Below are 57,671 nucleotides of genomic sequence, written 5' to 3' on the forward strand. Positions count from 1 at the left end.
ATCTTTAATCTCTTTTACAACTTCACCCGTTATCGCATCATTTAAAGTGTAGCTAGGCGGTGTTGTCGCATTAGAAAATGAATTAATAAAGTAAGTGAAATCAGCGCTAAAATCGGCGCTATTTGTTCCTGTATTATCAGACAAACGTTGCTTTTTCGTTCCTTTTAAACTAATAGAATACACGTCTCTATTAATAGATCCGTTCTCTACCGATTGGTAATAAATTCTATCTGTTTTAGCATCAAAACCATAGTAGTCGGTTATTTCCCATTTCCCTTTAGTGATTTGATTAATTAATTTTCCTTTTTTATCGTGGTGATAAATATGGTTGTATCCATCTTTTTCACTTGTCCAGATAAAACTATCATCTTTTAAAAAAGTTAAATTATTGGTAACATCAATATAGGCTTTGTCTTTTTCAGCAATGGCGATAAAGGCCGTGTTTTTTTCAGCATCAATCATCCATAAATCCAACTCGTTTTGGTGGCGATTCATAAATTGAGCACTTAAAACATCAGCATCATTAGTCCATTTTATTCTAGGGATATAGAAATCGCTGTATTTTTTATCTAAAGTCACAGCTCGCATATTATTGCTTTCTAAATTATGAATATGAAGCGACACAATAGCATTGGCCTCACCTGCTTTCGGGTATTTAAATACCGTTTGGGTTTGGTACAAATTATTACCGTAAACATCCATTGAAAATTCAGGAACCAGAGTTTCATCAAATCTTATATACGCAATCTTATTACTGTCGGCATTCCATTCGAAAGCGCGAACAAAGCCAAATTCTTCTTCGTAAACCCAGTCGGTAATACCGTTAATAATTTTATTTTTTACACCATCAAAAGTAATTTGAGTGGTTTTGCCCGACTCTAAATCTTTTACATAGATGTTATTATCGCGACCATAAGCGACTTTCGATCCATCTGGTGAAAATGTTGGTTCTTGTATTTTTTCTTCTGCAATCTCAATTACATCTTCGGTTACCGTATTAAAAACGTGATAATTACCTAAGGTAGAGCGTCTAAAAATAGACTCCTCATTAGTCGCTAAAAGCACTTTATTTTCATTAGCACTAAAGGTATAATCAGAAAAATAACGCAAGCCCTTAATACCGGCAGAACTAACTAACGTTTTTGTTTTTTCTAAGGTGCTATAATCGTAAATATCTATTGTTGTAGTTCCTGAGCCTCTATCGACGTTTAAAACCGAATATTGTTTACCATTTTTTAAGGAGTGGAGGGCATCCATTCCCTGTGTTCTGAAGGTTCCGCCCCAAATCTCTTCTAGGGAAATCTCTTTGTTTTGAGCTGACATTAAAGATGTTACTAAAAAACAAGTAAGAGCAAAGATTTTGTATAATTTCATTTCGTATAAGTAAAATTAAAATAATGCCAAGTTTACTAAAAATTATGCAAAATATAGCTAAAATTAACAGTTAATTACTGTGTTCGCGGCAATCTGTTTCAGATTGGATTCCTACCTATAGTTTAAAAAAACTAAAAGTGTAACAAAAGGGAAAATACATTTTCTTTTATAATGAGAATAGTATCTTTGTTGTACAAAATTATAGGCAATGCAAAAATCAGTTTCCGGCTTTTCAAAATTATCTAAATCTAAAAAAATAGATTGGATAGTAACCCATTATCTTTCTGGATCTACAGCGTCAAAGGACACGCTTTTACAATATATAAATTCCGATAAAAAACTACAACAATTACATGACGAATTTATAGAAAACACCATTTCTAACTATTATTTACCGTTAGGTATCGCGCCCAATTTTAAAATTAACAATACAATATACGCCATTCCTATGGCTATCGAAGAAAGTTCGGTAGTTGCCGCAGCTAGTAAAGCTGCAAAATTCTGGATGTCTCGTGGCGGCTTTAAAACCAAAGTGCTATCGACGACTAAAATTGGTCAAGTTCACTTTATGTTTCACGGCAATAGCGAAAAACTGCACGCCTTTTACACTGCTGTACAACCAAAATTACTGGAAGCAACGCGCGGCATTACTAAAAATATGGACGCCCGTGGTGGTGGTGTTTTAGACCTTGTTCTAAACGATAAAACTACAGAGATTAAGGGGTATTACCAGTTGCACGCCACTTTCGAAACGTTAGATGCGATGGGTGCTAATTTTATTAATTCGTGCCTGGAACAGTTTGCAAAAACTTTTAAAGCTGAAGCTGAAAAGCACTTGGATTCACCCATAGAAATAGTAATGAGTATTTTATCTAATTATGTGCCCAATTGTATTGTTAGAGCAGAAGTTTCGTGCCCAATTGAAGAACTCATCGATAAAAATATTGAAGACCCTGAGTTGTTTGCTAAAAAATTCGTGCAAGCTATTTCTATTGCAGAAGTTGAACCCTATCGCGCAGTAACACATAATAAAGGTATAATGAACGGAATTGATGCCGTTGTTTTGGCCACCGGAAATGATTTTAGAGCAATTGAAGCTGGCGTACACGCCTATGCGGCTCGTAACGGTAAATATTCCAGTTTAACACACGCTAAAGTTGAAAATGGTATTTTCACGTTTTGGACAGAACTTCCATTAGCACTAGGAACCGTTGGAGGCTTAACAAATTTACACCCACTAGTAAAAGTTGCGTTAGACATTTTAGGAAAACCATCAGCTAAAGAATTAATGCAAATTGTTGCTGTTGCCGGCTTAGCGCAAAATTTTGCAGCTATAAAATCGCTAACGACAACAGGTATTCAAGAAGGCCATATGAAAATGCACTTGATGAATATTTTAAATCAGTTTGAAGCGACCGCTAATGAAAAGAAAACGATTGTAGATTATTTCAAAACCCATACGGTTACGCACAGGGCTGTTGTTGAAGCCATTAATGCGCTAAGACAATAAAAATGATGCAGTCTTTTTACAGTAACGGTAAATTATTAATTACGGGGGAATATGTCGTTTTAGACGGCGCAAATGCTTTTGCGTTACCCACAAAATTGGGCCAGCATTTAGATGTAGAACCAATTACTGATCGTAACATTATTTGGACAAGTTTCGATGAGAAAGGCAACCTCTGGTTTCAAGACACTTTTAATATAGAGACATTAACATCTGTAGCGAATAACTCTGAAGACCCCGTTTCTAAACAACTCACTGCACTTTTAAAAACAGCAAAAAAAGAAAACCCCGATTTCCTAACACACCATAGCGGATACAAAGTATCCACCCGTTTAGATTTTCCTCGCGATTGGGGCTTAGGCTCGTCGTCTACTTTAATAAATAACTTGGCACTTTGGGCTAATGTTAACCCTATGACGCTTCTTTTACATTCTTTTGGTGGTAGTGGTTACGACATTGCTTGCGCGCGGCACAATGCGCCTATTCTTTACCAAGTTGGGGATCCGCCAAAAATTAAGGAAATCTCTTTTAATCCGCGATTTAAAGACGAGTTGTTTTTTGTTCACCGCAATAAAAAACAAAACAGTCGCGACGCTATTAGCACCTACAAACAATACAAAACCAATAGCGAAATCATTATTCAAAAAATAAACAGGATAACATCTCAGCTTTTAAAAGCGGATAGCCGATTAATTTTTGATGCCCTTATAATAGAACATGAAATCCTAATCGCGCACGTCACTAATCAAACGCCAATTAAAAACGATCTATTCCCGGATTTTGACAACGCCATTAAGAGTTTAGGAGGCTGGGGAGGCGACTTTATTTTAGTTACGGGCACTAAAGCGTATGTCTACGATTACTTCAACAGCAAAAATTATAACACCATAATAGCGTATAACGATCTCATATTAGGCGCTTAGTTTGTATACACAATAAACACAAAAAAGGTCTCGCATAATATGCAAGACCTTTTTTATGTTAGAATGAGACGCTATTTTATTGAATAGTATTCGCTCTATTATCCTCTATTTCTGCAGCCTCTTTTAATGCGCTGTATAACCTTGTATTTACAGAGTTTAATTTCTGCTCACCAACTTGGTTCGAATACGACTGGTAGTTATCTAATGTCACAGCTGGCGTTGTTTTAGTAACTTGAACCATATACACTCCTTTTTCTCCAGCGATTACTTTAGAGGTTGCTCCTTCTTTTAATCCGAAAGCTGTTCCTACAACCAAGGGCTCTTTACCAGCACCTGCAATAGTTGGGTTTTTCATATTAATTGCCGACGCGGTTTTTACCGTTTGTCCTTCAGAAGCAGCAAAATCTTCAATACTAGACGTTTTTGCTCTTTCTTTAATTAATTGTGCTTTTTTCTCTTTTCTAATTGCAGGAATTGCAGTTACTGAAGCATCTTCTACATTCATTAAACCTTCTTGATTTTTAGCTGTTACCTGGGCAACAACATATCCTGTAGAAACTGAGAATCGTTTAATATCGCCTACAGATCTTGATTTCTCAAAAGCCCAACGCACAATTTCTCTTTGGTTTCCTACACCTGGTATGTTTTCGTCTAACACTTTAACGCCACTTACAGGAAATATTGGAAAGCCTTTTTCTTTAGCTACTTCTTGAAAATTATTATTATCTGCCTTCAGCACAAAATTTGAAGCCTCTCTAAAAACGGTGTCTTCTGTATCTATAGAAGGCTCGATGTTTCTAACTAAAGTAGCTAATTTGTAAGCTTGTTTTTCGTTTTTCTGATCTAATATTTCGACAATGTGAAAACCGAAATCAGTTTTAACCACTCCGATGTCTCCTTTTTTATTTTCGAAGGTATAATCTCTAAATGCAGGCGTCATTGTATTGTATGTGTACCAATCTAAAACACCTTCTTCTTCATTACTTACTTTATCGATTGAGAAATCTAATAACGTTACAAACTTAGAACGGTCTGTTTTAATAATCGCTAATAAACTATCTGAGGTTGTTTTAGCTTGCTCTTCTGTTTGTACTGTTTCTGGAGCTGCTGCACGAGATCCTATAAAAGGAATTAAAATATGTCTTGCCTTTACAGAATCTGGTAATTTTGTTTGTGCTACTAGTTTTGCTACCTTAAATGTTCTTCCTTCTTTATAAGGGCCATAAACATCACCTGTATTTAATTTTGAAATGCTATCTTTTAATGCTCCAGCGATTGCTGATTCATAAACATACCCATTATTAAATTTTACATCTGAGTTTTCGTTTACGAAAACTTCTGCTTTAGCATCACTCATATTAGCAAAACCTACAACCGTATCATTCTTCTTAGTTTCAGAGTTGTAAGAAATGTTTCCTCTAATTAATTTGATAAGCTCCTCTTGAAGCACTGTTTCATCTTCTAAAGAAGCCACTTCCTCGAATTTTACATATTGTAAACTTCTTGAAGCGTCCACTTCGTATTTTTTACTGTGTTTCTCTACGTAATTCTCAATATCTCCTTTCGATACTTCAATACTACTATCTGCAATAGATGTGTAAGGTACTTGCACGAATTTGATATCTACTTTATCACCTTCTAATTTATGCTCTAGAGCGCCTTCTGCTAACGTTGCCGTTGTTCCAGCTTTTACTAAATTAAAATAGGTTTGTTGCAATGCTCCAGACGATACGTTATCTTCATAACTAATCCATTGTGCATACGCTTCAGGCGATGTTTCTTTTAGGTTAGCGATATAAGCGTTTAATTTTGATTCGTCGTAAACACCATCTTCATTTAAAAACTGAGGACTAGACTCTAAATTTGCTCTTAACAAATCTCTCATTTGCTGTCTACCAACATTTAAACCTAATTTTTCGAATTGCGTTCCCATCACTGCTTGACGGACTTCAGCTTCGTAAACTTGGTTCATTATTTGCGTTGTCGTTGCATTTGGAGTTTGCTGCGCCTCTACTCTTGCCATAAATTCTTGACGAGAAATATCTTTTCCATTTATGGTAGCAACCACATTAGGAGATTTAGAAAATAACGCATTCTGATTATCGAATAAACTTGATAATACAAAAGCGAATAAGGCTAGTGCGATTACTAAGATTAAAACAACTGTTTTTTGTCTTATTTTATTTAAAATTGCCATCGGTTGAATAGATTATATGAAATATAGTGAGCGAAAATACAGTTTTCTCTTTAATAATAAAAGAAGAACATCTCATTAATTAATTTAATTTTAACAAAGGGGTTTACTATACCTAATAGAGTCGTATTATAAGGCCAGATTTTTAGTCGTCAGTTTTTACTTTTAAGTGTACCAGATCTACTTTAGTATTAGAAACTTCAATGATTTTAAACTGAAAATTATCAATCGTAACAATATCATTTTGATGGGGAATTTCTTCTGTATAATCCAAAATTAATCCGCCTAGAGTTTCATAATTCTCACCTTCAGGAAGATGAAGCTTAAAATGTTCGTTTAGGTAATCGACTTCCAAACGTGCAGAAAACACAAAGTTATGGTCGTCAATCTTTTCTTCGGTTAATACTGCTGTATCGTGTTCGTCTTCAATTTCACCCAATAGCTCTTCAACAATATCCTCGACAGTTAATATTCCTGAAGTCCCACCGTATTCATCCAGAACAACAGCCATACTTTTTCTTTTCTTAATAAGAATGTTTAAAATATCGTTGATGAGCATTGTTTCTGGAACAAATTTCACAGAAAGCAACATCGCCTGTATGGTTTGTGGCTTTTTAAAGAGTTCGAAAGCGTGCACATATCCTACAATATCGTCAATCGTTTCTTTATAGACTAATATTTTTGAACATCCCGTTTGTACAAACAAGTTATTTAAATTGTCTACGGAATCGTTAATTTCAACCGCAATAATTTCGGTTCTAGGCACCATTACTTCACGTGCTTTAACATCGGCAAACTCTAGTGCTTTTTGAAAAATCTGGATTTCGCTATCGATGATGTCGTGTTCTTCCACAGATTCCATTTGCTCGCTAATATAATTTCCTAATTCCACTTTTGTAAAAGCTAATTGTACAATGTCACCCTCCGTTTTAAAGAATTTACGCAACACAAAATCTGAAATCCATAACACAAAATCTGAAATCCAAGAAAACAGCGTATAAAAAATATAGGCAGGAAAAGCGAGTACCTTAATAAAGGTATTGGCATAAATCTGAAAAAACACTTTCGGAAGAAATTCTGCTGTAAATAAGATTAATAGTGTCGATAAAACAGTTTGTGTTAACAAGCTTAAATCGGTAAGCAGATAGTTAGCGAATACATTGGTGGTTGGTAACATAGACTGAAACCACGCCACTAACAAATCGCCCATAAAAAACCCATATAGAACCAGTGCTATATTATTACCAATAAGCATAGCGGCAATAAACTTAGACGGTTTTGCGGTTAATCGTTTTAAAATGGTTGCTAGAAAACCACCTTGTTTTTTTTCAATTTCTATATGGATTTTATTAGCCGAAACATAGGCGATCTCCATTCCTGAAAAAAAAGCAGAAAGCAATAAGGCAATAATTATTATTGTAATAATAATGGTGGTAGACATCTATTTTTTATTGTCTTTATTATCGATCTTTTTATTAAATCTCTGCCTAAAGAAAAACATAAATATCGCTAAAGCTCCCAACAACAGGGAAGAATACGATCTTGATTGTTCCACTCCCCAATTAGAAAAGGCGTCGTATAAAAACAAGACAGCAAATACTAAGTAAGAGTATTGAAAGATTTTAAACAATTTCATTATAATCAATTTTAAAGTAAAGGTAAGAAAAATAAGTGGTTAAAAACACTTATTCTAGAACAGCAAATTGCCCGCTAATTTCTAGAACTTCGGCTTTGGTAAAGTCTTTGTCTGAATCGAAGCCGCTACCGTGCGTTATGTAGTCTGCAGACTTATAAGTTACAGGAAGATTGGTAAACACCCACTCCTTGGTTTGGTCGAAATACAGTTGCTCTGCAAATAACGTATCGTTTTGTGCTGTAGCAACAACAACATTGCCTTGCAGATCGATAAGATCGGTACCTTCGTAACGAATTGCATAATCGGCAACTATAGTGCTTTTCTGCTGGTTGGCATCGTAAACATAAAGCGTTACGCCGTCTGGGAACTCAGAGTATCCAAATTTACGATTTCCAAAATCTAACATTTTCGGGCTCACCAAATTGGCAACAACACGTCCGGAATCGGTTCGCCTTGCATTTATATTTTCGGCAACTCCCAAGGGTTCGTTATCGGAAACTCCGATTTTTTTAACCTCTTGAAAATTATTTTTACACGAAAAAAACAGAGTCATAGCAACTGCTATGACTCCGTATTTAATAGTATGTAATAAAGGTAACTTCATTATATATTTGGAACCGTTACTGTTCTCTGAATCCAACATCCAATTGTTATAGATTTTCCGGCATTTCCTGCATTAAAAATCTCTGTATTAGAGGGCGCTAAACCTTCATATCTCGCCGCTGTATTAGAACTTCCTGCTTTTCGCGCTTCTGCAGCTGCTAACCAAAATACTGCTCTTTGAGAGAAGTTATCGGTACCACAGTTTTTAGCACTACTTGAGTACATTCCTGCTATTTGTAAGTGCGGACTCTTATCTGATGGGTTGGCATTTACAGCATTCATGTAATACGTTCTTGCTTGACCGTAGTTACCAACTGCTTTTAATTTAATTGCAATTTTCTTGTATAATTTAGCTTTCTTGAAATTGTCTGTTTCTAAACTAATTGCTTGCTCATAGTATCCACGAGCTTCGCTAGACTTACCTTCTTTATCTTTTAAGATTCCTAAGTAGTATGCAGAGTTTGCCGACGGACTTAAGTCGTGGTATGCGTTTACTAATTTAAAGAATAACGGGTCGCTAGTACATTCTTTAGCAGACATTCTACCAGCAGCTCTTTGTAACCACGTCGCATTTGCTTTGTTAGCTTCGAAACTTTTTTCGTATAATGGAATTAAGTTTTCACAGTTTGCTCTGTTTCCTAACTCAGAATCTACACTTCCAGAAATTTGATCGAAAGCCGATAATACAGAAGTATAATACCTTTGGTACTGTCCTTCTTTTTTAGTTAAGGCCGCTCCTGCTTCTTCTTTAGTTACAATTTTATTTAACCCAACAGACGCTTTTTCAACTTCAAATTCAATTTTCTCAACAACATCATCGTACTTATCAAATAACTCTTGTGCCGTTTTTTTATCCGTATCATATAAATTTACCATTAATTTAAAGTACACGTATAAACTCTTTGGATTTTCAAACGTTTCTTTATCCGCAGTAAAGGCAGCATCAAAACAACTGTATAATTGGTCGTCTGTTAAACCTAGCTCTGTTTTATAATCGTATTTTAACTGACATTGTTTAGAGTCATATTCCCCTTTCGGCGTTTCATTTGCAAAGTTCAAAGCTCTTTCGTCCCATAATTTAACTAGGTCGTTTATAAAAGCTACTTGTTCTACTCCTGTAGTATTATCAATCTTATCTTTAAGAATTTTTTCTCCAAATACATAAATGGCCTTATTGTATTTAGGACATTCTTGTCTCAATTCCATAAACGGTTTATAAGCCGTCTCATAGTTTTTCGATCTTGCATATTCGACCATTATAGAAAGCTTGTTTCTACACGCTTCCTCGTTTTGACCAAAACTAACGTTTAGTCCTAAAAATAATACTGCAATTAATACTGTGATCTTCGTTTTCATAGTTCTATTTTAATACTTTGTTAGTCATACTTGTTTTTTACAAACCATCTATCGTTTAACGATAAACTAAGGTTGAAATTAACAAAATTCTCTTGAATTAGGTTAGCGTCGGTTGTACCACGTTGTCCTATCTCGAATCCTAGATTGGCATTAGAGAATAAGTTTCCAACTGGTACACCTACTCCAAAAGATATGCCAAACTCTTTTATAGATTGGTCACTAACATTTAAACCGGTGTTCTCAAATCGCACCCCAGCCCTGTAAACCACGCGGTTCCAATAACTTGAGAAAGAATTATAATCGGGAATAAAAAAACCACCAAGAGACACTCGAGATGCATTTTCGAAACGTACTGTTTCGGTTCCACTTGAATTTTCGTAAGTATATAACGGATTTGAAAAGTCACTCGTTTTTTGAAATTCATACTCTACACCAGCAAACCACTTTCTAGGCTCTCCTAGACCGGCTCCAAAAGTGAGTTTTGTTGGTAGTTTTAATTCTGTTTCTAAAAGCCCTGACCCTTCTAAATCGGCATCTAGAGTATTAACAGAATATTCATTACCATCATTTCCTAGTATAATACTAGCAAATGTACGTTCGTTATTAGAGGTTAAATTAGCAGAAGGCGTATATGTAAACGACGATTGTAATTCTAATTTATCGCTAATCATTGTTTGATAGTGCAGACCAAAATTAAAATTTAATCCGCTTAATTCAGATCTATTACTTTCTCGAGATTGCGATTGCAGTAATTCGCCTTCATCATTATACCTAAACAGCACCGTACTATTTTCTATACTTCCAAAATTATAACTGGCGTCTACACCAACGCTTAATCCATCGGTAATTTGATAACCCGCACCTAAAAACGCTTTATTTAAGCCTCCTTTACCTTGAAAACGAGTATCCATTTGCCCATCTGCGCGGTTATTTTCTAGTTTATACCCTACCGAAGTAAAAGGCATTAAACCCACTCCGAAACCAAATCTACCCACAGGAATAGACAATGCTAAATAATCGAAGGTTGATGTTTTTACCTTAGACTCCCCAGAGTTACTTTCTAAGTTTGTTGAAGTATGACTACCTCCCACCGTAAATGTTACGGGTCTATTTTCACCATTATAAGGAATAAGTCCTAAGTTTTTCCCCGCATAACTAGCTGGATTTCTTAAATTGATATGTACGCTATCTTTGTAAACACTCAGTCCTCCCATACTCCTGTTCTCGACAGTTCCTTTAAACTTAAGGCTTCCAATACCATAAAATGAATACGGTGATTGCGTACCTTCTTGGGCGTAACTTTGAATTGCAAATAGCGCAATAAAAACTAATACAAGTTTTTTTATCATTAGTTTGTGTTAAATTGTAAAATAAAATTCAATCCTTCTAAAAGGTGATTTGAGTTCGCAAATATGCTACTTTTTAATTGTTTAGACAACATTTTCGTGTCTCCTCCTGTTAAAATAACTGTTAAATCTCCATATTTTTTTCTGTAAGTCTGAATAGCTCCTTCAATTTCGAACACAACACCATTAAACACACCAGAGTGTATCCCTTGTTCTGTTGAATTACCAATTAAACCGTCAGGTACTTTAGAAGATAATAACGGTAATTTTGCAGTTTGATTATGCAGCGCTTTATACCGCATTCTCAATCCTGGTGAAATGGCGCCCCCATAATATTCGTTATCCCCAGTAATAAAATCGTAAGTAATACAGGTTCCAGCATCTATTATCAATACGTTTTTATTCGCGTATTTTTCTACGCAAGCACAAACCAAAGCAATCCTATCTATTCCTAATGTTTTTGGTGTGCTGTATAAATTTTTAAAAGGCAATACCGTATTATGATCTAAAAATAAAAGCTGAAAGTCCTTTTTTAGCGTTTCGAAACTGTTTTTATCTAGTTTTCCTACCGAAGAAACGATGGCTTTCTCTATATTTTCATATTTTTTCTGAATTTCTTCAATTTTTTTAAAAATATTTTCAGCATCCGTCTGAATTCTAAACACCATTTTATTGCCCTCAAAAACAGCCACTTTAGCTTGCGTATTACCGATATCAATAATTAAATTCATAGTATAAATTGATGAAATACAAACTTACAAAACGAAATTTTATAAAAATTGTTTTGTAGATATTAAAATAGCTCTTATATTTGCAACCGCAATTAGCGCTGGTGCCTTAGCTCAGTTGGTAGAGCAAAGGACTGAAAATCCTTGTGTCCCTGGTTCGATTCCTGGAGGCACCACCATAAAACCCCGAAAACTTATGTTTTCGGGGTTTTTACTTTTTAAGGGGACAACATAAGGGACAACATCATTAATTTAATTCCGATAAATTATATACTACTAAAGCCTCGTACTAATTAACGTGGTTCTAAAATAGCTGCCCTTTTACTGCGACTTTACTTCTGAGGCCGTGTTTTACGAAACTTAATGAATTTATTTTAAAGTATATTCTAACCACTATAATTATTTAAGACAGACATTTAATATAGATTCAAATCATTTTGTTGAGGAAATACCTAACCACAAAGAGATAATATAACTGCTACTTATTTTCGGTTAATGTATCTCTATCAATATTTTCAAACAACTCATCCTCTTTTTCAATTAACGGATCATACCAATCTGCTTTATCATTAATCCATTTAAGCCATTTTTGAAGCTCATCAGTGAGCTTGTTGTTTTTTACGGCATTAACTTTAACGGTTTCTACATAATTTCTTAAATCCATAGATTTCTGCCAACGGCTTGATTGATTTATTACAGATATAAATACATCTAATTCATCCTTCCTTTTAGCTACCAACTCTTCTTCAATTTTTCTTTTACGCTCATATTCTAGACGCCAAGCCTTACGTTCAATTCTCTCTTTTTTATCTTTTTTCGCTCTTAACTCCAAGTAAGCAAGTATATTTGGAAGTTTATCTTCAATCTTCTTATTGACACTATCACTCCATTGATGCCCATACAAATCCTCAATTCTTAATGTTAATATTCCAGTAGGAACATAGCTTGTCCGCAAATAACTACTATGCTCCGATTTCACTTTTATCCGTTTTCTTGTCTCTCTAACGCATACTTTATAAGCTTCCCCATCCACTATAAGCCTTGTTCCATTTTCATTATACGCCTCCCCTGTTTTTACTTCAATTTCATGCCCCCTTTTCCTAAATAACTTTATTAAAGCGTCCGAAAAGTTTAAAGCCCTATTTATCGTGTCTTTATGTACGAAAATATTAAACACCTCTTGTGATGTTCTATAAAACCTTTTGTAATCCCAGTCATTAGCAATCTCTCCATTTTTAATACCTTCCATTGCTTCTATAACTAACATATCAGGCTTCGTGAGCTTATCTGAAACCTTTAAAGGCAATAACTTGTCGTTTTTAATTTCTCTAACCAATATATTCAACTCGGACAAGACCCCTTGCTCCTTCTGAAACGAAATAGCACCATTTTCTTTAATAGACTTTGACAAAGGAGTAACCGTAACTTTTTTGTTGAATTTTAATTTTTGCCAATGTCCGTTCTTAGGAAGTGGAATATCATTTTTCTTACAAATATGTTTTAAAGATGAATTAGTAATAGAGTATTCTTCCATAATCTTAGATAGAGGTTTACACCAGACTAAATTGTACAATTCCTCTCTTGTAAGCGTCTTTGAGCTATCAGTAGTTGACATATTTTTTTTTTACCGTATACTAATTTAATAATCTTATTGGAGATTTTATGCAACTAGGAAAGTAAAACGCTAGAACTATTACAAAATACTATGCTAAAAAAAATTCTAAAAAATTAAACAAAGTAGAATGATGTACCCAAAGACGGAATACTTAACACTTCATAACATAATTAGAATAGAGTTTTTGTCATTAAACTAAAACACTTAGTTCCATTTTAGCTTAAAAAAGACAAATTAGTATTGCGAATAACCCTGTATCGAAATGTATAAGAGAGAGATAATTGTGATGATTAAGAATCATATATTAGTTATCTCTGTAGGAATAAGTAAACGAAAAACCACTCTCTTTACATCACCTCCGTACACTATAGAAAAACATATTCAACTGAAAAACAGTATATTTACATATTTAACTCTAATATTTTGAATTATGAAAAACAATTATACTCTTGTTCTCCTAGTGTTAATAATTTTAGGTTGTAGTCCAAAATATAAAATAACACCAAATAAAACTAACCTCAATTTTTCAAATTCTAATTTAATAGATGGCTGTTTAGTATCAGGCTCTAATTTAATGGATATTCATGGGTTACCAAAAATTACTGATTTTCCTGGTAATAAAAATTTTGAATCCCATTTTTATAAAAATGTTGGCAAAATCATGGGACTTATGGACATTCAAAAGAACTATGACACTCGGGTATATGTTTATGAAGATGGCTTATCCCCTAATGCCATCGCTTTCAATGGAAGAATAGATAACTATTCAAGCTATTTAATTCTTTTCGGGGAAAATATGATATTAAACCATGTTATTCCTACTGGAGATTACGGAGAAGATTTAAACACTATTATAATGCAGTCTATACTTGCTCATGAATTTGCTCATATTGGTCAGTATATTAAAAACGTTAATGGAAGTACACGAGATTTAGAATTAATGGCTGATGTTATGTCAGGTTGGTATGTTGGCTATCTTACAAGCAATGAGGGGCAAATTCAAGTGGAATCAGGTATAGAAAACGTCCCCAACATTAGACTTGCTATGATAGACTCATATAATTCTGGAGATTATGCCTATAACGCACCTGACCACCATGGCACACCACAGATGCGACTAGATGCATTTTTATTTGGTGTTGAATTATCTTTACAAAAAGGTATATTTAGTTATTGGGACGCCTTTAACCTAGCTAAATTGAAATATAATTTATGAATATGTATAATCACAATTTTTAAATTTCTTATTATATAACAAAGTTGTAAAGCAAAAATAAAAACACAACTCCATAATTATTTAATTTATTAACTCTTACCTGCTTTCTAAAACCAATACATATCCTCTATTTGTTTTTTAATCGCTAACTTTAGTACTTAAACACGAACCTAAACACACACATAGCCGCTAGGCTAAATTATTTAAGAGAAAATGTGCTACGATATAAAAGCAAGTTATAAGGCTTAACTACATCGAGCTAAACGAAAAGGTGACCTAGCGGCAGTTGAGGAAATATTAGAGAACTTAATCCCTTTAACTGATTTACCATTGCACCATATTTCTGGATTTAGCCATCCCGAATTATTAATATATACTGATGATTCACCCGATTTCCCTACTGTTGCAACTTGGGGACTAGTTCCTCATTGGGTAAAAGATGAAGTCCAAATGAAAAAGTTTTGGAATAATACTTTAAATGCTCGTGGTGAAACGATTTTCGAAAAACCATCTTTTAGACAAGCAGCAAAAAATAATAGATGCTTAATTTATATTGACGGGTTTTATGAACATCATCATTTTAATAATAAAACTTACCCATTCTTTATTCAACGTAAAGACGAAAACCCTATAGCCTTAGCTGGACTATGGAGTGAATGGATCAACCCTGAAACGAAAGGCAGAATGAATACCTTTTCAATTGTAACAACTGTTGGGAATTCAATGTTAGCTAAAATCCATAATAACCCGAAAATAAAAGGCCCACGAATGCCATTAATTCTACCTCTTGAGTTAGAAGATAATTGGCTAAATACAATTGATGATGAATTGGATAAACAGAAAATTCAAGAATTAATACAAAGCTCCCCAGAAGAAGAATTGAAAGCACACACGGTTAGAAAATTACGTGGCAAAGAATACATTGGTAATATCCCTGAAATCTCCAACGAATTCATACATGAAGAATTAGAATTTTAACGACACCATCTATCAAAATTGATAGTTAAATGATATGGTTATTGCGTTTTTTGGAGGATAACTAACCGTTGCTCCACCGTTGCTGTAGGTTACATTTATAACCAATTTGGTTATGAATGTAACCTACAAACACTTTTTTTTCACAAAAAAATCAGCGTACTTAAACTTTAATTTTAAACACTTAAAAAGCTAAATTTTGGATAAAATAGTTTCTAATGGGTATAGGAGCTTTGCAACTCATTTTATAAATCGTAAAAAATATAACCATCGTTCTTTTAATTTTAAGCCTCCATTTAATTTATACCCAGCCATATTCCTAGTGTGTAGGTTATTATCTTTTAAATTAATTATTAGGATTATCAATAATTAATAAATCAGTTATTCTCGATTTCAACCTTTCTTTTACACTTTCAAAATCTAAGTATATTGTTTTTTTACACTCATAACCTACCTCAAACAACTCAAAATTTATAATTGGAAGTTGATAAGATTTAATTTGAATTTTTTCTCCATTAGCAAATTCATCAACTATAAATAATTTAGAATCATTTGGTGTTTCCATATTAATTGTATTCGGATAAAACAATATAATTTCATTAATATTAAAACGTATAGCATACGCTAGCATTTGATATAAATCATTTTGTGATATTCCATTTTTAGAATCCGTTACATCATCATAAACAATTTTATACTTGGTGTCTGCAATGATTTTCCTATAATCAAATTCTAATAATAAATCAGGTTCTAATTGAAATTTATTGTCTTCTGTTAAATATTTTGAAGTGTTTTGTGCTTTTGTTTTAACACCTTCGATTTCTTTAGCTATAAACCCAAAAATAAAATCCTCAAACACATATTCCATTGGTAATAGAAAAGCGAATAATTTTAAGTCATTTTTATAATTAAATGACACACTATTGTCTAAAAACAAAACACAATAATCTCTAATGGTTTCGAAATCTGAAAACATAGGATTAAACGACATACGCTTCATTTTATCTGAAGACATATTTACATCTTTAACCTCATCTAAAATGAATAGAATATCGCTTAAATAACGTTTACTTTGTGATTCTTTGGTTGTTGACAATAATAGTTTTGAAACAAACTTCACGCATCTATTAAAATCATTATCCATTTCAAAAGAATCAAATTGACAACTTATTTTATGGTTTCTACCTCTAGATAGATTATTACTTATGTATGCATTAAAGTCTATACGTCCTTTCACAAAAGATAATTCTTTATTAACCTCTGTGTATTTTTGATAAATAGAAGTGTTTAATAACTCACGAGTGTATTTACTAAATAAGTAAATTAGGATTTCAAAGAAGTCTGCTTTTTCACTATTTAATCCAGACAAATAATTTGGGAATTTCAATTTTCTGCAATAACTCAACCACCAAAGAATATGCTTGTTTATTGAATTAACTTCGTATTTAGAAGGTTCTGTTCCTCTATAAAAAATCTTTGGTAATAAGTTAATAACTTGTCCTTCAAAATGAATAACTCCTACATACTTATTAGATTTTAATGTTTTGCTTTTTTGTAAAAGCTGAATAAAACGCTGTTGCTCTACTCTATTATCTTCTTCATTAAAATAATAGCTTGATTTTTCTCTTTTTGACCATATATCATCCAAGAAAATCTCCAAATCATCAAAGTGATGTTCTGGGAATTCTTTCTTATTTTGATATTCAAAAAGATTAGTTACCATTATCAATAATTTCTAATGGCCAGTTGCCAATTTTATAGTTGTCTTCTTTTAAGGCTTCATTTAAAATTTTTGTAACCTCGACTTCATCGTTCATATAATATTCCAACAGTAGAGGAATTACTTTATTGTTAATGGTATTTTCAAAATTAAAACCAATATCCTCGTCCATAAAATAAGAATGACCTATTGTAAAATCGTGTCCTTTTCCAGAGTTAACAATTAACATATTTAGTTTTTGCAAAAACGCTGCTTTATGAATAATTATATTTTGTATTTCATATTTAGGATACATGGCTTTAAACTCAAAACGACGTCTTAAAGCAATATCTAAAAGTGCAATAGACTTATCTGCTGTATTCATTGTACCAATGATATATAAATTAGAAGGCACAATAAATGGTTCACCTGAAGGTAAAGTTGCTGTTAATGGTATTTTTCCATGAGAGCGTTTATCTTTTTCAATAAGTGTGATTAGCTCGCCAAAAACTCTTGAAATATTAGCTCTGTTTATTTCATCAATAATGATAACGTAGTTTTGTTTTTGAACCTGCTCTACATTTCTTTTTCCTAGTTCTAGAAGCTGTTTTAATATTGGATTATAATAAGGTTGTAGTCCTCCTAAAATAATATCATTAGCACCTTTATCATACATTTTTTTTAAAGTAGCAATACTGAGTGTATGTTTCGAGTCTCCTTGATTTTTTCTGAATTCTATAGATTTCTCTCCAACTTCTGTAATATAAAAAGAAGTTTGTTTCATTTTAATTTCTACTTCACCAATATCCAATTCATTGAGTGGTTTTATTAGTTCACTAAAAACGTCTGTAAATTCTTTTTTAACCGAATTTGGATTTTCAGCATCCTTCAAGTTTTTTAATGCTTTGTCTGCAATTTTCTTAAAAACACCATCACTTTTAAAAAACGATAATTCGCCGCTTAATTCTGTATCTGGTCTTAAACCTTGTATAAAATCCTCATAACTATAATTTTGGTGAAAGGTTATAAACTCTATTCTACCTCCTAAATGTTTATTAAATATACCAAGCGCAGCTTCATAACTAATAGTTTCATCTTGAGTAATTATTTTAGCTGCTTCTAAAATGGTATTATAGGTTTTACCTGTTCCTGGTGGACCATAGAATATTTGGTTTAGTGGAGCCTTATAACTAACGTTTTCTACCACTTGTTTAGTTTCATCTTCCAAAATTATTTCAGTGTTAAAATATGGTTTAAAAAGTAATTTGTTAGCAATTTCTAAATCCTCTGGTTTTATTTCAGCTAATGTTGAGTTACCGCTAGGAAAAAAATTACGCGAATCTTTTAGATCCTTTGGACTTTTACGAACAGCTAATTGAATAATTTCAACTTCATGAAATATCCATTCATCTGAATTAACAATATCACTCGGAACATAATTATACTCTCTTGAAACAACTCTCGCAATCCCAATTAACTCATTAGAACCTATGGTTATATAAACTATATCCCCAAATTCTAATCTATTTTTAAAATGTTCTGACTGTCCTTTCTTTGTATTCTCATGAATTGCAATCCAATTATTATCTTTAAAAGCTTCAATTATTGGCTTATACTTTTTAGCTTTAAAAGTTCCATGAGACATCTTGTAAACGCGCTTTCCCCCTAAAACTATCTGTTTGGCGTTAGAATAATCTGGAATATCATTTATAATTAATTGTTTTTCACTTCTAAAATAATTCAGCATTTCTGCATAATCAAAAGTGGCAGAATTAAATTGTTGCTTAGGTTTAACATAAGATTTATCTGTATGTCGGTATACTCCATAGTTGATTTTACCATGATGAAACTCAATAAAAATCTGCAAACTTGATGACTGGTTTTCTTGGGTTTTATTATAAATTGCTACCCAATATCTATCACTACCTTGTTGACGTGGTCCTTGAAAATCGGATGATGTTATTTTTACTTTATCAATTAATTCTAGGTCCTCAATTAACTTATCAACGAACATCGCAACAAATTCCCGCTGCTTATTATGTCCATAAAATGTTAATGGTGGATAAAAAATAGAAAATAACTTTGTGTAAGACTTAAACCGATTTTCATTGTCTTTTTTATGTTTATCTATAAGGTCGTTTAAACCACTTACTGTATATCTCTTTCCTTTATATAGACTTTGGATTAATTCCTTTCTTAAATCTATTATTACACCATTTCTATTGCTGTAAAATTCTAAACATTGCTCTAGTTGTTCTTTTGGTACTAGATTTAGTGCCTCTACCATAGATTGATCATCCTCATAATACCCTTGAACATCCAATGAAGTCTGAATAAGTAGTAATATCCCTTTTTTTATCTCCTCTATTTCCATTGATTATTTTATTGATAAAAGTTCACTAATAATATCCCTTTTAAATTTGCTAAATATTCTTTTATGATATTTCTTCTCCTCTAACTCAATTCCAAAAATTAACCTGTACTTTTCTTCTTTTGTCATATTCAACTCACTTTTAAATGTGTTTTCTAATAAGTTTTTCAAGTAATTATCAGAATACTTCAACCTTAAATCAATTAGATCTTGAAGTTCTTTTTCGCTGTGTTTACTATAAACTAATTTAGTTCCCAAGCCTTCTAATGTTCTTTTTGTCTTAGCATCCATTGTGCTTTCATTCAAAAAAGTTATACCATATTTAGTGGCTGTATTTGGAATAGAAGAGAATTTAAATTTTGAAGAAATATCCTTATCTATATATGGATGTAGATATTCATCCGTATTAAAATGAGTGGAAGATTTTATCGAAGAATTACATAGTGAACATGAAGGAATTAAATTATAGAAAGAAAGGGCAAATAAAGGTCTAGAGCCTTTGTCAAACCAGTGATCAAATTGACAAGTAATTCCTTTTTCTCCAGCATTTTTCCTAGCTGTAAAAATATATTGTCGATTACAAAAAGTACAAGTGTGCTGATCTAGCCATTCCGCCAAATCATAGTTTAGTCCTTTCACATCCGTAAACCATCTATCATAGCCATTTTCTTTTAATACTATTGAACAGCCATCTTTAAATTCCTTTAAATTATGATCTCCATTATTACTCCATTCTGCTCTCAACTTTAATTCAAGTTGTAGCATTTCGTCTGGCTTTGCCTTAATTACTTCATCTAACCTAGGAATAATAAAATCAAAAAACCGATCATGACTATCTAATTTTTTTAAACCCCTTGTACAAACTGAACAATTTAAATCATCGCATTTGTAACCATTCTCATTACTTTCTTTTAGCCTACCTAGATGTTTACTATTAACCCAACAACTAATGACTGAATAATACTTATCTAATGCTTCTTTTTGCTCCCCTAAATAAATCATCTACACCAAATCTTTTAAATTAATCCCTGCTTTCTGAGCTAAATCTTTAATTTGTTTAGCGGTATTTTCTTTATCTATTCTATTAGGAAAAACAGTTTGAAACATCTCTGTGAGTTTATAATTTAATAAAGGCTCATCTATTATTTTTATTATTGCTTCATGATTATTTATGATATCCTCAGAAACCTCTGGATTTACTTTGCTTTCATTAATGAATGAATGAAGCCAATTTATTGTTTCTTGAATTTTTTCTTTAGCAAAATCCCCCATTAGACCATCATCCACAAAAAAAGAATCAGCGAGTAAATCTGTTATATTAGCTCCAAAAGATTTTTGAGGCTTTTCAGGGTCATCATTTTTAAATACTTTAATATTTGAGTTTTTTAACTTTTTTAAATAAGTAATATTGTCATTCGGAATGTCTGATAGTGTTAACGCATCGTGTGTTGTAAAAACAATTTGGATAGATGGTTTTTGATCTAATTCATTAAAGAGTTCTGGTACAATTTCAGTTATAGATTTAATGAATTTTTTCTTCCAAGTTGCATGATAACCTGTCTCAGGTTCATCTAACAATAATAAATACTGATTGTGTTTTCTTAAATGTTGCTCCCCTTTACCTACAAACGAATAAATAGAACTATAAAAATTTAATAAGGATTGCTCTCCTGTTGAAAGTTTCTTTTGAGGAAAAACATTAAATATCCTAAATTCAAATTGTAAATATTGAATAGATTGATGTACATTTTGGTATAATTCAAAAAATCTCTTTAAAAAATCTTCCGAAGTATCTTTTTTAACAGATAAGTTTATTTCATTTGGCTTGTCGAAAACTAATATTTTTGAATTTCTAGATATAAAATTATAAAGTTTCCATACTGATGAATAGCGTTTTATTGTAAGAATAGCTTGTTTTTTTATGAGTTCAAACTTAAAACCGCCAGCTATTTTTGTTATTGGATAAGCTTTTACTTTTTCAATAAGTTCCGTTACATTATTGAAATTTATTCCAACAGAATTTTCTAATGTTTTACATAATGGACCATCTATATTATCTAATCGTTTAGTTAAAAACATTTCTAATTTATCGTGAAAATCATTTTGATCTAAAACCTTTTGAAAATCACCAAAAGTGCCATTATCATTAGTTTGCATATATGTATCATCAGACACTAGTAAGGAAAGAATAAATACTTCAAAATTATTTAGAAAATTGAAATTACCATGAATTGCAGCCTCATTAGATATTGCATAATGATTCCAAAGCATTTCCAGTTGCTTAGTAATAGATTTACCAATTGTTGCATTTTTATAAAACTCTGAATTAAGAAAAGTTGACTTATCAACTTGATTTACTTTAATTACTAGATTTTCATAAAAAGGAAAATTAATATAATTTTTTTGAAGAAATGAACCTTTTTGGTTCAAGAAAAAAACTTGCCTAAGAATAGTACTATAATAATAATCTTCCAGGCTGTCTTCAATGAGGTTAGATTGACTAATCACACTCGATATATTTTTTAAGTTATAATCGATATGTGTAGAATAGTAAAGTGGATATAACTCTTGGCTTGGACTAATAGATATATACTCGAAATCAGTTTTAAAATCAATACCTGCTTGATCGTGAATAATTATGATATCATCTTCCAAATAAATAGAGATGATTTGACATTTTGTATCTCTATTAAGAACTCTCATAATAGATGTTTTTCCTACACCATTATTACCTACAACAGCACTTATGTTAGAAATGTTATCACCAAAAAAATTTTTAATATATTTTGGATTCTCTTTTTTTTCAATAATTAATTCTCCTTCAATAAACTTGAAATCGAAAATAAAGGCACCTCCAAAATTTAAATATTCTGATTTATGGAATAAGAAATGAGTATCTATATATAATGCTAATAACTCCATCTTTTTTATTTAGTATTATAAGTCTTTCCTTCCTCCCCAACCATACCCAATTCACTTTCCACCTCACCAACAGTAACCTGCCCATTCATTAACATAGGCAATAACCAATCGCGAACCTCTGAGAGTTTTTGGTTTTGTTTTGAAAGCTTTTTGAAATTTTCTAATATTGGGTCTGTTACTTTATTAAAATTTTCTAATATTTTTAAATTATTTGGAGTAGAAATTTTATATCTACTTAATCCCTTATCCCATTTAGCATATGGAATTGAAGAGCCTGTAGAGTTTATATTTGCAAACTCTATGGCTTCTTTTCTATTCAAAGTAAATAAACAAAAGTTTTTAAATATAGCTTCGTGTGGTCTTAATACCATTATGGTACTTCTCGATATTCCATCTTCAATAGCATTGCAAACTCTATGAAAATAAACACGCATAGCACCCAGTAAAATATCATCTTCTTTAAATCTAATCAGACTAGATTTAGCATTTTTTCTCTCTGAATAATCTTGATAATAAAGTTGATTACTTGGTAATTTGTCGATAGGTAAATAATTCAAATTTGGATAGTCATTTGAATCCATAGAATCATTTACGGTGTATAAAACATCATCAAAAATGTTTGCTCTCCAACCCTCAGGAATCTCACGTTTCAACTCCTCATTAAAAACCATATTACCACCAGACGATTTATAAGGTTTACCATGAACATCAGGAAAATCAAATTGCACAAACCAATAATCGTAAAGTGTTTTTGCCATCGCTTCTAACTCTTGGTTTATTTTGTTGTTGACTTCTATTTTTTCACTAATCCTATAAAATAAATCTCCAACCTTCACTTGCTCTTCATAACTAGGCAGAATAAGGTCTAAATATGAAAAAATCTGCTCATTAAGACTTGCTCTTAAAGTCATAATAGCATTATTATTCATAGTTTTTCTAAACAAATAACTTCGTAAGTAAAAAGCCATAAATTTAGGGTAAGTAATATCTTTTTGAGTTGGTCTTAATCGTTTTAAAAAACCGCTATAGGACGCTTTCGGATAATCTTTCACAGCTACGCAACTCATCCCAAGTTCATCTAAAGTTTCACTTGTACGAGTTAAAAATATGTCTCCTTCTTTAATTGAGTATGTTTCTTTTTCCTTTTCTGAAGTACTCATCAAGTCTGGTAAAACTTCTGGCACAAATTCATTATTAAAAACAGTACTAAAAGAAAGAAATGGCGAACCATGACCAGCTTGCTCAGGTTTAGAAGATATTCCAGAACTCATTTCATATGAATCACTAAACTTATATGTTTTCAACTTATTCATATGACAAACTCTTTAATCCGTTGCTAATCTCTTTTTCTAAACTTTCAGATTCAGCAAACAAGGTTTCTAAATTACTTTCGAACCCATTCATTTTAGTAGTGAATTCTTCCGCAGTAATATCTATATAGTCAATTTTAACTTCAAAATATTGTCCTGCGCTTAGGCTGTAGTTTTTAGCTTTTATAGCATCATAAGACACCACCACAGAAAAATCGTCTTTAGCTTCTTTAGCATTAAACACATCTATAATTTGTTGTTCTTCGGCTTCGCTTAAAACGGTTTTTTGGTTTTTACCATCTTTTACTTTGGTTCCTAAATTAGAAGCATCTACCAAAACCACATCTTTCGTATTCGTTTTATCTAAAAACAGAATACTTACGTTGGTTCCTGTAGTTGCAAATATGTTAGATGGCATAGAGACAACACCTGCCAGCATTTTACTTTCTACTAGTTTTTGTCTAATTTTTTTATCGATACCAGACTGTGCGGTAATAAAACCTGTTGGCACCACAATAGCCGCTTTACCTTTTGCGGTAAGGCTGTGCATAATGTGCTGTATAAACAACAGGTAAATAGCCATAGAGTCTTTCTTTGTTTTAGGTATATTGGGTATGCCTGCAAAAAAGCGTTCTTTATTGGCTTTGCTGTCTAAATCAGCGCTGTAATCGCTAAAATCTAGCTTAAATGGCGGGTTGGATACTATATAATCAAACTGTTCTAATTGTCCGTTGTCTTGTTTGTGATACGGACTTAAAATGGTATTGCCTTGTATAATGTTTTGTATGGAATGTACCAGATTGTTTAAAATTAAATTTAAACGCAGTAATGCCGATGATTTCTGTGAAATATCTTGCGAGTAAATAGTACACTTATCTTCGCCAATGGCATGGGCGAGATTCATTAACAAGGTTCCAGAACCTGCACTTGGGTCGTAGCACGTGGCGTTATTAACGGTATCATCTGTTACTAAACAGGCTGCCATAATTTTTGCTACAGCGTGTGGAGTAAAATACTCGGCATACTTACCACCAGCGTTGGTGTTGTAATCTTTAATTAAATACTCGAAAATAGTAGCGAAAAAATCGAATTTCTGCGTGAATATATGCTCAAAGCTAAAACCAACGAGTTTGTTTACTAAGGCTTTGCAAAAAGCATCTTTATTATCGGTAACATACTTACTTAGGTTTTCGAAAAGCACTACTTTTTCTCCACCTTGTGTGAGTACCGAGAAAATATCGATATTATCTTTGGCTACGCTTACTAGAGTTTCATCGAAAATATCGGCAAATTGGTCTTTGTTTTGTTGTTCGAATAACCGCGACAATAAGTTTTTTGGTGCAATGCGCGCTGTGTTTTCGCTTATTTGCATAGTCAACATTTCTAAATCATCATCAGAATACTGTTTTAAAGCTTCGTCAAAATCTTTGGCTTTTGCTAACTCTGCTTCTAACTGTTTTAACTCGTAAACGTATTTATCGTTTAAGAATTTATATAGAAAGACTTGGGTGATTATTTTAAATTCGTTTCCGTCATTTCCTAAACCGTAATTGGCACAGACGCTTTTTAGGTCGTCTATTAGTGCTTTAGTTTCGGTTTCAAATTGTGCTGTGCTTGTCATTATATTTAAATCCTGTATTTTATTTACTGTTATTTCTGTTTAATACACTAATTACCAAACGTGTTACGGTTTGCATTTCGTCTGGTTTACTAGACGCTATAAAAAGTGTTAAACTGGCTAAAGTATCGTTACTAATAATGGGTTGTTGTTGGTTATTAAAAAGCATATTGTTTTGTTGTAAAAACTTCAAAAAACAAGCTGCCGCAATACGCTTATTGCCATCTACAAATGAGTGATTTTTTACTACAAAATATAAAAGCATGGTTGCCTTTTCTTCTAGACTTGGGTAAAAATCGTCGTCTCCAAATCCTTTTGCGATTTGCGCAACAGAACTTTGGAAGCTTTTATCTTTTTCTTTTCCAAAAACATCAGAATCAAAATCGGTTAACATGTGGTTAATTATCTCCTGATAATCTTCTAAACTTGGGTAATTGGCTTCTGTTGTTGTTAATCCTTTAATATCTAATTGTTCATGATCATAATCATCTAGCAGGCTTAATCCTTTAGCAAACGTTTCTAAGATTGTATTGTCTGAAGCTTTATCTTCAATAACGTTACTTACCGTTCTGGTTAAAATATGAATTCCGTCTTTTAGCAACTTTACTTCTTGTTCTTTTTGCTCTAAACGTTTTTGGTTAATAGCATAACCTTGCACTAAATAATTTTTTAATACTTGACTTGCCCATATACGGAATTGTGTACCTTGTTTTGACTTTACTCGGTAACCTACAGATATTATTACATCTAAATTATAATATTTAACGCTTTTAGATTGTGTTTTTCCTTTAACAGCACCGTGTTTCGTGGTGTGTCGGAAATCCCGACATACCATATCTTCAATTAATTCTCCTTCCTTAAAAATATTGCTAATATGCTCTGTTATGGTCGTTCTTCCTTTATTAAAAAGCTCGGCCATTTGTGCCTGTGTAAGCCAAACGGTTTCCTCCTCAAATTGTACATTAATTTGAGTAGAGCCATCTTGCGCTTCATAAATTTCTATTTGGTTTTTTATCTCCATACATTTTCAACTATCGCATAGTTTGCAACAGTTGCCTTTTATTTCCATTACGCAACGTAACCGTTGTATTCGTTCATGTATTCTTTTACTATAAGACTATTAATACGCCTTACATCTGTTGTATTAATATCTATTTTTTGTTCTTTTTTAAACTGGCTCACCACTAAACGCATCATCATTTTCTCTACATAACTCTCGTTTTCTAATAACTTAGAATTTTGCAGAATCTCTTTATCTACTGCTGTTTTTAAACCTTTTAAGCCTTCAAATAGTTTACGTTCACTATCGGTTAACGGGTCTTTTTCCATTAATCTTTTATGAATACGTGCATATTTAGCATCGTAATCGTATTTCGCTTTCAGCAATTGGTTTTCGCGTTCTAGCTTTTTTGCTTTATCATAAATGGCATTTAAAGCTTTTATGTTAGCCTCCATTTCTTCTTTAGTGACTTCAGTTAAATTCTTCTTTTTAAACAAACGCTCTAATTCTTCCCGCAAAGAAACAAATATAGGGTCTTTCTGGTCGAAGTTTCCTGCTAACATTTCTCTAGTTTTCCCTAAAGTATTTTTTAGTTCATCGGCCAACACCATTTCTTCCTCTTTCACTTTAGTAAACGCAAAAATAACATCTTCTAAAGCTGTATTTAAAATATTTTGGGTGTCTACATTATTTTCTAAAGCTATTCTTGTGTTTATTAACCCCAGTCTATCGTTTGCCAATCGTGCTAGAACTGTTAGTTTTCTAAAGTCTAATTTTTCTAGTAACTCAAAATTACCAGATAGACGAATAAGGTTATATAACTCTTTCGAATTATTTAACGCTTTAGCTATTTCACGAATTTCAGAACGCTCATTAATCTCAGAAATCTGATCACCAAAAACAGTGGCATTCGCAGTATCGTATTTAAACAAAACATCTTTTATTTCCTCTATCTCTTTTTTTATCTCTTCAGGCTTTTTAAACAGATTAGAATAGTGTTCCATCTCATCACCTAGCTCGCCTTGTAATTCGTTAAAGTAATCTTGATTGGTTTTATCAAACTCTTTCTGTATGTCTGCAAAGTCTACGACATATCCATATTTATGGGTTTTGTAGGTTCTATTTACACGCGTTAATGTTTGCAGTAAATTATGTGATTTTATTTTTCTGCCTATGTACAATTTTTTTAATCGTTTGGCATCAAACCCTGTAAGTAACATATTATAAACAAAAAGTAAATCTAGCGTACCCACTTTAAAATCGGAAACCCAATTTCTACGATCTTGATTGGTTCCAATATCATGTAAAATAACTTGTGCTTTGTTTACTTTACTTTCTTCTTTTTTACTGCTTCCATAACTAGTAGGATCTTCGGCTGCTTGATTAAAAATTGGCTCTAATCTTTCAGCATATTTATTTTCGAAAATGGCTTGCATCATTTTAGCCTGATCGGAAGAATCACAAACAACCATACCACCAATACTATTGTCATTCATCGCAATTCTTGCTTGCTCCATATCTTTTACAATATAGTCTAACATTGGTTCTACAAAGCGGTGATCTGCATAGAGTTTCTTTTTATCAATATTACCTTGTAATACTTTAATATTCTCTATAGCTTCTTGTAAAGCTAATTTATAATTGGTTTCAATTTCTTCACGAATTAATCGCAAGGTATATCCATCTTTAATGGATAGATTGTAGTAGTATTTATGAATATAATCGCCAAATAAGGTTTTAGAATTATACTCCTTCCCTAACAATGGCGTACCTGTTAAACCTATTTTAATAGAATGTTTATCTGCCAATTCTAAATTTGCTAAAAAACTACCTTTAGGATTATAACTTCGGTGTACCTCATCCAAAAAGAAAACACGCTGTACACTTAAATTATAATCGTTGTTTTTTATAACCTCTGGATCGTCTTTAAACTTCTGAATATTCACTACGGTAATTTCTGCTTTTCCAGAACTGTTGTGTATAACTTTTGTAGACTTAATATCTGTGCTAAAGGCTTCTCTAGAATCTATTTTATGTACCACTAAACCACGCGCTGTAAACTCCTTAGCTGCTTGTATTAATAAATCTAAACGATCTACAATAAAGTAAAATTTTGGTATAACATTATTCTTCTGAAAATAATGTGTAAGGTGTTTTACATTGAAAAAGGCTAAAGCCGTTTTTCCTGAGCCTTGGGTGTGCCAAATAATCCCCTTTTTAATTCCGTTTTCCAACTTATTCTCTATTGCTTTAGTTGCAAATAGTTGTGGATAACGCATAATGTGTTTCTCTAAGCCTTTCTCTTCTTCTACATAAGCAAAAGCATAGCGTAAAATAAATTTTAAACGTTCTCTTTGAAACAAAGAGGTTGAAATGGAATTGGTTGCAGTGGTTGGTTTCTTATTAGACTGGTACTCTTTATTGCTTTTTATACTTAAAAGGTTAGTATCCTTTAAAACAAAATTTTCAACATCATCAGTCATAGGAATTAGAAGCGCTTTTAAATCAAAAGTTTCCTCCTCTCTAAAGTAATTGAATATTGGTTTTTTATAATTTGTTGTGCTGTAAAAAGCACCTTCTAACATTTGAGTGTCTTCATCACTATACCTCATATTATTAGAAAACACCATAAGCTGAGTTACGTTTATAAACTTACGGAATTTTTTATTCTGAAAACGCCTTTTCATTCGGCTGTGTTCGTCTTGAACACCATTACGATTATTAGGTTTTTTAACCTCTATAAATACCAATGGCATTCCGTTTATAAGTAAAATTATATCGGGTCTAAAACTTTCATCATCTTTTTTATACGGTAATTCTGTAACGACATGAAATGAATTATTATCAAAATTCTCAAAATCAATAAGTTTAATCCCTGACTGATCAACCAGTCTATTATAAAAAGCGCGTCCTAAATCTTCGTTTTCTAATGATATTAAAACATCATCATAAAGCTTCTGGATATCTTTTTTTGATGCTGTTTTATTTATTACTTGAAGTTGTTCTTTAAAAATAGAGGTGAAAATATTGGTGTTTTCATCCCACTCTAGATCTTTTAAAGAGAGATACGTATAACCTAATTGTATTAAATGTAATATAGAAGGTATTTTAACCCTAGAGTCTTCGTTGAAAATCATTTAATTAGGAGTTGGTTTAACACATTACTGGAAGTAGACTAAAATAGTAATCTTTTTCATCAAAAACTTACGGTTCCCCTCATTTGTTGAAATTAATTAGTACGAGTGATACTTTTAAAAACAAAACCGACTAAACCATCTACATCATCCAAGGTCTTAACGTCTAGAAAATCGCTATATGAAATATTTTAAACCTTTAGCTTCCATTAATAAGATTTAGATTTGACTGGCTTAGCAATCAAATTACAATCCTTTATACCAAATAAAAGATCTTATTTAAAATTACACTTACGTCCTGTTGCCAACCACAAGTAGTTTGAGATTTATATTACTCATCATTATTGTCGTCTTATCAGATTCGACAATACACATAAGACCTATTAGATAACATTAATAGACTTCTGAGTTTGTTATGGTTAGCAAAATACAAAGCATACATATTTTATTATTTATGCGGTTACCAAGGTTCTATTCCAACCTTTTACTATGTTCTTAAACTTGATCCATTAAAGGTTATCACGTTAAACATCTCAAACAATCTATCATAAACGCGATGACCATATCGCTCTCCTAAAGCTCTAAGGGTTTCATCAACATCATTGGACGAAGAAGCAAAATTTGTTGTTGCATACGTTATTAACTTTTTATTATACCTATTAGACAAAATATTTCCAACAATATCAAAAATCCCAAAATTACTTGCATTCTGCTCTGCTCCCATATCATCAATACAAAGTCGCTTTCTATCTTTATCTCTAAAAAAATAATCTTTTTCCATGGGCACTGAACAGTTCTCAAAACCTGTTACTAGTGATTTTGAGCTATACATTTTAAATCTTAATGGATTGTAGTGCATAAAAACCTTCTCAAACACCTTTAAATAGTCTGTTTTACCAATTCCAACCCCACCAATTATTAACAATCCTTTATTAAAAGATGGTGTATTTAAACCTTTTACAAGATTATGGCAATTAGAAAATTTGGGATCATTTAGAAAATAAAAAAACAACACTTTAATATTGCTTATAGTGTATTCATTTTCAATAAAAGGTTTTCCATACATATCGAAAAAAACGTCTTTAAAGACTTTCCATAATTGACCTTTAGTTGGTGCAATGGGTTGTCTTTGGATGTTTTCTTCAATATTAATTTTAGGCGCACACACAGAACCAACTAGTTGTTTCACAGATTTTGTTTCGTTTAGTCTCATGTTAGGCTGATTTTCTATTAGTTTGTAATTCGGCGTCTAATTTGTATCTATTAATGGTTATTCTCTCATTTGCCTTCCACTTATTTAAGCGTTTTTCGATTTCAAAAAATTGCTCTGTTTCAAATCGCATTTTTGTTTTTTCTGTATTTAACTCGCTCCAGTAATTAAAAAAAGACTCTAAAATTTTAATATTAAATTTGGTGAGAGCGAAAACCTTCTCTCTAAATATCTTTTTTCTATTTGTTATTATATTATTATTAGTATTAGTTGTTGCTAATTGATTGTCAATCGTATGCGAATCGTTAGTCAACCGTTTGTCAAACCGTGTGCTATTTGGTTTGTCATTACTTGCACTATCTACTTCCGCTACAAAATCATTCAAAGACAGTATGGCTATCTTAGTATAAATGGTTGTTGTTTCCACAGCAATAGTTTTTGTTAACTCTAATTTTGACAAGGCAGTCCTCACCTTACTTATTGTAAGCCCAGTCTCCGTAGCTAATTTTTCATAAGAAGTAATAAACTCTCCTTTTTCTATTACGACTCCCTGCCACTTTTTAGAACTGTAATTGACCTTAACTAAGCAATGAAGAAATACTTTACAAGTATTTAAATCCGTGTACCATTCCCAGTCTACTAACTCGCGGCGAAGCATTATAAATCCTCGATTAACCATTGAAATCTTGTTTTGTTAGTTTAGAAAAAATATCACTCCTTTTTAAGTAGACTCTATTACCTAAACGATAACTGGGCAGAATACCCTCTTTTCTCCAATTCCAAAGAGTTTGATTGGAGCATTTTAAAATAACTAAGGTTTCTTCTATTGTAAGAAGCTCTTCTTCTTCATTTTTTGAAGGTCGGAATCTATCTACAAACCCCTGAAGTTTATGGTCAACACCTTTTAAGATATTGCTTGTAAGCTCCTCAGGAGTTGTCTGATAGAAATGTAATGGATTTAGATTTAGATTCATTTTATTTGTTTTTATATATTTATAACACAAAAGAATGAATCTATTCGTTCTTACAAAATTCCTGGTGTATACGTGAGTTTATATACACCTACAACACTAGACTATACTTGAAGGCGGAATACAAAACCCTGATTCATCAAATAACTCTTTTGTTTGTAAATATCTTTTATTTCCACTACTCAAATAAATCTCGAGAGCTTTAGCAGAATCACTATCCTCAATTTTAAATGCTTTAAACAGATCTCTTGACAAACTTGAACAATTAATTTCACCACGTCTTTTATCCGCTTCCATATACCCCATATCAATCAACTCCCTTATTATTATCCCTAGCTTAGCAGACCCAGCAATCCATTTCAAAGGTTTTTCTACTCGGTTATCAAAATGCAAAGTTAGAAATGACTTAATAATTTCAGCGCGTTTTCTTATATCGTTTTGAAGATCAAAAAAAGCAATATAATGATTGAGTTTCCAGTAGTCATATTTTGAATTATGAATAACCCCCTCACTTTCTACAAATCCATCTTCTAATTTAATTTCATCATAGTAACCTCCTGCTTCTGTACTGACTTGGGCGTGCTCTATTATTTCGCTTATTTTAGGTATGATTTTATAGTCCAAAATTGAAAAGTACTTATCAGGATTATCACAATAATCATAATGGTATTCAAGAAAATTTTTAACTTCTAAAATATCTATTTCTATCAATAGTTGTCTTGTAAAATATTTCAAATAAAAATCATCAATCAACTTAGGCTCATAGTAGTCAAAATTATGTAGTTGATATATAGGTGTTTCACAATTACTATTTATTTTGGTTTCACAGTAATGTTTGTCGTTTACCGCAAATGCGTCTTTGTATTTCATCAGTATTTCTAGGATATATTTATTATTATATTATTTAAAAAAAGCACTATCAGCTATCTTCACAGCGCGTTCTTGGGGAGTTACTTTTATATATTTATAAAACTCACGTTCTGTAGTATGCCCACTAATAGCCATAATATCTATAGTTGGCATTTTAGATAAATAAGCATTTGTACAAAACGATCTTCTCGCTGTATGAGAAACAATGAGGGTGTGTTTAGGCACGTCTTTTACAACTTTCTCTCCTCCTTCCGTTTTTCTCACTGTTACAAGCTCATTTATATCTGCCTTCCTCCCTGCTTCTTTTATGTACTCATTAATATCTGGGTCATTTAAAATCCGTGGAGGTAAGCCGTTGTACCTATCGTTCATTATAGATTCCACACGAGAATGAATTGGAACATAGACAACCTTATTCGTTTTTTGTTGTTTAAACTCAAACACTCTTTGCCCATTAAAGGTTTTTATTTGATTCTTAGTGATTCCATTATAATCCGAAACCCGTTGCCCTGTGTAATAACCAATCAAAAAAATATCTCTGGCTAACTCCCAATCTTTAGTACTGGATAAATCTACCCTATAAAGAGCATCGATTTCTGATTCTGTTAGATAAATTGAAACAGTATCTTCAGACAGAGCTTTGAACTCCCTATGTTTATATTTTAAATTATTATTTACTCCGTCCTCGGTTGCCCTATTTAATAGCGTGGTTAAATTCTTAATATGTTTACCGATTGTATTAACAGAATAATTATTAGACTCTAAGTATTCTATAAAAGAATAATAAAATTTTAGATCAATATTCCCAAAGTCTAAATTGTATTTTACTTTTTTTTCAAAATCTTTCAATCTACTAACAGTTTGTTTATAAGACCGAACAGTAATAGGACTTAATTTAATTGCATTTATATTTTTTGCTTGATTCTCTCTCTTCCTAATATAATCATCTGCAAACTCAAAAAAAGTAGTAATTGGTTTGTCCTCGACATCATCAACTTTTCGAATTATCTTTATTAATAAAGATTTTAAGACAGATTTATTCTGTTTTTGAGCTTCATCTAAACTGGACACAGCCTTTGTGAATTGAAAAGAAAAGTCCAATAAATCGCTATTTACTCTTTCTCGATTTTTAATAGTCGATACAGCTCTAATTCTTTGATTAGTTTTATCCCAATTTTTAGGAGAGACTTTATAACCTGTAGCAAATTTAATGCGATTACTTCTTCCAAAACTATAATCTAATATTATAGAAGTCTCACCTTTTGCCTTACCATCTTTTAATCTATATTTAATGGTTCCAGAAGTGGAGTGAATTGCTTTACTCATAATTATTTAATATTCGTTCATTTATAAAAGGGACAACAAAAGGGACAACATTATGTTTAACCATTGATATAGCAATATTATAAAAATTATATCAAACCTCTGTTATATATTGTAAATAAAGAGCTTTTACTATAACCATATAAAATAGCATAACATAGAATAAAGCTTAAAGTGGTACTGGAGGCACCACCATAAAACCCCGAAAACTTATGTTTTCGGGGTTTTTTAATTTTATCTCATTTGTAATTTGCTACTATTGCTTTTAGAGCATTCCTAAAAGTCTTTCCTTTTAATTTTAATAAAAATCATAAAAGAAAACACTAATTGCGTTAATCTTTATAGAGATAACGCTAATTGTAGTAGATTTACTAACTTACTTTTGACCTTTGGATACAACAGAAAACATAGAAACTCAGCCCCCTAAAAAAAGAAAACACCGTATTGTACGCCGCACGCTGAGCGTACTCTTGGGTGTTATTCTCTTATTGTTATTGGTTATTTTATTTATAAGAAGCCCCTGGGGACAAAATATTATTGTAGCTAAAGCGGTAGACTATGTCTCTAACAAAACCAATACAAACGTCGTAATCGATAAGCTTTTTATCACTTTTAATGGTAATATTCAACTAGAGGGTTTGTTTTTAGAAGACAAAAAAGGCGACACTTTGGTTTATTCAAAGTCACTTGAAGCAGACGTACCATTATTCTCTATGATAAAAGGCGGAGCCATTGGTGTCGAACAATTAAACTGGAAAGGTTTACGCGCCAACATTATAAGAAAAGATTCTATTTCTGGTTATAACTTTCAGTTTTTAATTGATGCGTTTGCCCCAGCAGATACCACAAACGTTGCCGCAGACACGACTACTTCGAAACCCCTTGACCTCATTTTAAGAACCTTCAACTTTAAAGATATCGATATTGTTTTTGATGACGCCGTCGCTGGAATTGATAGCCGATTTAAAATTGGAAAGTTCGATGCTACGATGAACACTACAAATATGGAGATGATGGTTTTCGAAGCTTCAAATATTGCGTTGAAAGACGCAAAGATCAAATTTATTCAGAAACCTGTAGCAGCAGACACAACAACGTCAAAGATACCATTACCTAAATTTTCAGTTGAAACTCTAAGTCTTCAAAATGTGACGGCTTATTACGAATCACAACCCGATCGCATCATTGCTGATCTTGATATTGATGAATTTTACACCGAAATCCCTCAAATAAATTTAATCGATAACGACATTAATTTTAAAACTATTCGTTTAAAAAATTCAAAAATCCGTATTCATACGGATACTGAAGTTAACGGACTTACAGAAACGGTGAAAAACACCAAAGAGGAAGCGAAAGCAACTATAAAATCGCTTAATTGGCCACAATTATTAGTCACTATTGACGCCATCGATTTAGAAAACAACGCTGTCGATTACCGCGTTGGTAATGCCAAACCCATCAAAAACAGCTTAAATCTAGATGCTATATCGTTAAGCGAGTTTACTTTAAAAGCTTCAGATGTTTTCTTGAAGGATAAAAAAGCGGGCTTACAAATGAATCAGTTTACTAGCAAAGCATTTTCTGGGCTTCATTTAAAACAATTGGCTTTCAACTTAAACGTTACCGACAAACAACTGCATCTTGAAAATTTCAATTTTAAACTTAATAATAATGCTATTTCGGGATTTGCGAATTTAAACTACACCTCCCTTGCTCAGCTTATAAAAACTCCAGAAACCACTAAAGTTCAACTTGATTTGCCAGCTTTTAGCGTCTCATTAAAAGACATCTTTAAACTTCAGCCAGAACTTAGAAAGAATCCCTATATGGATTCACTCAGCAATAAACTAATTACAGGAAACCTAAAAGCTTCTGGAACTTTAGCTGCAATTAAGGTGTCTAATACCAACGTAAATTGGGGTAAAACGTCTAAGCTTTCTGTAAACGGAATCATAAAAAATAGCACAAAACCAGCATTGCTTTATATTGATATCCCCAATTTTTCAGCACAAACAAAGCGTTCTGATATTATTCAATTTATAGACGAGAAAGAATTAAGTGTTAGTTTGCCCGAAGACGTGCTACTCGATGGAAGTGTAAAAGGTACACGCGATGCTATTGAAGCGCAAGCTAAACTAACATCCAATCAAGGAATTGCAACGATTAAAGGCCATTTTAAAAACACCGATACTGTATCTTTCGATGCCGATATCCTTATTGACGATTACAAAGTTAACGAGTTACTTAACGACCCACAATTTGGTGCTTTAAATCTTACTATAACGGCTTCTGGAAGCGGTAACAATATAAATGCATTAAACGCGAAATTAAACGCTACGGTTTCTAGTTTTCAACTTAATAATTATGACATAAAAAACCTTAATATTAATGGAGACATTAAAGACGGAAAAGGTAAAATAAACTCGAAATATAAAGACAAAAACCTCGACATCGCCTTAGATGCAGCTATAGTTTTAGATTCTATTTCTCCGGAAGCGTCTATAGAATTAGACATTATTGGTGCCGATTTACAAGCGCTTGGCGTAATGGATCGCAATGTAAAAACGGGAATGAAAATTTTCGCAGACTTTAAAGGTAATGGTAGTAATTACGACGTGTCTACTCACATTGATAATGGCGTAGTTATTTACGATAATAGAACGTATTTATTAGGAGACTTAAAGGCTAAGGCACACGTAGATAAAGATACAACTTCGGTTTGGGTTACTAACAAGATGCTTAATTTGGTAGTGCAGTCTAATAGCGATCCGCAAACATTTAGCAACTCTCTACGACGCCACGTTTTAAGTTATTTTTATGACGATGAACGTGCGCCAGATACTATCGCGCGACCTGTAAACTTAAAATTGGAAGGACGCATTTCTGAATCACCTTTACTTAACGATGTGTTTTTAGTTAACGTTAAAGACCTTGATACTATTGATGTATCTGTTAACTACAATGAAAAAGCGCGGATTTTAATAGCGAATATTACAGCACCACATATAAATTATAGCGGAAACAAATTAGATAGTTTGGCTTTTTCTATGATGACAGATAAAAATGACTTTAACTTTAATTTAGGGTTTAAAAGTATTGAAGCAGGCCCATTACTAATGCCAAAAACAGTTATTAATGGTAACCAAACCGACAACGGCTTTTTGCTTAATTTTTTAGGCTACCACGACGGTGAAACGTTATTAAATGTAAATACAAAAATAACAACCTATCCAAAAGGATTACGATTTACGGTAAGTCCGGACAGCTTAATTTTAAATAAACAGAAGTGGACGATTCCTGATAGTAATGAAGTGATTATCACCGATAAAAAGTTTGAGTACAACGATTTTAAAATTTCGAGAGGAAACCAGTCTATCGAAATAACAGATAAATTAGAACGCATTTCTAAAAGTCACATGGCGATTGCTTTTAAAAACTTTAGTATTAGTGAATTTTTTAGCTATTTCAACCCTGAAACTAGTATTGCTAAAGGAAATTTAAATGGTGATTTTATTTTGGAGGAGCCTTTTAAAGATACCGGAATTATTGCCGCTTTAACCATTGATCAATTAGAAGTCTTAAAAACAGACCTGGGTGTTTTAAAACTAGACGCCAAATCTCTTGGTGGGAGCAACTACGATTTTAATGCGGGATTAAAAGGTGGAGATATAGACTTAGATCTTACCGGTGATTATGGAGTGACTAATAAATCAGCGAATTTAAATTTAGATTTGGATATAAACACTTTTAAAATGAAAGCGTTAAACACGCTAACCTTAGGTGAAATAAAAGATACAGAAGGTAGTTTTTCTGGAGGTTTTAAAGTTACAGGCACCACCGCTAACCCGCAATATAAAGGGGCAGTAACTTTTAATGATGCTGGCTTTAACATCGCCAAATTAAACACCAAATTCACACTGGTTAACGAAACATTAAAGGTGGATAACAAAGGATTATCGCTGTCTAATTTCACCATTTTAGACGCCAATAAAAATGCGCTGATATTATCAGGAACTATTGGCACAGAGAATGCTTTAAACCCTACGTTTAACTTAGAGGTTAAAGCCAATAATTTTCAAATTTTAAATGCGACGAAAAAAGACAATACCGCTTTTTATGGTAAAGCAAGCTTTAATGCCAATGCAAGACTGACTGGCGATTTACAAATACCAAAATTAAACGCGGAACTAACTTTGGGATCCGATACCGATATTACCTACGTAATGCCTTCTACATTATCAAATATTGAAGAACGCGACGGCGTCGTGGTATTTGTAAACCGTGAAAACCCAGATGCTATTCTTTCTCAAACTGACGAACAAACAGCAACCATTCGAGGTTTCGATATTTCATCCGTATTAAAAATAGGTAAAGATGCCGCCGTTACTATTGTAATCGATGAAGAAACTGGAGATAATTTTAAAGTTTCAGGAGAAGGTGATTTTATTTTCACAATGACACCTAACGGCCGAATAACGCTAACCGGTGGCTATGAAATTTCCAGTGGTCATTACGAATTAAATCTCTACAATCTAGTAAACAGAAAATTCCTAATCGCGCCGGGAAGTCGCGTAACATGGTCTGGAGATCCTTTTGATGCAAAACTAGATGTTAGAGCAATCTATAACATAGAAACCTCAGCATCAGCTTTAATGGCTCCTCAAATTTCGGGCGCAGATCCTTCAGTAAAAAGCAAGTACCGACAAGTGCTACCATTTAATGTGTACCTAAATATTGATGGAGAATTACTTCAGCCTAAAATATCCTTTGGATTAGATATGCCCGAAGAACAACAAGGTGCTATTGGCGGTCAAGTTTATGGTCGCGTGCAGCAAGTTAATCAGCAAGAAGGCGAATTAAACCGTCAAGTATTTTCACTATTGGTTCTCAATCGTTTTTATCCCGATTCTGGAAGTGATGGTAGCTCGGGAGGTTTTGCAACTATTGCCCGCGATAATCTCAACGATGCCGTATCTGGACAGTTAAATGCGTTTTCAGATAAATTATTAGGGAGTTCGGGTATAGAAGTCGATTTCGGATTAAACAGCTATACCGATTACCAAGGTGATGCACCAACCGATCGCACACAGTTGGATATCGCCGCTCAGAAAAAATTATTTAACGATCGCTTAACCGTTCGCGTGGGTAGCGATATCGATCTTCAAGGCAGTAGCCCGGCAGGAGAAGAAGCGCCACTTATTGGAAATGTAAGTTTAGAATACACATTAACCGAAGATGGTAGATACCGCCTTAAAGGGTTTAGAAAAAGTGAATTTGAAAATGTTATCGACGGGCAAACAATTGTTAGTGGAATTGGCTTAATTTTCACTCAAGAATTCAATCAGTTTAACGAACTTTGGGATGCCATATTCCGTTCTCGTCAAGAACAAAAAGAAAAACGCGACGCTAAACGTGACGCCATAAAGGAAAAGTTAAAAGCGAAAGAAGAAAAAATTAATAAAAGTATCGAACAGAAAAAGAACTAAATCTTGAAAACAGTCTTAAAACATATTTCTTGCGTAGCTTTATTTGCGCTCCTCTTATATTCGTGTAGTGTTAAAAAATACATTCCTGAAGGTGAACGTTTGTATACCGGTGCAACTATAGAGATCAACGCCGATTCTACGATTAAAGATGTCGATGTATTAAAATCGGAACTAGAAGGTGTTCTACGCCCAGAACCAAACTCAAAATTCTTAGGTATGCGTCCTGGTTTGTTTTATTACTACAAGACACAAAAAGAAAAACCTGGCTTTATAAATCGCTGGATATACAAACAAATTGGTGAAAAACCGGTATATCAATCGGATGTAAAAACGTTTGAAGTTGAAGATATATTAAGAAACCGACTAGAAAATCACGGCTTTTTTTACAGCACGACAGCGTCCTATTTTCAAGAAGAAGCCATTGAAGCATCGGTAACCTACACCCTAAAAGTATTAAAACCATACACAATGGCTAGCTATCAATTAGATTCGATGCGCGCGCCTATTTACGAAGATGTAAAACGCGCTTCAGAAAAAACACCCTTTGTAGATGGAATGCGTTTCGATTTAGGGAATATGAAATTAGAGCGGCAGCGTATAGACTCAGAATTAAAAGAAAGAGGGTATTATAACTTAAATCCCGATTTTTTTATTTTTGAAGCCGATACCACGCAATACAACAACAAACGTTTTAATTTATTCCTAAAACTGAAGGCCCAAGTTCCTAAAAAAGCCACCGTACCATACGTCATTAAAAAAGTAAATATTTATCCCGATTACGATTTGCAAGATTCTGTTATCGCCAGCACAGAACGTTTCAATGCTAAAGATTATCATCAAGATTCTCTGTTCTTCAAACCTAAATATTTAGATAAATTTATCACTCTTAAAGAAGGATCTTATTACAATCCGAAGACCTCAAAAAATACAGCACGACGTCTTTCGAGCATTGGAGCGTACAAATATGTAAACATTCAATATAAAGAAATCGACACGGCAACCACAGACCGATTGGGTGCTTTAGAGGCCAACATATTTTTGTCACCGTTAACCAAACGTGCTTTTCGTGCCGAATTACAAGCCGTTACCAAATCCAACAGTTTTGCTGGCCCACATTTGGCCCTAACCTATAGTAATAGGAATGTGTTTAACGGCGGAGAAACCTTTAATGTAAGTTCTAATATTGGCTACGAAACACAACTTGCAAGCGGTAACAACGCCGGGTTAAGTAGTTTAGAGTTAGGTTTAAAAGCCGAAATGATTTTTCCGCGCGTTATTAGCCCTTTTAAAATAAACGATGCCTTTTTTAAATATTCTATACCCAAAACAAAAGTGAGTCTGAGTGCCAATTACTTAAACCGAAGCAAGTTATACACACTACTTTCGGGTAGCGGTTTATTTGGTTATGTATGGGACTCTAACCGCTATGTAACGTATCAATTTAATCCCATTTCTATAAACTACACGAGCTTATCGAATACCACATCAGAGTTTGAAGAGATCTTAGATAACAACCCCTTTTTAAAACGCAGTTTCGACCAACAGTTTATATCGGGCTTAACCTTTTCGTTTACTTATAACGGAATGGTCGATGCTAACGACCCTAATCAGTTTTTCGTAAACACCACCTTAGACGTTGCCGGAAATTCTATTAGCTTGTTCGGAAAAGAAAAAGATGTGGGAGAACCTAAAGTCTTTTTAGGATTGCAATATGCGCAATACGCGAAAGCAGATATCGATTTAAGATTTCACCTAAACTTTGGAAAAAAAAGAGAGCAAACGTTGGCCACTCGCCTATTTGCAGGTTATGGTCTCCCATATGGCAACTCGGATGTTGTTCCTTTCGTTAAACAATATTTTTCTGGTGGCCCTTATAGTGTGCGTGCTTTTAGAATTAGATCGCTAGGCCCTGGAACGTATAACGAAGGTAACGACGCTCAAAGCGACGGCACATATTTTGACCAAACAGGAAACATTCGCCTGGAAGCCAATGTCGAATATCGCTTTCCTATTGTTTCATTCTTTAAAGGCGCCGTTTTTGCCGATGCGGGAAATGTGTGGAACTCAAGAGCGAATCCTACTTTTGGTGGTAAAGATAAATTCACTTCGAATTTTATAAACGAATTAGGAATGGGTGCTGGTTTTGGTTTACGTATCGATGTTCAAGGTTTTGTGATCCGATTTGATTTGGCTGCTCCCTTTCACGATCCGTCGTTACCAGAAGGCCAACGTTACGATTTTAAAGTGGATGAACCTGTGCTCAATTTTGCTATTGGGTATTCATTTTAAACCTGTGTTTCTCAGCACTTTTTTATAGTCACTACAGAAGTTCTTTCAGTAGACTACCCCTTTAAAACAACACTAAAAGGAAAAACTACCTTTTCATTTTAATTTATTAGGGACTACTGAAGCTTCACTTAAACCGTCCCACCAGAAAAAGAAACATTATAAACCTTTTTTCTGTTAAGTATTATTTATCTTTTCGACATATAATTACTCGATACAACGCTTTCAATTAAAACACACCGATCACAATGCAAAAAACATATTACGACCCAGCCGATTTAAAGAAATTTGGAAAAATTAGCGAATGGAATCAAGAACTAGGTGATAAATTTTTTGATTATTACAGTACCGTTTTTGAAGAAGGCGCCCTTTCAGCTAGAGAGAAATCGCTTATTGCACTTGCCGTAGCACATACCGAGCAATGCCCCTATTGTATAGACGCGTACACAAAAGACGGCTTACAACGCGGTATTACAAAAGAAGAGATGATGGAAGCCTTGCACGTTGGTGCTGCCATAAAAAGTGGTGCTACTTTAGTACACGGGGTACAAATGATGAATAAAGTAAACAAATTAGAAATGTAATTATTGCTTTTTTTAAAACCACTATTTAAAAATTTACGTAAACACTATACACGATAAAAAACCCTTTTAATGACAATAAAATCCTTACAAAAAAGAGAAAGTGATTTAGCCAATACCAACAGGCAACTTGATATTTTATCGAATGGTATTTTTAAGAGTGGAGAATTACCGACTTTTAAAGATAAAATTTCCGAAACGAATCAATTTCCACTAACGCCAAAAAAACTTGAAATACTCCAAATAAACTTAGGGTATATGTGCAACCAAGTTTGCGAACATTGTCATGTAGATGCCGGACCCGATCGTAAGGAAATTATGACGCGTGAGACGATGTTGCAATGTCTTGCTGTTATAGAAAATACGGGAGCACACACTTTAGACTTAACTGGTGGCGCTCCAGAAATGAACCCCGATTTTAAGTGGTTTGTTCACGAAGCGTCGAAAGCGGGGATTAAAGATTTTATTGTGCGCTCTAACTTGACTATAATTAGAGCCAATAAAAAATATTACGACTTACCCGATTTCTTCAAAGAACATAATGTGCACGTTATTTCCTCAATGCCACATTACACTCGCGGCAAAACCGATAAACAACGTGGTAGCGGTGTTTTCGATAAATCTGTTAAAGCCTTACAAGAACTTAACGAAAGAGGTTACGGTAGGCCGGGAAGTAACTTGCGATTAGATTTAGTTTACAATCCTTCGGGAGCCTATTTACCAGGTGATCAGGACGCTCTAGAAAAGGATTTCAAAAAAGCCTTAAAAGAAGATTTCGATATTGATTTTCATAATTTATTTGCCATTACCAACTTGCCTATCGCTCGTTTTTTAGACTATTTAATCGCCTCAGAAAATTACGAGGACTATATGCATTCGCTTGTGGAAGCCTACAATCCAGCAGCGGTTAGCAGTGTAATGTGTACTAATACTATTTCGATTAGTTGGGACGGCTGGCTGTACGATTGCGACTTTAACCAAATGCTAGATTTAAAAGTGGCGAGTAAAGTGCAACATATTAGTGAGTATAACGAAGACTTATTAAATGATAGAACCATTAGAACCTCACAACATTGTTATGGTTGCACGGCGGGATCAGGAAGTAGCTGTCAAGGATCTGTAGCATAATTTTATAACGTTTATTTTTTAACTCATTTTATTTGATTGCTTTAATTTACAATGAAGAATAAAGACATTGCCCTATTAATTTTCGCGAATTCGGTCCCAACGGAAGCCGAACGCAAACCTTTTAAATCGGCGGTGTCTCTTTTTAGCATCTTAAATAAACAGGTGGAATCTAAAGTTATAAATACCGGGATCCCTTATTTTATAATCTCAGAAAAAGAGCAGATTGGCAACTCTTTTGGGTCTCGGTTTACAAATGCAATTCAATCCGTTTTTAATAAAGGCTTTCGTAATATTATTACAATTGGTAATGACACGCCACATTTAAAAACAGCCCATTTAAATGAAACTATTGCTAAGTTAAAGACAAACGATTTAGTTTTAGGACCTTCCCAAGATGGCGGATTTTATCTTATGGGCCTTTCTAAACATATTTTTAATGACAAAGCTTTTAAAAAACTGCCGTGGCAAACGGCAGCGCTAACAACAACGTTTTTAAAGTTAGCTTCAGAAAAAAATATTACTTTCGACCTCTTAGAAAGACTTTACGATATTGATACTTCTCAGGATATAAAAGCTATTATAAATAGCTTCAAAAGTCTTTCAAAAACACTTAAACAATTTCTTTTAAATAGTATAAATACCGACGAGCAAACTACTCTTCAACGTCATCTACCTTTCCCTTCCGTGTCACTTTCCTCCTATTTTAATAAAGGTTCTCCTCTGTACTTAGAATAAAATCACGCAACGTTGTTGCTCACTGTTACTTTTTTTACGTACTAATCACATTCAATATGAGGCCTTTTTATGTCTGCATTTTACTTTTAACGACCACTTTAAGCTATGCACAAACAAAAATTTCTGGAACAATAACCGCCGCAACAGATAATGAAACGATTCCGTTTGTAACGATTACGGCATCGAATGGAAATAGCACAAGTTCCAACGAAAACGGGGAATATACTATTACCGCCTCAGAGGAAGACTTCTTGACATTTTCGTCGTTCGGTTTCGAATCAAAAAACATCACTGTAAACACTCAAATCAATATTGATGCCGTTCTAACAGAATCCACAACCTCTTTAAATGAAGTCGTTGTCACCGCGCTGGGTTTAGAGCGCAACACAAAAGAATTGGGCTATGCTGTGCAATCGATTAATTCTAAGGAACTAACCGAGGTTAAAACCATAAATTTTTTGGACAACTTATCAGGTAAACTTGCAGGTGTCACCATTTCTCAAGGAGCCACTGGCGTGGGCTCATCGTCTAAAATCACGATTCGTGGCGAAGCCTCTTTTTCTAATAACAATCCGTTATTTGTTGTCGACGGTATCCCTATTAACAACGCTACCGTTTTTAATTTTACAAATGAAGCGGCGGCAGGTTTTCAAGAAATAGATTTCGGTAATGGTGCAATGGACGTCAATGCCGATGATATCGAAGAAATATCCGTTTTAAAAGGCCCCAGTGCAGCGGCTCTTTATGGCTCGAGAGCATCGAACGGGGTGATTGTTATTAAAACCAAAAGCGGAAAACAATCTAAAGGACTAGGAATTAGCATAAATACTTCAGTGTTTATAGACTCGGCATTTAAACTTCCTGAATTTCAAAATAGCTACGGACAAGGGAATTCTGGAAATTTCGAATTTAAGGATGGACTTGGTGGCGGCATCAATGACGGTATTACCTATTCCTGGGGGCCACGGCTTGATGCTGGCGTATTTGCGCCCCAATACGATAGCCCCGTATATTTAGAGAATGGCACTGTAGTTCGTGGTGGTGATACCGCGCTTTATAACGGCGTAGCGATTACCCCAACAGCACTAAAATCGAACCCCGATAACTTAAAAGATTTTTACAAAACAGGAATTACAACCATAAATAACATCGCTATTTCGGATGATTTTGATGCCGGAAATTACCGCTTATCATTCACCGATTTACGCAGTGAATCTATTATTCCCAGTGTAAATCTCGACCGACAAACGGTGGCTACAAAACTTATTTTTAAACCAACGGAAAATACCAAAATAGCGTCTTCCATTACTTATACCAACACGTCTAGCGATAACCGCCCTGCAAATGGTTACGGCAGTGAAAATGTAAATTACTCGTTAGTGGCTTGGGGTCCACGATCACTAAACACGAACAATTTAAAAAACTATTGGCAGCCCGGTCTAGAAGGTGTCCAGCAGTATTCTTATAATTATACCTATTTCGATAATCCGTATTTCATTGTATTCGAAAACAGAAACGCTTTCAATCGTGATCGTGTGTTTGGAAACCTTTCCATTCAGCATCAATTTTCAGAACAACTCAGTCTTTCTGTAAGAACAGGAATGGATTATTCCTCAGAAAAACGCACGTTACGTAGAGCCTTCTCTAGCAATCGGTTTAAAAACGGAGCGTATGCCGAACACGATGTGTTTTTTAGAGAAATCAATACCGATTTCCTTCTGAATTATAACAATTCCTTTGGCTATTTTAATCTAGATGTTTCTCTTGGAGGCAACAGATTGGATCAAAAAGCGTCGACCACCCAATCCCAAACCGTAAATTTAGCGCAACCTGGAATTTTTAATTTGAATAATGCCGCATCGCCAATTGAAGTTTTTCAATACGATTCTCAAAAAAGAATAAATTCATTTTACAGTCTCGCCAAATTAGGCTTTAAAAACTATTTGTATTTGGACATTACAGCGCGCAACGACTGGTCGAGCGCATTGGCAACACCATATTCGGTAAACGGAACTTCGTTTTTTTACCCTTCGGCTTCTGCTAGTTTTATTCTGTCTAATGTTACAAAATTACCCAAAATATTTTCTTTCGCAAAATTTCGTGCTAGTGTCGCGCAAGTCGGAAACGATACCAATGCGTATCAAACCTCGGGAGCCTTTGTATCGCAAACACCATTTAACGGACAGCCCACATTTAGCAATCAAAACCTGATTCCGAATGCTAATTTAAAGCCAGAAAGCACGACGTCTTATGAAATTGGAACCGATTTACGCTTTTTTAACGATCGCATAAAGTTCGACGTCACCTATTATAATGCCACAACCACCGACCAGATCGTGTCGTTACCCATTCCTATTTCCTCAGGTTACCAACAGCAAGTGGTTAACGGCGGAAAAGTAAATAGCAAAGGTTTTGAAGTTATTGCCACTTTCAAACCTATTAAAACCTATTCATTTTCCTGGAATAGCACGTTTAATTTTGCCACTAATAAAGCGACCGTACAAGAACTCCCGCAAAATGGTGGACGATTAACATTGGCGTACAGCCGTATTTACGATAGCGCCAACCAAACCGTTTGGTTTCAAGTGGAAGAAGGCGGCCGGATTGGAGATTTTTATGGTACTGGATATTTAAAAAATGAAGATGGCCAGTTTATCATTGACGAAAATGGAAATTATACCGCCGATAACGCACTTCAAAAACTCGGGAATTATAATCCCGATTTTACGTTAGGTTGGAACAATGCTTTTACTTATAAAAATTGGAATGCTAGTTTTCTTTTCGATTGGCGTCAAGGTGGAGAAATCGTCTCAAGAACACGTTCCTTAGGTTCGGTGGGCGGGCAATTGGCCGTTACCGAGTATAGACCTGAAGATGGAATTATCGCTGAAGGCGTGACGGCAAACGGACAACCAAATACTGTTGCCATTTCTTCTGAAAGTTATTACCGACAGTATTACGATAGAAACCACGAAGAAAACAATGTTTATGATGCGTCATATTTAAAACTTCGTCAGTTTTCTATTGGTTATGCGTTTACACTAGACAATGGTTTTTTAGGTCTAAAAGAAGGCGGAGACGTCTCGGTTTCTTTAATTGGTAAAAACATATTTGCTATTACTGAAAACCCCCACTCCGACCCCGAACAATTAGCCGTTCAAGGCACCGGCTTTATTAGTGGTGTAGAAGATATGAGCTATGCCACAACGCGTAGTTTTGGAATAAAAGCCAATTTAAATTTCTAAAAATGAAAACAATGAAAAAAGCACAATTATTTTTAAGTTGTTTCGCGCTGCTAGTTTTAAGCAGTTGCACCAAAGATTTCGAATCGATTAACACCAACCCAAACGCACCAAATACTGTACAACCTAGCTTACTTTTAAGGCAGGTAATTTACGATTATGGCGAGCAAATGAGTTATGAAGGTTTTGTTGCAGGTGATTTACTCGCGCAACACCGCACCGCTCTAGATTTTAATTTATTCGATCGTCACGCTTTAAAATCACCACAACTCGGTGGGAATCCGTGGCCTATTTTTTATACCAATTTGAGAGATAATCAAATTATTTTAAATCAATCGCGCAGCACGCCGACCTATTCTGTTTACGAAGGCCCAGCACTTATATTGAAAGCGTATTTCACCGCCGGATTAACCGATTTATTTGGAGATGTACCGTATTTTGAAGCGTTTAATGGGGGTAATGGCACCGTCACTCCAGCTTACGACACCCAAGAAGCTATTTATTTAGAACCTGGTGGTATTTTAGATAATTTAGATCGCGGTATGGAAGCTATTTCCAATTACAACGCCGCGATTCCTTTGGAAGGTGATATTTTATTCGACGGTAATTTAAACCGATGGATTCAATTCGCAAACGCGTTAAAGATTAAACACCTCATCCGGATTTCAGATAAAATTGATGTTTCTCAAGAGTTGCAAGCACTATATACGGAAGGTAATTATATCGCTTCAAATGCTGATAATGCCACTTTTAATTTCACAAACACAGACCCTAACAGCTTCCGATTAGCACAATTACGCATTGGAGATTTTAATAATTTCGTTTTATCGGAAACAATGGAAGACATTTTAAGCGCTTTAAACGATTCAAGAGTAAACACCTTTTTTAAACCGTTTAGCAATTCAACTTCAAACGCATTTAACGGTTTAATTAATGGTATCGACGCCTCTTCGACGTCTATAGAATTGGGCAATTACTCCTTAGCAGGTGCTGCTTTTAGAGACGACACCTCAGTATTAGACGCTAATTTTATTACGGCTTGGGAAGTCCATTTCGCATTAGCAGAAGCCGCCGATAAGGGCTTAATTCAAGCCAATGCTCAAGAACTTTACGAGCTGGGCGTACAACAAGCTTTCGCCTATTGGCAAACGGAAATGCCTACTGATTACTTATTGGGAAATGCCGCTTTTTCCGCTCCGGGAACAACACCTTTACAACAAATAATAACCCAAAAATGGATTGCAAACCTTATCAATGGTTATGAAGGCTGGGTGGAATACAGACGTTCAGGTTTTCCTGAGTTTAATCCTATTTCGGCAAGTCTAAATAATGATTTAATACCGATAAGAATGCCTTATCCTGCCGAAGAAGCCGCGCTAAATGCAGAAAACTATAACGAGGCAGCAAATGCGACAAATAATAACAGTATAAATATCCCCGTTTGGTGGGACGAGAATTAACGTATGACAACAGAAATTTGGCAATGGATTTTAATAATAGGTTCCAGTATACTACTGTTTATTATTTCTCCTTTAGCAAAAACAAGATCTGAATTTTTTAAAGCGACACACAAAAAGAAATCTCCCAATGTTTTTATACTTACAGGGAGTTTAATTATCTCTTGGATTTTCGCGAAAAGCATTACCAATGCAGCAAACTTAGGCCTAGAATTTGGTCTTGTGGGCGGTGTGGCTTATGCCGGTTATTATTTAAGCTTTACTGTCGCCGGCCTACTTATTTATCAGTTGCGCGTAAAAGGCGGTTTTAAAAGTATTCATCAGTTTTTAACGACTAAATTTGGTAAACGCGCTGTCGCACTTTTCTCTATTTTAATTGTAATTCGTTTATTTAATGAGGTTTGGAGTAACACTATGGTTATTGGTTCGTATTTTGGCGCGCATGGTTCAACACCATTTTACAGCGCTATTTTAGTGTTTACTATATTAACCTTAGCCTATGCCTTGAAAGGAGGTTTAAGTAGTTCTATTTTTACCGATGTCATCCAGATGGGTTTATTCACTGTTCTATTATGCGTTATTTTATGGCAGATATTTTCAGTAGAAAACTTTCATACTACTACTGTTATAGAATCAGGAACCTGGAGTTTTAGTATGGGATTAAACTTGTTTTTCGCAGCAATTATTCAATCTTTTAGTTACCCGTTTCACGATCCCGTTTTAACGGATCGTGCTTTTATTAGCTCGCCGAAAGTAACTTTAAAAAGTTTTCTGTGGGCAACACTATTGGGCGCTATTAGTATTATTCTGTTTAGCGTTATCGGCATTTACGCTAAAACCCAAGGACTAAACGGCCAAGCGGCAGTAGAAGTTGGTAAAGCTTTTGGCGTGGTTATTTTATTAGTAATAAATTTTATAATGATTACCTCGGCGGCTTCTACTTTAGATTCTACATTCTCATCATTCTCGAAATTATTATCTGTAGATTTAAATATGGGACTAGACCTTACTTTTGGTCGCGCATCTATGGTCGCGATTGCCATTTTAGGAACGCTTCCTGTTTTTTTAAATGCCGAAATTCTTTCAGCAACCACAATTTCTGGAACAATGGTGATTGGGTTAACACCAATCTTTCTATTTTGGTCTATTGAAGTCCCAAAAATAAGTTTTTACCTCAGCGTTATTTGTGGAATAGTTTTTGGGTTTCTATTAGTGTTTAATTGGTTTCCCGATGCCTTAATTTTTACTGACGGTAAGTATGCCGATTTACTTTGGGTGAATGCCTGGGGAATTACACTTTGTATTATTTTATATTTTATACCAAAATGGATAACAAAACGATAGATTTAGGAAAACGCACTGGTAAAATGCTCCTTTTTGGAGGTGTTTACAGTAATCTTCAAGCTTTAGAAGCATTAAAAACGATTGCCGAAGATTTAAGCATCTCTCCTGAAAACTGCATCTGCACTGGCGATATTGTGGGCTATTGCGCTCAACCAGAAGAAACCGTACAATTAATGAAACACTGGGGCGCTAAAAGTATTTTGGGCAACGTAGAAGAGCAACTTAATGAAGGCGCAAATGATTGCGGTTGCGATTTCACCGCAGGCTCACGGTGCGACAGTTTTTCAAAATTGTGGTATCCGTATGCGCAAAGTAAATTATCGAAAGACTCTTTGGACTATCTAAAAACACTACCCGATTTTTTAACTTTTGACTACGCTGGTAAAAAAACAACAGTCGTACACGGATCGACTTCGTTAATTTCAGAATTTATTTTTAAATCGACTGTATGGGAATTTAAAAAACCAAATTTTGAAGCTACCGAAAGTGATATTATTATTGCAGGACATTGCGGACTCCCTTTTAACGAGACTAAAGACACAAAGCTCTGGCTTAACCCTGGTGTTATCGGGATGCCGGCAAACGACGGTTCTCCAAATGTTTGGTATGCTATTTTAGAAGAAAAAAATAACGCACTCACCTTCAGCCATCATCCATTAGAATACGATTATAAATTAACAAATACGTTAATGAGTAACGGCATTTTACCAGAAGCTTACGCGAAGACAATTCTGTCTGGAATTTGGGATAACACCGAAATCCTTCCGCAGAAAGAAAGTGCAATGCAAGGTTTAACTTTAGTTTTATAAATTATGAAAAACAGTCTTTTAATACTATTATTACTATCAAATGTATTCGTGTTTTCGCAAGAGGCACTTTCCGAAGTATTACTAAAACATAATACGCATAGCATCCCTTATATATCGGTTCAAGAGTTAGCAATGCCTGCAACGAAAGCGATAATTATAGATGCAAGAGAACCGGATGAATTTGCGGTGAGTCATATAAAAAACGCCATTCACGTGGGGTTTAATGATTTTAAAGTGGAAGACCTTCAACAAAAAATAACGAATAGAAATCAAGCTATCGTTGTGTATTGTTCTCTAGGAATTCGCTCTGAGACAATTGGCGAAAAACTAAAAAAGGCGGGATATAATAATGTTAAGAATTTATATGGCGGTATTTTCGAATGGAAAAACAACAACTTTGAACTTTATAATACTTTAGAAAAACGAACCGATAGTATTCACGCCTTTAACGAATCGTGGAGTACCTATTTAAAAAATGGTATAAAAGTGTATAACGCCCCAATAAAATTAAATCTTAAAAAAAACACATCCTTTTGAAAACCAAGACTATCATTATTACCTTTACAAGAAATCCCGAATTAGGAAAGTGTAAAACCCGATTAGCAAAAACTATTGGCGATGCAGCGGCATTGCGCGTGTACCGGTTTTTAATAGCACACACCGAATCTGTTTTAAGTCAAATTGAGAGCGACAAAGCGGTATATTACTCAGAACAAATTAGGGATAATGATATTTGGGAGGCCAAACACTATCAAAAACACCTGCAAAAAGGTGCCGACTTAGGCGTACGAATGTTAAACGCTTTCGAAAACGCTTTTAAAGCTAATTATTTGAAAGTTATTATTGTGGGAAGCGACTTATATAACCTTAAGCCTTCGCATATTAACGACGCTCTTTTGGCACTCGATACAAATGACGCCGTAATTGGACCGGCAGAAGATGGCGGTTATTACCTTTTAGGCCTAAAAACACTGAACCCGATAGTGTTTAAAAATAAAGAATGGGGAACAGAAACGGTGTTTAGAGACACTATGATCGATTTAAAAAATAGCAGTGTGCACACTTTAGAAACATTAAATGATATAGATGTTTATGAAGACTTGGTGTACAATTCAACATTACAAAATATTATAGCACAAAATGATTAAACAGATTGAAAAAACGGTTGCTTATTTACAAGAACGCGGTTTTAAAGCGCCAGAAGTTGGTATTATTCTAGGCACTGGTTTAGGGCAGTTAGTTGATGAGATTGAAATTATTGAAGAAGTAAGCTACAAGAATATCCCTAATTTCCCAACGGCCACTGTAGAGTTTCATAAAGGGAAATTAATTTATGGTAACTTAGAAGGTAAGAAAGTGATTGTAATGCAAGGCCGCTTTCATTTATACGAAGGACACACGTTACAAGATGTCACCTACCCTGTGCGTATTATGGAAAAATTAGGTATTACAACATTATTGGTTTCTAATGCTTCGGGAGCAATTAACACCACTTATAAAAAAGGTGAGCTAATGCTAATAGACGACCATATAAACCTTCAAGGGAGTTCGCCTTTAGCGTTTAAAGGTGTTGAAGCTTTAGGAGAACGTTTTACAGATATGAGTGCGCCTTACAATAAAAACATAAATTCAGCGATCGAAACCATTGCAAAAGAACAGAACATCACACTGCATAAGGGTGTATATGCAAGTGTTGTTGGTCCGCAATTAGAAACACGAGCAGAATATAGAATGCTAAAAATTATGGGTGCCGATGCCGTTGGAATGAGTACTGTTCCAGAAATTATTGTTGCCAATCATTTAAAATTAAAAACAGCTGCCGTATCTGTATTAACAGACGAGTGCGATCCAGACCATTTAAAACCAGTAGATATTTCAGAAATTATTGCAATGGCAGAGAAAGCCGAACCGCAAATGATTTCTCTTTTTAAAGCATTGATTAAAACATTATAAATTGGAAAAATATTTAGACCTTATAAAAAACGCCTATTCTGGCTATTGGAATTACCTTAAACAAGAAGTGTTTTTCGATACCAACTGGGATAACTTTTTTTACGGATTAATCGCTATTTCTTTAATCGTTTGGGTTTTAGAAATGGTATTCCCGTGGCGAAAAAAACAAGCGTTGTTTAGAAAAGATTTCTGGCTAGACACCTTTTATATGTTTTTCAATTTCTTTTTACTTAACCTTATTATTTTAATTGCCCTGTCGGAAACCGTTGCCGCACTACTCAACGATGCTTTAGGTTTTATTGGTGTATCACTAAATAGTTTTCAACTCTTCGATGTAAAAACAATGCCCAAAGTATTAGGCTTGTTTATTTTGTTTATCATTAGTGATTTTGTGCAATGGAACACGCACCGATTATTACACCGTGTGCCTTTTTTATGGCAATTTCATCAAGTCCACCACAGCGTTAAAGAAATGGGTTTTGCAGCACATTTAAGATACCATTGGATGGAGCCGGTGCTTTACAAATCGCTCTTGTACATTCCGTTAGCAATTATTGGTGGTTTTAATGCTCAAGATGTTGCTATAGTTTACTTTTTTAATATTGCCATCGGTCATTTAAACCACGCTAATATTGGATGGGATTATGGTATGTTTAAATACATTTTTAATAATCCGAAAATGCATATCTGGCACCATGCAAAAGAAATGCCTAAACATGTAAGGTATGGCGTTAATTACGGAATAACCTTAAGCCTTTGGGATTACCTTTTTAAAACCGATTACATTCCGTACAACGGAAAAGACATCGAATTGGGCTTTAACAACGACGAAACCTTTCCTAAGGATTTTATTAGTCAGGAGTTATACCCATTAACATTCAAAAAAGACAAATGAAAAATTTAATTGTATTACTCAGTGTTGCATCCATAGCTTTTAGCTGTTTTTCATCTCAAGGCCTACCCGTTAAGCAAGTAAAGAATAATGCCGAAAAACCTGCGCCACAAAAAAAGAGGGATACCGATATTGCGCCGTATAAAACTAGCACAAAAAGCGATTTAGATCATTCAGAATGGAACACACTTTTAAAGAAATATGTGACTAAAAACGGTGATGTAAATTATAAAGGTTTTAAAAATGAATCTGAAAAGCTAAACACTTACGTGTCGTATTTAGAACATCAAATACCAACTGAAGCTTGGAGCGTTAATAAACAGCTTGCTTATTTTATAAATGTGTACAATGCCAATACCATTAAATTGATAATTGATAATTACCCGTTAAAAAGTATTAAAGATATTAGCAGTCCGTGGAAAAAAGACAGGTTTAAAATTGGAGATAAAGACTTTTCTTTAGCCGGTTTAGAAAATGGCATTTTGCGTACAATGAACGAACCTAGAATTCATTTTGCAATTAATTGCGCATCGACATCGTGTCCGAAATTATTAAGTGAAGCTTATACCGAAGCAAATGTTCTAGAATTAATGGAAAAAGCGACGAAAGAATTTATTAATAATTCTGCTAAAAATGAATTATCTTCAAACAAAGTAAAAATATCAGAAATCTTTAAATGGTATAAAAGTGATTTTACAGAAAACGGAAGTGTTATTGATTATATTAACTTGTATAGTACTATAAAAATAAACGCCGAGACCTCTGTCGATTACATTGATTACGATTGGAGTTTGAATGCGCAAAACTAGACCACTAATTTTTTCGTATACAATAATATGATAACCATTATTGTCCCTATTTTAAACGAAGCTGAAACCATTGAAAGATTGATTTCACATCTTTTGGTTATGGCATCTCCTAGTTCTATTTCAGAAATTATTATAGTCGATGGCGGAAGCACAGACGGTTCACAAGGGTGCGTAAAAGGTATTAAAAATGAAAAATTAATACTAATTCATTCCGAAAAAGGTAGAGCAAAGCAAATGAATGCTGGTGCTAAATTGGCCACCGGGAAGGTTCTCTATTTTTTACACGCAGACTCGTATCCGCCAGCAAACTATGATGCTTTGATACTAAATGAAATCAACAAGAACAATCTCGCCGGCTGCTTTAAAATGAAGTTTGATAATTCTCATTGGTGGTTACACTTAGCGAGTTATTTAACACATTTCTCTTGGCGTGCCTGCCGTGGTGGCGACCAAAGTCAGTTTATTACTACAGCGTTGTTTTTTGAATTGGAAGGTTTTAACGAAGATTTTATAATCTACGAGGACAACGACCTCATCAATAAATTATATGCTAGAAAACAGTTTGTTGTCATTCAAGAATGGCTTACTACATCGGCAAGACGGTATGAAAAAAATGGCATTTGGAAACTTCAGTACTATTTCTGGGCGATTTACGTTAAGAAATGGCGTGGGGCTTCAGCAGACGAACTTTATCAATACTACAAAAAAAACATTGCCTAACGTTTATCCTTAAAAAAATGGAGTGATAAAAAGACCTCAGATCACTTCTCTTTTAGAATCAAGAAAGAAGACTTGATTTTAACAACTAGACAAGAATTAAAATGACATTTTCTCTTTAGATTTTTAAAATCACTTCTGAGCAACACCTTGTTAGATCAAAAAGAGGATGAAATTACACCAGTTTTTAAGGGGAAACGACTGTTCTTCAAAGCGCAAATAATTCGTACTATCTATTACTTAAACTTTTTATAGTGTGATTGTATTACGCGCTCAACCGGTTTGTTTTGTGGTGTAAATCGTGTATCTGCCATTCCGCCAGACTCGTTATGATTATGAAACCACTTCCAAATAAATCCGCCCGCAAACCAGTCTTCCTTCCAAAACGTATCAAACAACGCTTTGGTCGTTGCTGTTTGCGCTTCAAAATTTAAAGTTGTTTTACGCCTATCGGACACCCAAGGTTCTTTTCCCGAAAAATCGACACTTCTATAGCCAAACTCCGTAAATAACACGGGCTTTTCTAATCTTTCAGATAGCCTTTTTATCTCTTCCTTATAAGGTAACCAACCTTCCACGCACTCTTCGACTGTTGGTGTTCTCGAGTCACTTACCGGAAAATATGCGTCGATACCAATATAATCTAAAGCGCCCCAAAATGGCGTACGTTTATATTCATCCCAATTTGCAGCGTACGTGAGCTGCCCTGAATACACGCGTTTTACTTCTCGAATTAATTGATGCCAAAAGTCTGGTCGTGCTGCGATAAAAGTATCCAGCTCGGTACCTATGCAATAGATATCGGCATTTACGGCTTCCGCAACACGCGCATATTCTAAAATAAAATGGCGATAGGCTGTTTCTAAAAGCAGCCAATCGGTTTCGGTTTTCATTATAATATCTCCCGTATATTCACCTCGCCATACCCAAAGTTGGGGTTTAATCATTAATTTTATATGCTTTGCTTTTAGTTTTTCAGCATATTGAATAACACCTGTTTCTCTTTCACCAAACCATTGTTTTTCGGTATTAAAAAGAATGTCTGGGTGCTCTAAAGTTTTTATAAACCCGAAAGGCATTAAGGCCGCATAATTAGAATTGAGACTCACCACTGGACTTAAATGTTCGTCGGCAATAGCGTTATTTGATGCTACAAAACTAACGCCGTTAATTTTTTCATTAGATTGTGTACACGATTGAAATATCATACAACTTAAAAAAATGTACCCTATAAAGTATTTCATCTCCTGTTTTTATTAATTATCAAATCTAAAAATAAGGTTAAAACTAAAACCAAACCCGTAATCACAAAAAAATCTTAGCTATCTTTCCACGACTTAGAGAAAACATTCAAAAAAAGTATATTTCTGAGTTAGGTTTAGCTCCTTCATTACGACTCATCGTAAACAAAAGAAAATTATGGAACACATTGTAATTATTGGTAACGGAATTTCTGGCGTTACTGCAGCTAGACATATTAGAAAACTGTCTGACAAAAAAATTACAATCGTTTCTTCCGAATCCGATTATTTTTTCTCTCGAACCGCCTTAATGTATATTTATATGGGCCATATGAAGTTTGAGCATACCCAACCCTACGAAAATCACTTTTGGAAAAAAAACAAAATAGAGTTAAAAAAAGCTCTAGTAAAAACTATTGAAACAGACTCGAAAACCCTTCATTTTGAGAATAATGAAACGCTTACTTACGATCGATTAATACTTGCTACAGGCAGTAAACCCAATAAATTTGGGTGGCCAGGACAAGATTTAAAAGGGGTGCAAGGTTTATATAGTAAACAAGATTTAGACACCCTCGAAGAAATGGCGCCAGATAATAAAGCGTGCCAGCGTGCCGTAATTGTGGGGGGCGGTTTAATTGGTATTGAATTAGCCGAAATGCTTAACACGCGGCAAATTCCTGTCACTTTTCTGGTTAGAGAAACAAGCTTTTGGAACGGCGTTTTACCAGTAGGCGAAAGTGAAATGATTAATAGGCACATTAAAAGCCATCACATCGATTTAAGGCTTGGCACCAATTTAAAAGCCATCACTGATGATGGTAACGGCCGTGTTAAATCTATAATTATAGAGGGAACCGGCGAAGAAATACCGTGCACTGTTGTTGGACTCACAGCCGGCGTAACACCAAATATAGATTTTATTAAACCGTCTAATATTGAAACTGATAAAGGCATACTCGTTAACCGAAATTTAGAAACTAATATTGACGGCATTTATGCTATTGGCGATTGCGCACAACAGCGCAAAGCGATTGGTTTACGAAGACCTATTGAGGCCGTTTGGTATACTGGAAGAATGATGGGC

At 34.0% G+C, this 57,671-nt stretch carries 42 protein-coding genes and 1 tRNA gene (2 of these 43 running past the window's edge); 21 read left to right on the forward strand and 22 right to left on the reverse strand.

Features of this window, described 5'->3' with window-relative positions; translation table 11 throughout:
• Positions 1–1,374: the 5' portion of a S9 family peptidase gene (locus ES676_RS02465; protein ID WP_148368451.1), read on the reverse strand. The gene continues 825 nt to the left of window position 1, outside the view; 1,374 of the gene's 2,199 nt are visible here — the first part of the coding sequence; the start codon lies at positions 1,372–1,374; the stop codon falls past the left edge of the window.
• Between the two features lie 208 nt (positions 1,375–1,582).
• Between ES676_RS02465 and ES676_RS02470 the strand changes: the two genes are divergently transcribed.
• Both ES676_RS02470 and ES676_RS02475 read left to right on the forward strand, forming a co-directional pair.
• The gene (locus ES676_RS02470; RefSeq protein ID WP_148368452.1) at positions 1,583–2,884 is read left to right on the forward strand and encodes a hydroxymethylglutaryl-CoA reductase, degradative; all 1,302 of its coding nucleotides are present in this window, start codon (positions 1,583–1,585) and stop codon (positions 2,882–2,884) included.
• A 2-nt stretch (positions 2,885–2,886) separates the two neighbouring features.
• Positions 2,887–3,804, forward strand: coding sequence for a GYDIA family GHMP kinase (locus ES676_RS02475; RefSeq protein WP_317130816.1), 918 nt, complete (start codon positions 2,887–2,889; stop codon positions 3,802–3,804).
• Positions 3,805–3,880: 76 nt separating this feature from the next.
• On the opposite strand, the gene ES676_RS02480 is transcribed toward ES676_RS02475, so the two are convergent.
• The 6 genes from ES676_RS02480 to ES676_RS02510 all read right to left on the reverse strand — a co-directional run bounded on the left by ES676_RS02480 (position 3,881) and on the right by ES676_RS02510 (position 11,670).
• Positions 3,881–6,001, reverse strand: a complete 2,121-nt coding sequence (locus tag ES676_RS02480) for a SurA N-terminal domain-containing protein (RefSeq protein WP_148368453.1) — start codon at positions 5,999–6,001, stop codon at positions 3,881–3,883.
• Positions 6,002–6,143: 142 nt separating this feature from the next.
• On the reverse strand, positions 6,144–7,439 hold the full coding sequence (locus ES676_RS02485) for a hemolysin family protein (RefSeq protein ID WP_148368454.1): 1,296 nt from the start codon (positions 7,437–7,439) through the stop codon (positions 6,144–6,146).
• A gap of 244 nt (positions 7,440–7,683) precedes the next feature.
• Positions 7,684–8,238 carry an LPS export ABC transporter periplasmic protein LptC gene (gene lptC, locus ES676_RS02495; RefSeq protein WP_148368456.1) on the reverse strand — a complete coding sequence of 185 codons (555 nt, stop codon included), beginning with the start codon at positions 8,236–8,238 and terminating at the stop codon, positions 7,684–7,686.
• Complete coding sequence (locus ES676_RS02500; RefSeq protein ID WP_148368457.1) at positions 8,238–9,593, reverse strand: hypothetical protein; 1,356 nt, start codon at positions 9,591–9,593, stop codon at positions 8,238–8,240. Before ES676_RS02500 ends, lptC begins: the two co-directional genes overlap by 1 nt.
• Positions 9,594–9,613: 20 nt before the next feature.
• Positions 9,614–10,942: a hypothetical protein gene (locus ES676_RS02505; protein ID WP_148368458.1), complete on the reverse strand. Its 1,329-nt coding sequence runs from the start codon at positions 10,940–10,942 to the stop codon at positions 9,614–9,616.
• A complete protein-coding gene (locus ES676_RS02510) occupies positions 10,942–11,670 on the reverse strand; it encodes a type III pantothenate kinase (protein ID WP_148368459.1) in 729 nt (242 codons plus the stop codon). The genes ES676_RS02505 and ES676_RS02510 overlap by 1 nt, the downstream gene beginning before the upstream one ends.
• 100 nt (positions 11,671–11,770) lie before the next feature.
• On the opposite strand from ES676_RS02510, the gene ES676_RS02515 reads away from it, so the two are divergent.
• Positions 11,771–11,846: transfer RNA gene (locus ES676_RS02515), tRNA-Phe, on the forward strand.
• Between the two features lie 299 nt (positions 11,847–12,145).
• On the opposite strand, the gene ES676_RS02520 is transcribed toward ES676_RS02515, so the two are convergent.
• Positions 12,146–13,282 (reverse strand): hypothetical protein, encoded by a 1,137-nt coding sequence (locus ES676_RS02520; RefSeq protein WP_148368460.1) that lies wholly within the window; start codon positions 13,280–13,282, stop codon positions 12,146–12,148.
• 430 nt (positions 13,283–13,712) lie between these two features.
• On the opposite strand from ES676_RS02520, the gene ES676_RS02525 reads away from it, so the two are divergent.
• Both ES676_RS02525 and ES676_RS02530 read left to right on the forward strand, forming a co-directional pair.
• Positions 13,713–14,498, forward strand: a complete 786-nt coding sequence (locus ES676_RS02525; RefSeq protein WP_148368461.1) for a hypothetical protein — start codon at positions 13,713–13,715, stop codon at positions 14,496–14,498.
• Between the two features lie 330 nt (positions 14,499–14,828).
• Positions 14,829–15,476 carry an SOS response-associated peptidase gene (locus tag ES676_RS02530; RefSeq protein ID WP_246130278.1) on the forward strand — a complete coding sequence of 216 codons (648 nt, stop codon included), beginning with the start codon at positions 14,829–14,831 and terminating at the stop codon, positions 15,474–15,476.
• Positions 15,477–15,819: 343 nt separating this feature from the next.
• On the opposite strand, the gene ES676_RS02535 is transcribed toward ES676_RS02530, so the two are convergent.
• From ES676_RS02535 to ES676_RS02595, 13 genes are all read right to left on the reverse strand, one after another.
• On the reverse strand, positions 15,820–17,196 hold the full coding sequence (locus ES676_RS02535) for an McrC family protein (protein WP_148368462.1): 1,377 nt from the start codon (positions 17,194–17,196) through the stop codon (positions 15,820–15,822).
• Positions 17,186–19,546: an McrB family protein gene (locus ES676_RS02540; RefSeq protein ID WP_148368463.1), complete on the reverse strand. Its 2,361-nt coding sequence runs from the start codon at positions 19,544–19,546 to the stop codon at positions 17,186–17,188. The genes ES676_RS02535 and ES676_RS02540 overlap by 11 nt, the downstream gene beginning before the upstream one ends.
• Positions 19,547–19,549: 3 nt before the next feature.
• Complete coding sequence (locus ES676_RS02545) at positions 19,550–20,545, reverse strand: hypothetical protein (RefSeq protein WP_148368464.1); 996 nt, start codon at positions 20,543–20,545, stop codon at positions 19,550–19,552.
• Positions 20,546–22,465: an AAA family ATPase gene (locus ES676_RS02550; RefSeq protein ID WP_148368465.1), complete on the reverse strand. Its 1,920-nt coding sequence runs from the start codon at positions 22,463–22,465 to the stop codon at positions 20,546–20,548.
• Positions 22,466–22,470: 5 nt separating this feature from the next.
• On the reverse strand, positions 22,471–23,778 hold the full coding sequence (locus ES676_RS14910) for a restriction endonuclease subunit S (RefSeq protein ID WP_215731632.1): 1,308 nt from the start codon (positions 23,776–23,778) through the stop codon (positions 22,471–22,473).
• Positions 23,771–25,396 (reverse strand): HsdM family class I SAM-dependent methyltransferase, encoded by a 1,626-nt coding sequence (locus ES676_RS02560; RefSeq protein WP_148368466.1) that lies wholly within the window; start codon positions 25,394–25,396, stop codon positions 23,771–23,773. Before ES676_RS02560 ends, ES676_RS14910 begins: the two co-directional genes overlap by 8 nt.
• A 19-nt stretch (positions 25,397–25,415) precedes the next feature.
• Complete coding sequence (rhuM, locus tag ES676_RS02565) at positions 25,416–26,414, reverse strand: virulence protein RhuM/Fic/DOC family protein (protein ID WP_148368467.1); 999 nt, start codon at positions 26,412–26,414, stop codon at positions 25,416–25,418.
• 47 nt (positions 26,415–26,461) lie between these two features.
• Complete coding sequence (locus ES676_RS02570) at positions 26,462–29,530, reverse strand: type I restriction endonuclease subunit R (RefSeq protein WP_148368468.1); 3,069 nt, start codon at positions 29,528–29,530, stop codon at positions 26,462–26,464.
• A gap of 484 nt (positions 29,531–30,014) precedes the next feature.
• Complete coding sequence (locus ES676_RS02575; protein WP_170234409.1) at positions 30,015–30,740, reverse strand: P-loop NTPase family protein; 726 nt, start codon at positions 30,738–30,740, stop codon at positions 30,015–30,017.
• Position 30,741: 1 nt separating this feature from the next.
• A complete protein-coding gene (locus ES676_RS02580) occupies positions 30,742–31,416 on the reverse strand; it encodes a hypothetical protein (protein ID WP_148368470.1) in 675 nt (224 codons plus the stop codon).
• Positions 31,409–31,711, reverse strand: coding sequence for a helix-turn-helix domain-containing protein (locus ES676_RS02585; RefSeq protein WP_148368471.1), 303 nt, complete (start codon positions 31,709–31,711; stop codon positions 31,409–31,411). Before ES676_RS02585 ends, ES676_RS02580 begins: the two co-directional genes overlap by 8 nt.
• A 96-nt stretch (positions 31,712–31,807) precedes the next feature.
• A complete protein-coding gene (locus tag ES676_RS02590; protein ID WP_148368472.1) occupies positions 31,808–32,578 on the reverse strand; it encodes a hypothetical protein in 771 nt (256 codons plus the stop codon).
• Positions 32,579–32,608: 30 nt separating this feature from the next.
• Positions 32,609–33,904, reverse strand: coding sequence for a site-specific integrase (locus tag ES676_RS02595; RefSeq protein ID WP_148368473.1), 1,296 nt, complete (start codon positions 33,902–33,904; stop codon positions 32,609–32,611).
• 386 nt (positions 33,905–34,290) lie between these two features.
• On the opposite strand from ES676_RS02595, the gene ES676_RS02600 reads away from it, so the two are divergent.
• The 15 genes from ES676_RS02600 to ES676_RS02670 all read left to right on the forward strand — a co-directional run bounded on the left by ES676_RS02600 (position 34,291) and on the right by ES676_RS02670 (position 55,346).
• A complete protein-coding gene (locus tag ES676_RS02600) occupies positions 34,291–39,390 on the forward strand; it encodes a translocation/assembly module TamB domain-containing protein (RefSeq protein ID WP_246130279.1) in 5,100 nt (1,699 codons plus the stop codon).
• A 3-nt stretch (positions 39,391–39,393) separates the two neighbouring features.
• Positions 39,394–41,679, forward strand: coding sequence for a translocation and assembly module lipoprotein TamL (gene tamL, locus ES676_RS02605; RefSeq protein ID WP_148368474.1), 2,286 nt, complete (start codon positions 39,394–39,396; stop codon positions 41,677–41,679).
• 245 nt (positions 41,680–41,924) lie between these two features.
• Positions 41,925–42,260 (forward strand): arsenosugar biosynthesis-associated peroxidase-like protein, encoded by a 336-nt coding sequence (locus ES676_RS02610; RefSeq protein WP_148368475.1) that lies wholly within the window; start codon positions 41,925–41,927, stop codon positions 42,258–42,260.
• 69 nt (positions 42,261–42,329) lie between these two features.
• Positions 42,330–43,385, forward strand: coding sequence for an arsenosugar biosynthesis radical SAM (seleno)protein ArsS (gene arsS / locus ES676_RS02615; RefSeq protein WP_148368476.1), 1,056 nt, complete (start codon positions 42,330–42,332; stop codon positions 43,383–43,385).
• A 51-nt stretch (positions 43,386–43,436) separates the two neighbouring features.
• Entirely contained in the window at positions 43,437–44,120 is a 684-nt protein-coding gene (locus tag ES676_RS02620; RefSeq protein WP_148368477.1) for a TIGR04282 family arsenosugar biosynthesis glycosyltransferase, read from the forward strand.
• Between the two features lie 56 nt (positions 44,121–44,176).
• A complete protein-coding gene (locus ES676_RS02625; protein ID WP_148368478.1) occupies positions 44,177–47,365 on the forward strand; it encodes a SusC/RagA family TonB-linked outer membrane protein in 3,189 nt (1,062 codons plus the stop codon).
• Between the two features lie 11 nt (positions 47,366–47,376).
• Complete coding sequence (locus ES676_RS02630) at positions 47,377–48,822, forward strand: SusD/RagB family nutrient-binding outer membrane lipoprotein (protein WP_246130280.1); 1,446 nt, start codon at positions 47,377–47,379, stop codon at positions 48,820–48,822.
• A 3-nt stretch (positions 48,823–48,825) separates the two neighbouring features.
• Positions 48,826–50,163 (forward strand): SLC5/6 family protein, encoded by a 1,338-nt coding sequence (locus ES676_RS02635; protein WP_148368480.1) that lies wholly within the window; start codon positions 48,826–48,828, stop codon positions 50,161–50,163.
• Positions 50,145–50,972 (forward strand): metallophosphoesterase family protein, encoded by an 828-nt coding sequence (locus ES676_RS02640; protein ID WP_148368481.1) that lies wholly within the window; start codon positions 50,145–50,147, stop codon positions 50,970–50,972. Before ES676_RS02635 ends, ES676_RS02640 begins: the two co-directional genes overlap by 19 nt.
• Positions 50,973–50,975: 3 nt before the next feature.
• On the forward strand, positions 50,976–51,509 hold the full coding sequence (locus ES676_RS02645) for a rhodanese-like domain-containing protein (RefSeq protein ID WP_148368482.1): 534 nt from the start codon (positions 50,976–50,978) through the stop codon (positions 51,507–51,509).
• Positions 51,506–52,120 (forward strand): TIGR04282 family arsenosugar biosynthesis glycosyltransferase, encoded by a 615-nt coding sequence (locus tag ES676_RS02650; RefSeq protein ID WP_148368483.1) that lies wholly within the window; start codon positions 51,506–51,508, stop codon positions 52,118–52,120. The genes ES676_RS02645 and ES676_RS02650 overlap by 4 nt, the downstream gene beginning before the upstream one ends.
• Positions 52,113–52,925 carry a purine-nucleoside phosphorylase gene (locus tag ES676_RS02655; protein ID WP_148368484.1) on the forward strand — a complete coding sequence of 271 codons (813 nt, stop codon included), beginning with the start codon at positions 52,113–52,115 and terminating at the stop codon, positions 52,923–52,925. Before ES676_RS02650 ends, ES676_RS02655 begins: the two co-directional genes overlap by 8 nt.
• A 1-nt stretch (position 52,926) precedes the next feature.
• Positions 52,927–53,820 (forward strand): sterol desaturase family protein, encoded by an 894-nt coding sequence (locus ES676_RS02660; RefSeq protein ID WP_148368485.1) that lies wholly within the window; start codon positions 52,927–52,929, stop codon positions 53,818–53,820.
• Positions 53,817–54,626 carry a DUF547 domain-containing protein gene (locus ES676_RS02665; protein WP_148368486.1) on the forward strand — a complete coding sequence of 270 codons (810 nt, stop codon included), beginning with the start codon at positions 53,817–53,819 and terminating at the stop codon, positions 54,624–54,626. The genes ES676_RS02660 and ES676_RS02665 overlap by 4 nt, the downstream gene beginning before the upstream one ends.
• Before the next feature lie 27 nt (positions 54,627–54,653).
• The gene (locus ES676_RS02670) at positions 54,654–55,346 is read left to right on the forward strand and encodes a TIGR04283 family arsenosugar biosynthesis glycosyltransferase (RefSeq protein WP_148368487.1); all 693 of its coding nucleotides are present in this window, start codon (positions 54,654–54,656) and stop codon (positions 55,344–55,346) included.
• A gap of 233 nt (positions 55,347–55,579) precedes the next feature.
• Here ES676_RS02670 and ES676_RS02675 read toward each other — a convergent pair whose 3' ends face one another.
• On the reverse strand, positions 55,580–56,587 hold the full coding sequence (locus ES676_RS02675; protein ID WP_148368488.1) for a glycoside hydrolase family 113: 1,008 nt from the start codon (positions 56,585–56,587) through the stop codon (positions 55,580–55,582).
• Between the two features lie 175 nt (positions 56,588–56,762).
• Here ES676_RS02675 and ES676_RS02680 point away from each other — a divergent pair, with 175 nt between their 5' ends.
• Positions 56,763–57,671, forward strand: partial view of an NAD(P)/FAD-dependent oxidoreductase gene (locus tag ES676_RS02680; protein WP_148368489.1) — the 5' portion only. The gene runs 396 nt beyond the window's last position; 909 of the gene's 1,305 nt are visible here — the first part of the coding sequence; its start codon is at positions 56,763–56,765; its stop codon lies beyond the right edge, outside the window.

It is taken from the genome of Bizionia saleffrena, assembly GCF_008086175.1.
GTDB classification, from domain to species: Bacteria; Bacteroidota; Bacteroidia; order Flavobacteriales; family Flavobacteriaceae; genus Bizionia; species Bizionia saleffrena.

What these genes read in the sequence shown, in the direction of transcription:
- ES676_RS02510 (WP_148368459.1), bottom strand. Translation starts at nt 11,670, where the DNA reads ATGAATTTAATTATTGATATCGGTAATACGCAAGCTAAAGTGGCTGTT.
- ES676_RS02575 (WP_170234409.1), bottom strand. Translation starts at nt 30,740, where the DNA reads ATGAGACTAAACGAAACAAAATCTGTGAAACAACTAGTTGGTTCTGTG.
- ES676_RS02635 (WP_148368480.1), top strand. Translation starts at nt 48,826, where the DNA reads ATGACAACAGAAATTTGGCAATGGATTTTAATAATAGGTTCCAGTATA.
- lptC (WP_148368456.1), bottom strand. Translation starts at nt 8,238, where the DNA reads ATGAAGTTACCTTTATTACATACTATTAAATACGGAGTCATAGCAGTT.
- ES676_RS02625 (WP_148368478.1), top strand. Translation starts at nt 44,177, where the DNA reads ATGAGGCCTTTTTATGTCTGCATTTTACTTTTAACGACCACTTTAAGC.
- arsS (WP_148368476.1), top strand. Translation starts at nt 42,330, where the DNA reads ATGACAATAAAATCCTTACAAAAAAGAGAAAGTGATTTAGCCAATACC.
- ES676_RS02520 (WP_148368460.1), bottom strand. Translation starts at nt 13,282, where the DNA reads ATGTCAACTACTGATAGCTCAAAGACGCTTACAAGAGAGGAATTGTAC.
- ES676_RS02585 (WP_148368471.1), bottom strand. Translation starts at nt 31,711, where the DNA reads ATGAATCTAAATCTAAATCCATTACATTTCTATCAGACAACTCCTGAG.
- ES676_RS02540 (WP_148368463.1), bottom strand. Translation starts at nt 19,546, where the DNA reads ATGGAAATAGAGGAGATAAAAAAAGGGATATTACTACTTATTCAGACT.
- ES676_RS02630 (WP_246130280.1), top strand. Translation starts at nt 47,377, where the DNA reads ATGAAAAAAGCACAATTATTTTTAAGTTGTTTCGCGCTGCTAGTTTTA.
- ES676_RS02545 (WP_148368464.1), bottom strand. Translation starts at nt 20,545, where the DNA reads ATGATTTATTTAGGGGAGCAAAAAGAAGCATTAGATAAGTATTATTCA.
- ES676_RS02550 (WP_148368465.1), bottom strand. Translation starts at nt 22,465, where the DNA reads ATGGAGTTATTAGCATTATATATAGATACTCATTTCTTATTCCATAAA.
- ES676_RS02645 (WP_148368482.1), top strand. Translation starts at nt 50,976, where the DNA reads ATGAAAAACAGTCTTTTAATACTATTATTACTATCAAATGTATTCGTG.
- ES676_RS02535 (WP_148368462.1), bottom strand. Translation starts at nt 17,196, where the DNA reads ATGGTAACTAATCTTTTTGAATATCAAAATAAGAAAGAATTCCCAGAA.
- ES676_RS02665 (WP_148368486.1), top strand. Translation starts at nt 53,817, where the DNA reads ATGAAAAATTTAATTGTATTACTCAGTGTTGCATCCATAGCTTTTAGC.
- ES676_RS02675 (WP_148368488.1), bottom strand. Translation starts at nt 56,587, where the DNA reads ATGAAATACTTTATAGGGTACATTTTTTTAAGTTGTATGATATTTCAA.
- ES676_RS02500 (WP_148368457.1), bottom strand. Translation starts at nt 9,593, where the DNA reads ATGAAAACGAAGATCACAGTATTAATTGCAGTATTATTTTTAGGACTA.
- ES676_RS02610 (WP_148368475.1), top strand. Translation starts at nt 41,925, where the DNA reads ATGCAAAAAACATATTACGACCCAGCCGATTTAAAGAAATTTGGAAAA.
- ES676_RS02470 (WP_148368452.1), top strand. Translation starts at nt 1,583, where the DNA reads ATGCAAAAATCAGTTTCCGGCTTTTCAAAATTATCTAAATCTAAAAAA.
- ES676_RS02670 (WP_148368487.1), top strand. Translation starts at nt 54,654, where the DNA reads ATGATAACCATTATTGTCCCTATTTTAAACGAAGCTGAAACCATTGAA.
- ES676_RS02640 (WP_148368481.1), top strand. Translation starts at nt 50,145, where the DNA reads ATGGATAACAAAACGATAGATTTAGGAAAACGCACTGGTAAAATGCTC.
- ES676_RS02620 (WP_148368477.1), top strand. Translation starts at nt 43,437, where the DNA reads ATGAAGAATAAAGACATTGCCCTATTAATTTTCGCGAATTCGGTCCCA.
- rhuM (WP_148368467.1), bottom strand. Translation starts at nt 26,414, where the DNA reads ATGGAGATAAAAAACCAAATAGAAATTTATGAAGCGCAAGATGGCTCT.
- ES676_RS02525 (WP_148368461.1), top strand. Translation starts at nt 13,713, where the DNA reads ATGAAAAACAATTATACTCTTGTTCTCCTAGTGTTAATAATTTTAGGT.
- ES676_RS02560 (WP_148368466.1), bottom strand. Translation starts at nt 25,396, where the DNA reads ATGACAAGCACAGCACAATTTGAAACCGAAACTAAAGCACTAATAGAC.
- ES676_RS02505 (WP_148368458.1), bottom strand. Translation starts at nt 10,942, where the DNA reads ATGATAAAAAAACTTGTATTAGTTTTTATTGCGCTATTTGCAATTCAA.
- ES676_RS02595 (WP_148368473.1), bottom strand. Translation starts at nt 33,904, where the DNA reads ATGAGTAAAGCAATTCACTCCACTTCTGGAACCATTAAATATAGATTA.
- ES676_RS02480 (WP_148368453.1), bottom strand. Translation starts at nt 6,001, where the DNA reads ATGGCAATTTTAAATAAAATAAGACAAAAAACAGTTGTTTTAATCTTA.
- ES676_RS14910 (WP_215731632.1), bottom strand. Translation starts at nt 23,778, where the DNA reads ATGAATAAGTTGAAAACATATAAGTTTAGTGATTCATATGAAATGAGT.
- ES676_RS02485 (WP_148368454.1), bottom strand. Translation starts at nt 7,439, where the DNA reads ATGTCTACCACCATTATTATTACAATAATAATTATTGCCTTATTGCTT.
- ES676_RS02475 (WP_317130816.1), top strand. Translation starts at nt 2,887, where the DNA reads ATGATGCAGTCTTTTTACAGTAACGGTAAATTATTAATTACGGGGGAA.
- ES676_RS02570 (WP_148368468.1), bottom strand. Translation starts at nt 29,530, where the DNA reads ATGATTTTCAACGAAGACTCTAGGGTTAAAATACCTTCTATATTACAT.
- ES676_RS02655 (WP_148368484.1), top strand. Translation starts at nt 52,113, where the DNA reads ATGATTAAACAGATTGAAAAAACGGTTGCTTATTTACAAGAACGCGGT.
- ES676_RS02580 (WP_148368470.1), bottom strand. Translation starts at nt 31,416, where the DNA reads ATGGTTAATCGAGGATTTATAATGCTTCGCCGCGAGTTAGTAGACTGG.
- ES676_RS02590 (WP_148368472.1), bottom strand. Translation starts at nt 32,578, where the DNA reads ATGAAATACAAAGACGCATTTGCGGTAAACGACAAACATTACTGTGAA.